This window comes from Nodularia sp. LEGE 04288 (assembly GCF_963896525.1).
Classification (GTDB): domain Bacteria; phylum Cyanobacteriota; class Cyanobacteriia; order Cyanobacteriales; family Nostocaceae; genus Nodularia.
Map to the genome: position 1 here is coordinate 1 of NZ_CAWQOY010000120.1, position 45,243 is coordinate 45,243.

The 45,243-nt window shown below is 41.8% G+C and carries 40 protein-coding genes and 1 pseudogene; 21 read left to right on the forward strand and 20 right to left on the reverse strand.

Translation table 11 applies throughout. The features are described 5' to 3' along the window. Positions 1-191: 191 nt before the first annotated feature. Positions 192-2,021, forward strand: a complete 1,830-nt coding sequence (gene modB, locus AACX33_RS15210) for a molybdate ABC transporter permease subunit (protein WP_193998054.1) — start codon at positions 192-194, stop codon at positions 2,019-2,021. 286 nt (positions 2,022-2,307) lie between these two features. On the opposite strand, the gene AACX33_RS15215 is transcribed toward modB, so the two are convergent. Continuing rightward, the gene (locus AACX33_RS15215) at positions 2,308-2,517 is read right to left on the reverse strand and encodes a TOBE domain-containing protein (protein WP_193998053.1); all 210 of its coding nucleotides are present in this window, start codon (positions 2,515-2,517) and stop codon (positions 2,308-2,310) included. 289 nt (positions 2,518-2,806) lie between these two features. Between AACX33_RS15215 and AACX33_RS15220 the strand changes: the two genes are divergently transcribed. Continuing rightward, positions 2,807-3,964 carry a substrate-binding domain-containing protein gene (locus AACX33_RS15220; RefSeq protein WP_193998052.1) on the forward strand — a complete coding sequence of 386 codons (1,158 nt, stop codon included), beginning with the start codon at positions 2,807-2,809 and terminating at the stop codon, positions 3,962-3,964. Between the two features lie 60 nt (positions 3,965-4,024). Here AACX33_RS15220 and AACX33_RS15225 read toward each other — a convergent pair whose 3' ends face one another. After that, a complete protein-coding gene (locus AACX33_RS15225) occupies positions 4,025-4,732 on the reverse strand; it encodes an HAD family hydrolase (protein WP_227789138.1) in 708 nt (235 codons plus the stop codon). Between the two features lie 302 nt (positions 4,733-5,034). Here AACX33_RS15225 and AACX33_RS15230 point away from each other — a divergent pair, with 302 nt between their 5' ends. Beyond that, positions 5,035-5,544, forward strand: coding sequence for a hypothetical protein (locus AACX33_RS15230; protein WP_193998051.1), 510 nt, complete (start codon positions 5,035-5,037; stop codon positions 5,542-5,544). A gap of 122 nt (positions 5,545-5,666) precedes the next feature. Here the strand turns inward: AACX33_RS15230 and glgX are convergent, their stop codons facing one another. Next, positions 5,667-7,817: a glycogen debranching protein GlgX gene (glgX, locus tag AACX33_RS15235; protein ID WP_193998050.1), complete on the reverse strand. Its 2,151-nt coding sequence runs from the start codon at positions 7,815-7,817 to the stop codon at positions 5,667-5,669. 700 nt (positions 7,818-8,517) lie between these two features. Here glgX and AACX33_RS15240 point away from each other — a divergent pair. The 4 genes from AACX33_RS15240 to AACX33_RS15255 all read left to right on the forward strand — a co-directional run bounded on the left by AACX33_RS15240 (position 8,518) and on the right by AACX33_RS15255 (position 12,236). Next, entirely contained in the window at positions 8,518-9,075 is a 558-nt protein-coding gene (locus tag AACX33_RS15240) for a hypothetical protein (protein ID WP_193998049.1), read from the forward strand. Positions 9,076-9,650: 575 nt separating this feature from the next. Further along, positions 9,651-10,487, forward strand: a complete 837-nt coding sequence (locus tag AACX33_RS15245) for an alpha/beta fold hydrolase (RefSeq protein ID WP_193998371.1) — start codon at positions 9,651-9,653, stop codon at positions 10,485-10,487. Between the two features lie 29 nt (positions 10,488-10,516). After that, entirely contained in the window at positions 10,517-11,725 is a 1,209-nt protein-coding gene (locus tag AACX33_RS15250; RefSeq protein ID WP_193998048.1) for a 4-Cys prefix domain-containing protein, read from the forward strand. A gap of 199 nt (positions 11,726-11,924) precedes the next feature. After that, positions 11,925-12,236, forward strand: a complete 312-nt coding sequence (locus AACX33_RS15255; RefSeq protein WP_193998047.1) for a DUF4282 domain-containing protein — start codon at positions 11,925-11,927, stop codon at positions 12,234-12,236. 5 nt (positions 12,237-12,241) lie between these two features. Here AACX33_RS15255 and AACX33_RS15260 read toward each other — a convergent pair whose 3' ends face one another. Genes AACX33_RS15260 through AACX33_RS15270 form a run of 3 tightly spaced genes read right to left on the reverse strand, consistent with a single transcriptional unit; the run spans position 12,242 to position 18,034 of the window. Further along, positions 12,242-15,313 carry a PAS domain-containing protein gene (locus AACX33_RS15260; RefSeq protein ID WP_193999939.1) on the reverse strand — a complete coding sequence of 1,024 codons (3,072 nt, stop codon included), beginning with the start codon at positions 15,311-15,313 and terminating at the stop codon, positions 12,242-12,244. A gap of 2 nt (positions 15,314-15,315) precedes the next feature. Beyond that, entirely contained in the window at positions 15,316-15,771 is a 456-nt protein-coding gene (locus tag AACX33_RS15265) for a response regulator (RefSeq protein WP_193999937.1), read from the reverse strand. Between the two features lie 4 nt (positions 15,772-15,775). After that, complete coding sequence (locus AACX33_RS15270; RefSeq protein WP_193999935.1) at positions 15,776-18,034, reverse strand: ATP-binding protein; 2,259 nt, start codon at positions 18,032-18,034, stop codon at positions 15,776-15,778. Between the two features lie 496 nt (positions 18,035-18,530). On the opposite strand from AACX33_RS15270, the gene AACX33_RS15275 reads away from it, so the two are divergent. Beyond that, a complete protein-coding gene (locus tag AACX33_RS15275; protein WP_193999933.1) occupies positions 18,531-18,965 on the forward strand; it encodes a response regulator in 435 nt (144 codons plus the stop codon). Here the strand turns inward: AACX33_RS15275 and AACX33_RS15280 are convergent. Next, positions 18,955-19,278: pseudogene (locus AACX33_RS15280) on the reverse strand (cation transporter dimerization domain-containing protein); the annotation flags it as partial. The gene AACX33_RS15275 and the pseudogene AACX33_RS15280 overlap by 11 nt on opposite strands. Positions 19,279-19,346: 68 nt before the next feature. Here AACX33_RS15280 and AACX33_RS15285 point away from each other — a divergent pair. Next, on the forward strand, positions 19,347-19,700 hold the full coding sequence (locus AACX33_RS15285; RefSeq protein WP_193999931.1) for a hypothetical protein: 354 nt from the start codon (positions 19,347-19,349) through the stop codon (positions 19,698-19,700). Between the two features lie 532 nt (positions 19,701-20,232). Here AACX33_RS15285 and AACX33_RS15290 read toward each other — a convergent pair. The 3 genes from AACX33_RS15290 to AACX33_RS15300 form a co-directional block, all read right to left on the reverse strand. After that, the gene (locus tag AACX33_RS15290) at positions 20,233-20,478 is read right to left on the reverse strand and encodes a DUF4327 family protein (RefSeq protein WP_089090143.1); all 246 of its coding nucleotides are present in this window, start codon (positions 20,476-20,478) and stop codon (positions 20,233-20,235) included. 1,029 nt (positions 20,479-21,507) lie between these two features. Then, positions 21,508-21,924: a 30S ribosome-binding factor RbfA gene (gene rbfA / locus AACX33_RS15295; protein WP_193999929.1), complete on the reverse strand. Its 417-nt coding sequence runs from the start codon at positions 21,922-21,924 to the stop codon at positions 21,508-21,510. Positions 21,925-22,054: 130 nt separating this feature from the next. Continuing rightward, positions 22,055-22,261, reverse strand: coding sequence for a DUF751 family protein (locus tag AACX33_RS15300; RefSeq protein ID WP_193999971.1), 207 nt, complete (start codon positions 22,259-22,261; stop codon positions 22,055-22,057). Between the two features lie 155 nt (positions 22,262-22,416). On the opposite strand from AACX33_RS15300, the gene AACX33_RS15305 reads away from it, so the two are divergent. Next, on the forward strand, positions 22,417-23,250 hold the full coding sequence (locus AACX33_RS15305) for a DNA adenine methylase (protein ID WP_193999927.1): 834 nt from the start codon (positions 22,417-22,419) through the stop codon (positions 23,248-23,250). Here the strand turns inward: AACX33_RS15305 and AACX33_RS15310 are convergent. From AACX33_RS15310 to AACX33_RS15325, 4 genes are all read right to left on the reverse strand, one after another. Then, positions 23,247-23,723, reverse strand: coding sequence for a PD-(D/E)XK nuclease superfamily protein (locus AACX33_RS15310; protein ID WP_193999925.1), 477 nt, complete (start codon positions 23,721-23,723; stop codon positions 23,247-23,249). The two genes, AACX33_RS15305 and AACX33_RS15310, sit on opposite strands and share 4 nt — an antisense overlap. Positions 23,724-23,754: 31 nt before the next feature. Continuing rightward, positions 23,755-23,919 carry a hypothetical protein gene (locus AACX33_RS15315; RefSeq protein WP_193999923.1) on the reverse strand — a complete coding sequence of 55 codons (165 nt, stop codon included), beginning with the start codon at positions 23,917-23,919 and terminating at the stop codon, positions 23,755-23,757. A gap of 200 nt (positions 23,920-24,119) precedes the next feature. Then, positions 24,120-25,340 (reverse strand): HetZ-related protein, encoded by a 1,221-nt coding sequence (locus tag AACX33_RS15320; protein ID WP_193999921.1) that lies wholly within the window; start codon positions 25,338-25,340, stop codon positions 24,120-24,122. A gap of 369 nt (positions 25,341-25,709) precedes the next feature. Continuing rightward, entirely contained in the window at positions 25,710-26,360 is a 651-nt protein-coding gene (locus tag AACX33_RS15325) for an L-threonylcarbamoyladenylate synthase (protein WP_193999919.1), read from the reverse strand. A 165-nt stretch (positions 26,361-26,525) separates the two neighbouring features. Between AACX33_RS15325 and larC the strand changes: the two genes are divergently transcribed. Then, positions 26,526-27,830, forward strand: a complete 1,305-nt coding sequence (gene larC / locus AACX33_RS15330; protein ID WP_193999917.1) for a nickel pincer cofactor biosynthesis protein LarC — start codon at positions 26,526-26,528, stop codon at positions 27,828-27,830. A 176-nt stretch (positions 27,831-28,006) separates the two neighbouring features. On the opposite strand, the gene AACX33_RS15335 is transcribed toward larC, so the two are convergent. Together AACX33_RS15335 and AACX33_RS15340 are read right to left on the reverse strand one after the other, a co-directional pair. Beyond that, positions 28,007-28,615 (reverse strand): hypothetical protein, encoded by a 609-nt coding sequence (locus tag AACX33_RS15335; RefSeq protein ID WP_193999969.1) that lies wholly within the window; start codon positions 28,613-28,615, stop codon positions 28,007-28,009. Positions 28,616-28,754: 139 nt separating this feature from the next. Then, positions 28,755-29,321: a DUF6658 family protein gene (locus AACX33_RS15340; RefSeq protein ID WP_193999915.1), complete on the reverse strand. Its 567-nt coding sequence runs from the start codon at positions 29,319-29,321 to the stop codon at positions 28,755-28,757. Positions 29,322-29,631: 310 nt separating this feature from the next. On the opposite strand from AACX33_RS15340, the gene AACX33_RS15345 reads away from it, so the two are divergent. The 5 genes from AACX33_RS15345 (at position 29,632) to AACX33_RS15365 (ending at position 33,805) form a co-directional block, all read left to right on the forward strand. Continuing rightward, positions 29,632-30,555 carry a lysylphosphatidylglycerol synthase domain-containing protein gene (locus AACX33_RS15345; RefSeq protein ID WP_193999913.1) on the forward strand — a complete coding sequence of 308 codons (924 nt, stop codon included), beginning with the start codon at positions 29,632-29,634 and terminating at the stop codon, positions 30,553-30,555. Between the two features lie 917 nt (positions 30,556-31,472). Beyond that, complete coding sequence (ndhL, locus tag AACX33_RS15350; protein ID WP_193999911.1) at positions 31,473-31,685, forward strand: NAD(P)H-quinone oxidoreductase subunit L; 213 nt, start codon at positions 31,473-31,475, stop codon at positions 31,683-31,685. Positions 31,686-31,709: 24 nt separating this feature from the next. Continuing rightward, on the forward strand, positions 31,710-32,021 hold the full coding sequence (locus AACX33_RS15355; RefSeq protein ID WP_193999909.1) for a DUF3007 family protein: 312 nt from the start codon (positions 31,710-31,712) through the stop codon (positions 32,019-32,021). A 69-nt stretch (positions 32,022-32,090) separates the two neighbouring features. Then, positions 32,091-32,909: a tryptophan synthase subunit alpha gene (gene trpA, locus AACX33_RS15360; RefSeq protein ID WP_193999907.1), complete on the forward strand. Its 819-nt coding sequence runs from the start codon at positions 32,091-32,093 to the stop codon at positions 32,907-32,909. Between the two features lie 227 nt (positions 32,910-33,136). After that, a complete protein-coding gene (locus AACX33_RS15365; RefSeq protein ID WP_193999905.1) occupies positions 33,137-33,805 on the forward strand; it encodes a heterocyst differentiation related protein in 669 nt (222 codons plus the stop codon). A gap of 200 nt (positions 33,806-34,005) precedes the next feature. Here AACX33_RS15365 and AACX33_RS15370 read toward each other — a convergent pair whose 3' ends face one another. Next, entirely contained in the window at positions 34,006-35,886 is a 1,881-nt protein-coding gene (locus AACX33_RS15370; RefSeq protein ID WP_193999903.1) for a serine/threonine protein kinase, read from the reverse strand. Between the two features lie 163 nt (positions 35,887-36,049). Between AACX33_RS15370 and AACX33_RS15375 the strand changes: the two genes are divergently transcribed. Continuing rightward, positions 36,050-36,538 (forward strand): hypothetical protein, encoded by a 489-nt coding sequence (locus tag AACX33_RS15375; RefSeq protein ID WP_193999901.1) that lies wholly within the window; start codon positions 36,050-36,052, stop codon positions 36,536-36,538. A gap of 9 nt (positions 36,539-36,547) precedes the next feature. Here AACX33_RS15375 and AACX33_RS15380 read toward each other — a convergent pair whose 3' ends face one another. Continuing rightward, complete coding sequence (locus AACX33_RS15380; protein ID WP_193999899.1) at positions 36,548-38,083, reverse strand: dolichyl-phosphate-mannose--protein mannosyltransferase; 1,536 nt, start codon at positions 38,081-38,083, stop codon at positions 36,548-36,550. A 237-nt stretch (positions 38,084-38,320) separates the two neighbouring features. Here AACX33_RS15380 and AACX33_RS15385 point away from each other — a divergent pair, with 237 nt between their 5' ends. Beyond that, positions 38,321-39,124 carry an Rpn family recombination-promoting nuclease/putative transposase gene (locus AACX33_RS15385; RefSeq protein WP_193999897.1) on the forward strand — a complete coding sequence of 268 codons (804 nt, stop codon included), beginning with the start codon at positions 38,321-38,323 and terminating at the stop codon, positions 39,122-39,124. A 25-nt stretch (positions 39,125-39,149) separates the two neighbouring features. Here AACX33_RS15385 and AACX33_RS15390 read toward each other — a convergent pair whose 3' ends face one another. Further along, positions 39,150-40,892 (reverse strand): ABC transporter ATP-binding protein/permease, encoded by a 1,743-nt coding sequence (locus AACX33_RS15390; RefSeq protein ID WP_193999895.1) that lies wholly within the window; start codon positions 40,890-40,892, stop codon positions 39,150-39,152. A 373-nt stretch (positions 40,893-41,265) separates the two neighbouring features. On the opposite strand from AACX33_RS15390, the gene AACX33_RS15395 reads away from it, so the two are divergent. Continuing rightward, positions 41,266-41,568, forward strand: coding sequence for a hypothetical protein (locus tag AACX33_RS15395; RefSeq protein ID WP_193999893.1), 303 nt, complete (start codon positions 41,266-41,268; stop codon positions 41,566-41,568). A 228-nt stretch (positions 41,569-41,796) separates the two neighbouring features. After that, entirely contained in the window at positions 41,797-42,042 is a 246-nt protein-coding gene (locus AACX33_RS15400) for a hypothetical protein (RefSeq protein WP_193999891.1), read from the forward strand. Between the two features lie 145 nt (positions 42,043-42,187). On the opposite strand, the gene ppsA is transcribed toward AACX33_RS15400, so the two are convergent. Further along, entirely contained in the window at positions 42,188-44,638 is a 2,451-nt protein-coding gene (gene ppsA, locus AACX33_RS15405) for a phosphoenolpyruvate synthase (protein WP_193999889.1), read from the reverse strand. 178 nt (positions 44,639-44,816) lie between these two features. Between ppsA and AACX33_RS15410 the strand changes: the two genes are divergently transcribed. Next, on the forward strand, positions 44,817-45,221 hold the full coding sequence (locus AACX33_RS15410) for a hypothetical protein (RefSeq protein WP_193999887.1): 405 nt from the start codon (positions 44,817-44,819) through the stop codon (positions 45,219-45,221). Positions 45,222-45,243 lie beyond the last annotated feature (22 nt).

Genomic DNA, 45,243 nt, shown 5'->3' on the forward strand with positions numbered 1-45,243 from the left:
CCCTAAATCCCCCGCCCCCGTGACCCCCAAATTTGGGGGTAAAATGGGGGACTTTGAAAATTCTTGTTCCCCCATAATTGGGGGTTAGGCGGCGATTCGATCACTTGTGTGTACACCGTAGATCCGAAAGGGAGAGCCTAGCGCCAAGGCGGTTCATTAATTATGTTACTTATATAGTTAAACATCTTATTATGGATTTATCCCCCCTTTGGATATCACTAAAAACTTCCTTACTTGCCACATTTATTACCTTTTTCCTGGGTATTTGGTCTGCTTATTGGATGTTAGGATATCGAGGTAAAGCCAAATCATTAATTGAAGGAATTTTTATCGCTCCTTTGATTTTACCGCCTACAGTTGTGGGCTTTTTATTACTGCTATTTTTTGGAAGGAATGGCCCTGTCGGTAAACTCATGCAGACTTGGGATTTGAGCATTGTCTTTACCTGGTATGGTGCAGCGATCGCCGCAACAGTTGTAGCGTTTCCCATCATGTATAAAACAGCACTGGGAGCCTTTGAACAAATTGATGGCAATCTTTTACGCGTAGCCAGAACCCTTGGTGCATCTGAATCGACCATCTTTTGGCGAATTAGTTTACCTTTAGCATTTCCCGGAATTGTCGCCGCTACAAGTTTAGCTTTTGCACGGGCTTTGGGTGAATTTGGAGCCACCTTAATGTTAGCGGGTAATATTCCCGGAGAAACTCAGACTATCCCGATGGCAATTTATTTTGCTGTGGAAGCTGGCGCGATGAATGAAGCTTGGTTTTGGGCGATCGCCATCATGAGTATTTCCTTATCTGGGATTATAGGAGTCAACTTTTGGCAAGAAAACCGGGGGAAACGGAAACAACAAAATTCCCCATTCCCCACAGGAATCAGAAATCCGGAATACTCGATCTCTCAAACTTCCCACAAAACTGATTTTTCGGGATTATTTGTAGATATTGACAAAAAACTTCCAGGCTTTAGATTGCAAGTATGTTTTAGTGGCGATAGCTGCGCTCGCCGAAGGCATCGCAATACCTTGGGATTTTTGGGAGGTTCTGGGGCTGGGAAGAGTATGATTTTGCGCTGTATTGCTGGCATCGAAACACCTACAAAAGGACGTATCGTTTTAAATGGTCGGGTGTTATTTGATTCCGAAAAAGGAATTAATTTGCCATCACGCGATCGCCGCATTGGATTCTTAATGCAGAATTACGCTTTGTTCCCTCACATGACTGTGATGCAAAACATTGCTTTTGGCTTACCTCAAGGCTTATCGACATTAGCAATTAAGCAACAAGTACAGGCGCAACTCCTAGCAGTGCAGTTAGAAGGATTGGAAAATCGTTATCCTCACCAACTTTCAGGAGGACAGCAACAACGGGTAGCTTTAGCCAGGGCTTTAACAATCCAACCAGAAGCATTACTATTAGATGAACCCTTTTCAGCCCTAGATACATATCTGCGTCACCAATTACAAGAGCAATTAATTGAAACTCTCAGCACATATCAAGGAGTGACATTATTTGTGACCCATAATTTAGAAGAAGCCTACGAAGTGTGTGAACAGTTGTTGGTCATGTCCGAAGGACAAATTATTGCTAACGATGATAAACAAAATATTTTCGACCATCCCAATACTTACACTGTCGCGCAGTTAACAGGTTGCAAGAACTTCTCCCCAGTAAAAGTACTATCTGCGAATCAAGTCCAAGCCTTAGATTGGGACTGCACCCTCAAAGTGACGGAACCTTTGCCCCAGTCACCAGCTTATATAGGTATTCGCGCCCATCATCTCAGCTTTACAAGTGACCCCAACGCCGAGAATACCTTTCCCTGTTGGTTAGTCAGGAAGCGGGAAACACCGCACCGGATGACGCTTTATTTGAGACTGCACAATTCATTAAATAACAGCCATGATTACCACCTACAAGCGGAAGTATTTAAGGAAAAATGGCTAAATATCAAAGACAAGCCTTTCCCCTGGTATGTGCGTTTAGATATGAATAAACTATTTTTAATGTCTGATTGAAGAAAATACAGAACCTCACCCCCAACCCCTATCCTTAGTAAGGAGCTACGGTGTACACACAAGTCCTATCTGTCTGCCTTTGAGCCTATTTTGCCCCCTAAATCCCCCAAGTTTGGGGGACTTTGAAAATTCTTGTTCCCCCATAATTGGGGGTTAGGGGGCGATTCGATCACTTGTGTATACACGGTAGTTACTAAGGAGAGGGGAGACTTAGACGCAACTTCTTAGCCGGGGTGAGGTTAAAAATTAGATTTGGATGTTATTTAATTTATATTCGTTATAAATTTTAGTCAACACCAATCAAAACATCAGTTGATTTCACAATTGCATACACTTCTTTACCTACTTCTATACCCATACTTTCGTAAGAAGATTTGGTAATAATTGAGGTAACTTCAATTCCAGGTGCAATTTCAATCACAATTTCTGCATTGACGGTTCCCGGTGTAACTTCCTTGACCTTACCTTTTAGAGAATTACGCGCACTAACTTTCATGTTTGACTCCTTTTGAGTTGACTACTCCAGCGCAGCAATATCTGTACCGCAACTAAGCAAGTATTTTATCATAACGTTACTTTTACTTGCGAAAAAACTCAAATTCCTGGTTTTCCTGCTCAAAATCTCCAAAATAAAATCCTTTCTATACGGTGATCATTTTCTCAACCTGATTTTAAGGCTTGGTGGTAATGAATTTTTTCCAGGCGATCGCACGATATAGAGAACCGCACCCCATTTCACGCTAATTTAAATAGGAGGATAACCGCAAAAACTCAATAGCTAAGACGTGGTAAAACAGGACGAACTTCGCAATAAATTAAAGCAAACGAGAAACCGCTTGGGTATGAGTCAGCAAGATTTGGCTAACTTGGCTAATGTTACCCGGCAAACTATTAGCGGTGTCGAGTCGGGACAATATGCGCCATCAACTACTATCGCCCTGCGGTTGGCAAAAGCCCTCGGTTGTCAAGTGGAAGATTTGTTTTGGTTAGAACAGGATTTACCAGAAATAGAAGCCGTGCCAGCCTATAATGTGCCATTAGGTCAGCGACTACGGCTGATTTTGGCTCAAGTTGGTAATCAATGGATTGCTCATCCCTTAATTGGTCAAGATGCTTTTCGTACAGAGATGATACCAGCTGATGGCGAAGGCGATCGCCTGCCCGGTACAAATACAATGGTCGTCAAGTTATTAGATGACCCCGGACATCTGCATCAAACAGTGATTTTGGCAGGTTGTGCGCCGGCTTTATCCTTATGGGCGCGTGCTGCTGAACGTTGGCATCCTAACCTCAGAGTCCACTGGACTTTAGATAACAGTATGACGGCATTGCATCGACTGCGCCGGGGAGAAGTTCACTTTGCAGGGATGCATCTCTATGATCCTCAGACTGGAGAATATAACACTCCCTTTGTGCGTTCCGTTCTTCAAGATGCGGCGGTTGTATTAATTAACCTGGGCGTTTGGGAAGAGGGAATGCTGACTCAGCCGAATAATCCCCTGGGATTAAAAACTATTGCAGACTTAGCACAACCAGGAGTCACCATTGCCAACCGTGAGCCAGGTTCAGGTAGTCGCCAAGTCTTAGAGCGATCGCTCCTAGATGCAAATATACCATTTACCGCCGTCAATGGATTTGAGCAAATTGTCCACGGACACCTAGAAGTAGCCCAAGCAGTAGCCACAGGCAAAGTTTCATCTGGAATCAGCACCGCCTCTGTAGCCGCCGCTTTCGGGTTAGGATTCATCCCCCTACAACAATCAAGATACGACTTAGCCGTTCTCAAACCATACCTAGATGAAGCCCCAGTCCAAAAACTACTTGGCACTTTAGGACATCGGCGGGTACTCTCACAGCTAGAGGCCATTGGGGGTTATAATACCAGTCAAACTGGGGAAGTAGTCGCCACAATTGAGCCTAGTACAGTAATTCGTAATTCGTAATTCGTAATTTGTAATGGACTACGCCCTCAGCGCAGCTATACCCTAGGCTTTACGTAATTTTTAATTTTTGATGCTTTCTCCAAATAATTCTGCGAATAATTCCCCCACTTGCTCAAGAGAGTCCAAGACTCGATAAGCCAAACCTCTAATTTCCAGAGATGGCTGTTCGATATCAGGAACCATAATGGGACACATCCCCGCCTGAAAAGCTGCTTCCACACCCACAAATGAGTCCTCAAAAACCACACACTGCACAGGATCAATATTCATCCGGCGGCTGACTTCCAGAAAAATATCTGGTGCAGGTTTGCCCTCAGCAACATCTTCACTCGTCACAATTGTGGTGAAATATTGATTAATCCCAGCGTTTGTTAAACGTCGGATAGCTCTAGTTCGAGCCGTTCCGGTGGCTAAACCAATCATCACACCCAGGTCACTGAGTCGATGAAGCAAATCTAAAACCCCTGGTTTCATTGGTAGACCTTCTCGCAATTCTCGCTCATCACCAATTTCGATGCGTTGGACTGTCACAGACTCAAATGGCAGCTCGTCCCCATAGATTTTTTTGAGTAATTTTTCCCGCCATGTCAAGTCTCGCCCGACAAACTCCATATATAAATCGTCGCTCATGATATAGCCATGATCTTTTAGAGCCTGCTTCCAAGCCCATCGAGCAATACATTCCGTATCAAAAAGCAAACCATCCATATCAAAAATTACGGCTCGGTAACTTGATAACACATTCAATGCCTTGATGCTTGTCAACATTTAACTATTTAACAAGGTTTCCTTAGTTTTATCCATGTGAACGAAACTACGTTTTTTCAGACTCTAACTCACATAAGTAGGTGGGCGTAAATAAAGTTAACTGGCGGGGGTCGTCATTTGTCCTTTGCCCTTCGGCTACGCTCCCTTCGGCTTACGCTCAGGGCAAGCAGGGTAAATCATTGTTCATTGGTAAGGGTTTCATGGGTGTTTACGAGTCCTAATATAGTTTGGTTTTTCCATACCCACCTACTTAACCTGTAAAATATAGTATGCTACGTCATGGTGTTTAAAAATCCCAAATTATGAGAAAAAACCCCATATTATTACTGCTATGTGGAGTAGTTGTGAATTTTGGGCTAATGTCATTCTTAGCTCAAGCACAAGAAGTGGTGTCTAATGCTCAAGTAGCAGCAATGGTAGAGGCTCTGAGACAAGCAGCACCGCAAACAGGCATCAAAAACGATGGACTTTACAGCCAATGGCAAGTCAAACCAGAAACCATCAAAGCTTGGTCGAAAAATTGTCTCCAACGGGAATTAACACCTACGCAGTTTGAAGATAGCCCCGTGACCGCACGCTCTATCATATCCTGCATCACACGTCGTGAGTTAAACAATCAATTTCGCACTACTGGCAATAATGAAACTAAAGCTGTGCATGGCGTAGCTTGTTGGTGGATGACTGGTAGCTATACGGGCTGCGATCAAGGCTTTACTGCTGCCTACGTGCAAAAAGTTGTTGGCTTTTACCAACAGCAGCGAGCAATTCCAGGAGCTAGTTCATCGGCATCATCAACAAAATCGCCACAATAACTTAATTTCGTCCCGAATATAAAACAAAGAAGCTCAGATCCCCGACTTCTGCCCTCCGGTAACCCATACAAGAAGTCGAGGATGTTTCTGTGCTTTACTTATTGAGGATTGCTATGTGAGGATTATTCTTCAGCCTCAAATAAAGCTTGACCCAAGCGCTGTAAAACTACAAGCGATCGCGCTTCCACTAGTATCGGTTTATCATCAATATAACGTTTGCCCCGTTGCACAAAGCGTGGCTTAGTTGTATCAATCATCGTCAGCCATTCCCAGTTCTGTAACCCTTTAGGAATCACGAACTCCAACATCTCATGGTGAGCGTTGAAAAACCACAAGAAGGAATCATCCATAATTCGTTCCCCCCGTGGCCCAGGGGTGGCTATTTCTTCACCATTCATAAAGATTCCAATCGCCTTAGTAAAACCTTTATTCCACTGTTCTTCGGTCATCTGCGTCCCATCAGGATTGAACCAACCAATATCATGTACCCCGGAACCGTGGATAGCTCTACCTTGGAACCACTTGCGTCTGCGAAAAACTGGATGCTTGCGGCGAAAGTCAATCAGCTGACGGGTGAAATCTAACAGCGCCTGATTTTCTTCTTGTAAATCCCAGTCTAACCAAGCAACTTCATTATCTTGACAGTAGGCGTTGTTGTTCCCCCCTTGACTCCGCCCCATTTCATCACCCATTACCAGCATCGGCACACCTTGAGAAAGCATTAACGTAGCGAGAAAGTTTCGCCGTTGCTGTTTCCGCAACTTTCGGATGACCGGATCATTGGTTTCCCCTTCTACACCACAGTTCCAAGAGCGATTATGATTTTCCCCGTCTCGACTGTCTTCCTCATTCGCCTCATTATGCTTGTAGTTGTAACTCACTAAATCATTGAGAGTAAAACCATCGTGGGCGGTGATAAAGTTAATACTAGCGCTCGGATTGCGTCCATTTAACTGATACAAGTCAGAACTACCCGTAAACCGATAGGCAAACTCTGCTAAACTACTATCTTCGCCACGCCAGAAGTCCCGCACAGTATCCCTATACCTACCATTCCATTCCGACCACAGCAGAGGAAATTCACCCACTTGGTAGCCACCTTCGCCCACATCCCAAGGTTCGGCAATCAATTTCACCTCAGCTAAAACCGGGTCTTGGTGAATAATATCAAAGAATGCTGCCAACCTATCAACTGCGAAAAGTTCCCGCGCCAGAGCCGAGGCTAAGTCAAAACGGAAACCATCAACGTGCATTTCCAGCACCCAGTAGCGCAGACTATCCATAATCAGTTTCAGCACTTGGGGATGGCGGACATTCAAAGAATTACCGCAGCCGGTGAAGTCCATATAATAACGAGCCTTACCATCCACTAGGCGATAATAAGATTTATTATCTATCCCCCGCAGAGATAAGGTAGGCCCTAAATTATTACCTTCCCCAGTATGGTTGTAAACCACATCTAAAATCACCTCCATTCCGGCTTTGTGTAGTGCCTTGACCATCTGCTTAAATTCTTTCACCTGCTCTCCATGACCAGAATTAGCACTGTAGCCGTGGTAGGGAGCCAGATAGCAGATAGAATCATAACCCCAGTAATTTCTCAGCCCTGTATTTACTAAGTGTCGGGGATATGCCAGATAATGATGGACGGGCATCAATTCTACAGCTGTCACACCCAGAGACTGGAGATGAGAAATACTCGCGGGATGAGCCAGTCCGGCATAGGTTCCTCGGAGTTTGGCAGGAATTTCTGTGTGCAGCTTGGTAAAGCCTTTAACGTGGGTTTCATAAATTACTGTTTCGTGCCAAGGGATTTGCAGCAGTTCATCTCCTTCCCAATCAAAGGACTCATCCACCACCACCGCTTTCGGTACGAGGTGCGCGTCATCCTGTTCTGAAAATCCCAAATCCTCTTGAGGATCATCCCAGCGATAGCCAAACATTTCTTCCCCAAAACCGATTTCGCCGTCTAGTGCTTTGGCGTAGGGGTCTATAAGCAACTTATTCGGGTTAAAGCGATGCCCTTCTTGGGGGTTAAAGGGGCCGTGTACCCTAAATCCGTATCGCTGACCAGGGACAATAGAGGGGACGTAGCAATGCCAAGTAAAGTTACTAATTTCTGTGAGAGTTAGTCTGGTTTCTCGCTCTTGCTGGTCAAACAGGCACAATTCAACTCCTGTGGCATTTTCTGAAAACAGAGCAAAGTTAGTGCCTTTACCATCCCAAGTTGCTCCTAGAGGATAGGGTTTACCAGGCCAGAGAGAGAGATACATATCGTCAAGCTTCCCTTATGGAATAAATACACCTACTTAAGTATTAGAATAAGTTAGGAACTATTGCAAACACACAAGAGGATAAAATACTCGATTTCTGCCATAAATCTGGATTTTGAGGTGGTGAATTTAAAGTTAGCTCCGGGTTTTTAGTATAGTTGATGACTTGAGAAAGATGATTTTGTGGAAAATAATAAAACTAATCTAAATAAATTCGTGAGCAGCTTTTTAGGTAACGTTGTTTACGGTATTTAGACTCAGCAATCAAGTATTAGTAAATTAAGTCGTAATAACTAATATTTAGGAGATGGCTTTGAATAAAGATTTATTAGCTTTTCTCGCTAGTATAATTTTTAGTGTTGTCATGATAATTGTCATTAAAAGCCTTAATCTGCCTACCTTTGTTACTTTTAGCATTGCTATTTATACAAGTCACATTCTGATGTTTTTGGCAATGTTACACAATTATATGTCTAAATATAATAAACTTAAATAAATTCCTGTTTATTTAGATAGATATACTAAATAAGAATTGACAAAATTGAGGGAATTTTTGATTAAAAGTTGACAGTGGATAGATACATACAGCAGCTTTAGCAAAATACGGTGTAGATCCGCGATCTGTCTATGCACCTGAAGTGATTCAAAGTTTTCCAGAAGAGTTTAATAAATATTGGAAGAATTTTTGGAGTTTGACATAATGCAAGAACTAAAGTTAGAAGCATGGAGAAAAGGAAGATTATGGCTAGATGAGCCTTTACCAGCAACTTTTACCCCCCAAGAGATACGCGAGGAAGGTGTCAAAGCTGCAAGTGCAGCAGCTAATATTGAATCGCACTATGTTGCTATTGAATTAAGACTACTAAGAGGGTCTAGACCTGTATATGGACTTTTGGGAGCATCCTTTGATCCTGAGCCATCATCTACAGAACTTGTTATTAAAGCTCTGATCGGAGAAGGAGAAATATCTTATGATCAAGAGTTTATTGCAATAGCACCTGAGATTATTCAAATTGGTCTCACAGAAGAATATACTTTACCTATTCTTGAAAGAAGCGTAGAAACTCTAACAAACTTGAGTCCGTTAGCTTCTGGGGTACTAACTTTCAATTGTGCTGTTCATGGTACTTTTACATCTAATACAGCAATATTTGGCTTTTTAAGTCAATTAGTTACTACCACTACCAGTTTACTTTGTAAGCAAATTGATTTAGAAACGGTTATGAGATTAGTTACATCAGCAATCAATAGTTTTTAAAGTAGAAGGACAAAATCACTAAAGGCAAAAAAATATTGCTAACAACCCACATTCCGCACCTTCAACTGTCACAAGCGGTAATTACTGAAAGAAAAATGCAAACAAAGAATAAAATCAGACATTTGTAGGAAGAAAAGATTTTGAGCAGTGATTAATATGACAAAATGACATCAGAATATATTGTCAATAAGTAACAATAAGAATGAGAGCTAGATTTATGATGATTTGATAGATAAATGTCTAAACGCGCCTGGGTTAATAGGTGGGGCATTCAGTACCACAGTAATAAAATCAGCCCGGAAAAAACAAAACCAAACTTAGATAGCTAAATTGGTTTTTTTGTTGCTTACGTAGTTTTTTAAAATTTAGCTAGTTTAAAAAAACTTTCTCTATTTCTGCTAGGGTGTAAGCTTGCATAGATAATTGGCAAATGCTCATGAGTTTTTATGCAGAAATCAGATGCGTTTGCCCTGTAGCCCCACCTTTCTAGAGTGTGAGTGTTTTTGCAGCACAAGCTTTGTTTTCGCAGTACCATATAAACGCGAAGCTATCTATCCAAAGGTGGATGTATGACGATGCCTTTACGTCAAACGTTATCAAAAGCTGATATCGAACTTTCCTATTTAGAGTGGAAGCAAGGTGAAGAACCTTTACTGCTGTTACACGGTTTAGCTGATAACGCTCTCGTTTGGTCTCGCTTGGGAGATGACCTCGCCGCAGACTATCACATAGTTGCACCAGATATGCGTGGTCATGGTGACAGCAGTAAGCCGGAAAATGATTATAGCTTTGAAAGTGCGATCGCTGACCTAGAAGCCCTTATGGATCATCTGGGATGGTCTTCAGCCCATGTTGTGAGTCACTCGTGGACAGGGAAACTAGCCGCTATCTGGGCTAGAAAAAATCCAGAACGTTTACGCAGTATGATTCTGGTTGATCCGATTTTCATTTGGAAAATGCCTAGCTTATTGCGGTTAACGTTCCCCTTGTTGTACCGTTTCTTATCTTTCCTCAAAGGTATGGGTCCCTTTGCTAGTTACGCAGAAGCCGAAGCACAAGCACGTCAGTTAAATCAATATCAAGGATGGACTACCTTACAACAGCAAGTATTTCAAGCCGGAATTGAACAAAAACCCGATGGTAGTTGGGGTAGTAAATTCACTATAGCCGCCCGCGATCGCATTTTTGCAGACGTGATGTGTGTACCTGGTTTTATTTACCCTCTTGATACCCCGGCGCTATTTGTACAGCCCGAAAAAGGTCTGAACCGTCAAAATTGGCAAATCAAACCTTACAAAACCTACCTGAAAAATTACCATTTCTGCCAAGTTCCCGGTAATCATTGGCCATTTTTGACTCAACCTGAAGCATTTAACCGGACTGTAGCAGCATTTTTAGCAGAATGTAAGTAAAACAAGTCTGACTTTGACTGAATTTGATCATGAGCCTTTGTATTAATCCAGCTTGTCCTCAACCCCATTACCCAGATAATCAAGACCGTTTTTGTAAAAGTTGTGGTTCCCCATTGGAATTGCTAGGATGTTATCGGGTGATCAGTTTGTTGAGTGACCAAAATGGTTTTAGCAAAGTCTATGCAGCTAATGAACAAAATACACCCAAAATCCTCAAGGTACTCAATCAAGAGCTATCAAATGACGCTGAAGCAGTAGAACTGTTTTGCCAAGAAGCATCACTTTTAGAACATCTAAATCATCCAGACGTTCCCCCATTTGAGGGCTATTTTCAGTATCAAACTAGAAATAATTTGGTTCTGCACTGCATTGTCATGGAAAAAATTGACCAGCCTCACTTGGATGATTGGCTACACCAGCAACATCGCCTGATTTCTCCAGCAGAATCTGTAGACTGGTTAAAACAATTGATCCCGGTAAATGTGGGAACGAGTTCTCAAACTAATGTAACTTTTTCCACATCAGCAAAGCATTCCGAAAAAGTACCTCTAACAGCCCTATTCACAGCCCTGTTAGTTTCTATCGCTTTACTCAGTTTGACAGCTTTCGCCACACTTTCGCCCAAGTTTGCGACTTTGGCAACATCAACACAATCACCCCAAAGAAAAGGTACGGTTGATTACTTTCCTTACGAAGTAGGTATGGATAGTCAAGGTAAAATTGCCCAGTTTAATATAGCTGTTTTGTCAGTAAAATATAAATGGCTGGCTGGGAGTAATTTTCAAGTTCAATATCATGATCAAATTATTAGTCTTGATGTTTTAAAGTTGAAATTAGAACAGGGCGGTATACAGCAAATAATGGCAGAACCTAGAGAAATTATCTCTGTAGGTATGGCGGTTTGTGGGGATAACCCAGACGTTCAACCAGGTATAGCTTTAGAACGCGCTCAACAAGTTCAACGTTTAGCAACACAATTATTTAGCAATACATCCAGTGTTCAAGGCTATCGCTTATTAAATCTGGGTCAATTTTCCGGAAGTAATTGTCAGGAGAATCAGGATTTAACTGCATACCAAGGAAGTGTGATGATTATTGGTGTTAAACCAGAATCATCAGATGTAATTATAGATGAAGCTTTACGAGATAGGTTAGAAAATAAACCTTTTGCTGATTTTAATTTAAAGAATTATTCTTTGGGGTCGGGGGAAAGTTTTAAAACTATACTTGGTAATTAATCATGCCAGTATAAATAATCACAGTCCTAAATTGCCTACTTGTATGGCGTGATGATTGTTACTTTTTTTGCAGATAATTTACGAAAAAATAAGTAGTGTTAATTAATCCTAATTTTGTAAAGTAACTAGTAATAAGTAACTTTATTGACATCAATTTAGTCTAAACTTTTTGCATTGTGATCAGGTTGAATAGTGAAGGATGGCTAAAAATAAAAGCTTTTTTACAGTGCTGTTAGATTTTTCTTTTTCGGAATTTATTACTCCGAGAATCATTGGTATTCTTTATGCTTTAGCGATATTTTTCTCTGCAATAACTGCTCTGGGTATGATTATAGGTAGTTTTAGTCGAGGATTTTTACCTGGTATTTTGGGCGTATTAATTGTGCCAATAGGTCTGTTGTTTTACGTAGTATTAATCAGAGTTGGGCTAGAGGGTTTCATTGTGGCATTTCGGACAGCAGATAATACCAATCGCACAGCAGATAATACAGAAAGTCTCAGACATCCGTAAATTAGCTACAAAGGTAACGTGATGGTAAAAGTAGCCCCTAGCCCTTCGCCCTGGCTATGCGCTTGAATAGTCCCTCTGTGTAATTGTACTAAATGACGAGCGATCGCTAAACCCAAACCTAAACCACTGTGTCTAGAAATACAATCTGCCTGACGATACCGTTCAAACACGTAGGGCAGAAATTCTGGTTTGATCCCCAGACCTGTGTCATTCACCTCGATGAGGATTGAGGACTCACAACTTTGTGCTAATCGCACTTCCACTCGTCCCCCGGATGGAGTGAACTTAATGGCGTTGGAAAGTAAATTACCTAAAACTTGTAGCAGGCGGTTAGCATCACCGACAATCGGGGGAATAGATTCATCAATGATAGATTCTAAATGAATGCCCTTAGCATTAGCCGATGGGTAAGCAGTCTCCACAGATTCCTTGACAAGGCTAACCAAGTTGATTGGGCGGACTTCCAGCTGCAACTGACCCCGGAGGATGCGGGACATATTTAACAAATCTTCTAGGAGTTTTGCCTGAGATTGAGCATTGCGTTCAATGGTTTCTAAGGCATTGGTAATGGTATCTGGATCTAGTTCACGAGTCCGCAGTAATTTTGCCCAACCGAGAATGGCATTGAGTGGCGATCGCAAATCATGAGATACCATAGCCACAAACTCATCTTTAGTTTGGTTGGCTTTTTCAGCAGCATTGCGTGCCGCTTGTTCTAGCTGCAACAGTTGATTCCGTTCCGCTTCCAATTGCTTGCGATGGTCGATATCAGTGCTGGTACCAAACCACTTCATAATCCGTCCTTGTTCATTCTGAATCGGCACACCCCTTGCTAAATGCCAACGATAGCTACCGTCAAATCTTTTGTAGCGCATTTCCTGTTCATAAGGTTTTCCAGTCTGCAAAGCGTTCATCCAGGCCTGGATAGCTATTTGCATATCATCTGGATGTATAACTTTTGTCCAGCCCACCCCCATCGCTTCCTCAATCGTTTGCCCAGTGAATTCACACCATCGTTGATTCACATGATCATATTCACCATCAATATTGCAAATCCAGACAAGTTGTGGTATTGCATTGGATAAATAACGATAGCGTTCCTCACTTGCGCGCAAAGCGATTTCAGCCTGTTTGCGTTGGGTGAGGTCAAGAACAAAGCACACGCTATAACCTTCTTTTTCTCTACCCCCAATTAAAGCAATGCCTAATAATACAGGAACACGAGTGCCATCTTTGCGAAGATACTCCTTCTCAAACGGCGTACAAACTCCAGAAGTTTGTAATTCCTGAATTTTTTCCTGGTCAAGGTCTTGGTAATCTGGCGGTGTCATCTCATCCCAGTGAATATTTCCGGCTTCCAGTTCCCCACGGGTGTAGCCAAACATTTCCAGAAAAGCGTCGTTGGCTTCATAAATTCCACCGCTAAAGTCACCAAAATATACTCCAACTATATTCGATTCCACAATGCGGCGGAATTTAGTTTCACTTTTTTGTAAAGCAGCTTCAGCTTGTTTGCGTTCGCTAATATCGGTGACACTGCCCACTGTGCGGATAATCTCACCATCAGGATCTCGGACAATGATTCCCTGATCTAATACATACAGATATCGTTGGTCTTTATGACGCATTCTATACTCCACAGTATAGTAGTTTTCACTGTCAAGAACATCTATAAATTGATTGTCTAGTAGTTCTCTATCTTCGGGGTGAACCTTCTCTAACCACCATTCAGCCTTTAGGTCGGTTTCTTCCAAGGAGTAGCCCAAAATCCGGGTCAGTCCTTCAGTTCTGTGAACAATATTGTTTTTAATATCCCGGTCATAAATTAGACAATTGACCGCTGCTGCTGCTAGATGGAACCGCTCGTTGCTTAAACTTAACTCTGACTCTACTTGCTTCCGCGCCGTAATATCAAAAGCTGTACCCACAATTTGGCGCGGCGAACCGTCAACATTTCTATTGAATATAGTATCCCGACTAAAAAACCACCGCCATTCACCATTGGCGTGTCGCATCCGATATTCAAATTCCAGAATGTCACCATTGTCAGCTACGTTGATTAGTTGCAGATGTTCCAGAAATCGCCCCCAATCTTCAGGATGCATTAAAGATGAGAGAAAATTAGTATCCATACCTTGAATTTGTGGGACAGTATAACCCAGTAGGTTAATAATCTGACTATTCGTATAGACATTCTGCTGTGCCAGCAAATCATAAACGTATAAAATTCCCGGTGTGGTATCGGCAATCCGTTCAATGAACTGCTGACTCTCCCTTAATTTTGCTTCAGCCCATTTTTTGTCGGTCACATCTCGCCAAGCTGCGACGAAGCCATCCTCCATTTTAGTGATGCGAATATCAATAACTCTGGTTAATTGCTGTTGACTATTTAAAGAAGTATAAATGAGTGATTCTTTAACTAAAGGCTGACCCGTTTCTATCACTTGGCAACATTCTTCAAACAAGCCATTTTCGCGCATATTCAGCAGGATTTTGCACAGATATTTGCCCTGTTCTCCTGAAATCCTCTGGCTAAATTTACAAGCTGCGGCGTTCATATAATCAACACGAAACTGGAGTATTTGGCCCGTCTCATGTCGCACGGCAGAAAAAATGCCAAAACAATCGAGCATATTCTCCACGGAGGTGCGGAAACGTTCCTCACTGCGTTGCAACTCTTGACTTAGTTGAGCATTTTTAATTGCGGAGTGCATCGTTGAGCGCAAATACTCACCAGTGGTTTGTCCCTTAACTAAATAGTCTTGGACACCGCTTTTCATGGCCTGTACCGCCACAGCTTCGTTACCATAACCAGTTAACATAATCACGGCTGGTATGGTTTTCTGTGATTGCTGTTTTAATTCCGCCATAAATTCTAAACCGTCCAAGTCTGGCAGTAAAAAATCTAATAAAATAGCATCAGGCTGAAACTGCTGACATAATTTCAATGCTCCTTCACCCGATTCTTCTTCGAGAATTGTGTAGCTATATTCTTGGTCTTGCAGCAGATAACGACGATAAGCCTGGCGGTCTTCAGGAGAATCATCGACAATTAAAACAGTTAGCGGTTGCGCCATAACTAATTGTTAACAGCATCAGGAAGAATTACAATATCTAACCAATAAGTGACGAAAGTTTGAATAGTTTCCACCAATCTATTAATATCAATTGGTTTTAATATATAACTAGCAACACAATATCTGTAACATATTTCAATATCTTTAGGATTAGATGACGTGGTGAATACAACTACAGGGATATGTTTGAAATTGTCATCCTGCTTAATTTGTTCTAAAATTTCTCGCCCATCAGTTCCCGGTAAATTTAAATCGAGTAAAATAATCGCGGGACGAGGATATTTTTGCCTATCACGGTAAGACCCATTGCGGTAAAGAAAGTCTAGCGCCTCTTCGCCATCTTTACAGCGAAAGACAGGATTGACCACCGATTGTTTTTTCATGATTCGACTAAAGGCTTCAAAGTCTTCGTCGCTATCTTCAATGACTAATAAAGGTCTGGCAAAATTACCAATCATGGCTTTAGTCCACTCCTTGTAATGTGAAATAAAATGTACTACCCTGACCGTAGGCTGAATCCACCCAAATTTTACCGCCATGTCGTTCTACGATTTTTTTGGCGATCGTCAATCCCGCCCCAGTCCCTCCACCATATTTAGTCGGTCCGTGTAGTCGTTTGAAAATCCGAAAAATTGCTTCAAAGTGTTTCTCTCGAATACCGATCCCATTATCTCGCACGTAGAATGTGATTGGCAATGGCGATTCATCTATATAACCAATTTCAATACATTTTTCGGCTTTATCGTTGTACTTGATGGAGTTAGCAATCAAATTATTAAAGACTTCGCCTAATTGGACGCGATCGCAATATATTGTAGGTAGCGGTCGGGGAATTTGAATATCTATGTGAATCTCTTCAATGCGGGCGCTCAATAAGTCTAAACTGCGATGCACCAAATCATTGAGGTCTGTTTCCTGCATGGAAAGGTCTACTCTCCCCAAGCGAGAAAAATGCAGCAGCGAATCGATTAAATCCTCCATCCTCTGGGTGAGACGAATCAATGTTTTTAATTTGTTTTTACCTTCTTCGTTGAGGGTATCACCATAATCTTCAATCAGGAAGTTAGAGTAATTGTGAATACCGCGCAGTGGTTCTTTTAAATCATGAGAAGCAATATAGGCAAAGGCATCTAATTCGTTATTACTGCGTTCTAGTTCAATATTCAACTGTGCTAGTTCATCGGCTTTCCGCAGCACCATGCCAATAATTGCACTTCTTAATTCCAGCGCTGCATTCACTTCATAGGGTTTCCAAGCAAGTGATTTTAATAGTACAGTTTCTTGCCATAATTCAAAAGATTTACGGGGTGATAGGCGGATACTGCCATTTTGTTTCACTTCTACAGGTTTATTTGGATTCCCACCCCAAGTTACAGTTTGCACTACCTCTGGACGAAACCACAAAACATAATTTTTTTGACTTTTGGAAATTGAAAGTGCCATCAAACCACTAGCAACATCCCGCAATTTTTCTGCCTGTGGGTAAACTTCAGCTAGCGCATCAGTGTAGAAAATTTCCTCTTGCTGGTTTTGATTTATCCATTCCACTAAATCTTGAATATCTTGTTGTTCAGGAGTTTTACCAACTGTAGAATAATTACCATGAAAACACACTGCTGCTCCTTGAGCATTCACCAGATTGAGGAGATTTGGTTGGTTGTTAATTAAACCATCAATGAAGTTATTTTCTAATGTCATATACTCCACTAACTTGGAATGGCAAGATTTCACCTGAATCTTATCTTCCACATCTTCGCTATCTTCTTTAGCCGCCATTTGTAAAGATGCCATTTGCCCCAACAATTCGCAGGCGTTACGAATTTCATAGGGAATATATTTAGGTGATTGATGATGACAAGCAATTAGTCCCCATAGGTTTCCATCTTTGATAATGGAAATTGACATGGATGCAGTCACGCCCATATTATGCATATACTCAATGTGTAAAGGCGAGACACTCCTTAAAACTGACCTGCTTAAATCTAAAGGTTCCTCAGTCAGAGGATTATTGGTTGGCACAATGGCCACAGGCTGATAGTATGTATTTGGTATTAGTCTCAGCCAGTTTTGAGTATAGAGTTTTCTGGCTTGTGTGGGAATATCCGAAGCTGGGTAATGTAACCCCAAATAAGCTGCCAGATATTCTTGTTTTTCTTCAGCAATCACTGTACCATGCCAATTTTGATCAAATCGATAGAGCATTACTCTATCAAAACTAGTAATCTTCTGAACTTGTTTGACTATAATCTGACTAATTTCTGCTAAATTAGATGCAGATTGTAGCTTTGACATTGCTACTTTGACTAAATGGTAAAATTTGAAAAAACCATGACTTTTATCTAAGTTTGTAGGTTCTAATTCTAAAATTACAATTCCCTGATTACGGTGAAGAATACCATCAAAAAGCACGGTTTCATTGTCCAAATTGATGGTCAATTCAATGGGATTAACAATTAATAAATCTTCTTGATTTAAAGAATCTTTTAGTAAACTAATTTGGTCTGAATCGAGCAAATCGCTTAATTTTTTGTTTAGTAATTCTTCGGGTCGCAAACCAAATACATTTAATGTATTCTCGCTGACTTGCAGGATAGTTAAATCTGCTTCTTTTAGGGCAAATAAAACTCCATGAGGCTGAATTGAGCCAGGAATATGAATTGGCTCTTTATTACAGTTACTGAGGTCAACTGTGAAAGAGATAGTAATATCGTTATTACTCACGTTTAACTCCTGGTGATTACAAGTTGTCGTGAGACACTAATCTTGTGCGGTAGCAGTCCTGTTTGATTTGTAAAACCCTCCTATTGCTGGGATTTGGATAGTCTCTATTCCCAGGATAACTATAGTGAAGGCATAATTAATCGGATCTGTGCTATTGACTCTTGAGCAGTGAAAGGAGAGTTGATAATTCATTTAAAATTGCGGTATTTTTGCTTAAATCTTGATTTAGCGGATTGTAAAGTAAGTTGTATTGTTATTAATTTTAATTGCAACATTTCCAGCAACTGAATTACTTGTGGAATTAAGCTGTAACTTTTAATACAAAATTAAACTAGGTCGTTTGCGAGCAGGTAATTAAAATGTCCGCTATTGCTGCTGGCAAAAGAAAATTATTTCTTGGTAAAAAATGACGCGATCGCAGTAGAATTGCCAATGGCATGGTCTGTAAGACAAAGACAAGCAATCAGTTACCAATAACTCTTACTTTCCCAACCTAATGGAAGAATTTATCCCAACTTCTCTGGCTCTTGCTGGCTTCAGGATTCTCGTAGTGGATGATGATGAGGATAGCCGCTTTTATATTACTACTGTTTTAGCAGCAGATGGTGCCACTGTGACAACAGTTGAGTCAGCCGCCGCCGCACTAGAAGTTTTACCTGAGTTGCAGCCTGATGTGTGTATCTGTGATATTGCTATGCCTGGGGAAGATGGCTACAGCTTCATCCGGAAAGTACGGGCGTTAACAAAAGACAGAGGTGGACAAGTCCCCGCAGTTGCTTTAACGGCCTATGCTGATCCGGAGGATCGTATCCGGGCTTTAGAGGCTGGCTTTCAAATTCATGTAGCGAAACCAGTTGACCCAGAAGAGTTAGTGATCACAGTCGCCAATTTGATGAATTTTGTCCATAACAATCATCCTTTCAAAAGCTAATTTGCTCAGACTGGTATGTTGGTGGTTCGAGATGAATTAAAATCCTCACGGGACTGAAACGTTGTTCTAGTCGCCTTTCTACTGCTTCGGTAATCCGATGGGCAGTTTCTACATCTGGTGCATCGACGATTAAATGCATTTCAATGAAGACTTGGCGACCGAGAACACCCCGTGAAGCGATGTCATGACAATTAATCACTCCCGGAACAGCAGTCGAGATGGCATGAATTGTTTCTGGGGCGATGGGCAAAGCCCCGCCTTCGGCGATCGCCATTTGATCTACAAGCCAAGGTAAATTAGTTTTTAAGACTGACCTAGCCAGATATCAGATCACCTATTCCGGTAAAATAGATAATTATCAATCTTTTTTATAAATAACTCATGTCTTCAACTCCTCTGACACTGAATCTGGTTGAAGGTTCTGTCTCCTTCAGTTTTTCACCCCAGGCGGCACGGGAATTAAAGGCAGCAACGGATCAATTAATGGAACGCTTGAAAACTGTTGCCGCTAAACCCACCCCAGGCGGCGGTAAAGTTACTCCTCAGCCACCCGTGGAGTATCGCTACACAGGTGATGTATTTTTAGAAGTTTTTTGTAATCCCAATATTTGGCCGACTCCCTTTGCTGCTAAAGTCCTGCTGACTGTTCGCGATCTCAATATTCGCTTAACTACAGAAGCTGAACTGACGCGAATTATTGAAGACGTTAACCAATATCTCGAACAAGTCGGCTAAAAAATTAGCGGGGCAGCTTAATATGTTAAGCTACCCCGGTCAGCAAATCTATATTCAGATACCCAAGTTATCACGGCGGGTCTAGGCAAAAACTGGCCTCAACGCATTCCTAACTTGAAAAATTCTATAAATTCAGATTCTAATGCTTCTGCGTTAATGGCAAAACTAAGATTCTGGATGGGGAAATATATTTGCACCTCCCACGACTTGAAGTCGCGTGATTCTTGCTTCACTTATCTTGGACTGGATGGGATGAATCCAGGAGTTACAAGTTCTCCACAGGCGTTTAGAGCATCCGGCGCACTGACGGCGGCTATTTAAGTAAATCTACCATAATACGCTACCATATACCATTCTCAACATAGAAATATGGAGCGTCTAACACATGACTAGAAGTCACGACTGTGCGGCTTGTAGAAATCAAAACTAGAGATTAGCCCTCAAATCAAGCACTCAATTGCTTGCTATCAAATATAGACATCGAAAATAAACTCCCAATCCAAAATCTGAATCACATACTGAACATACTGATTTAGTCGTTTTCCCATTGTTCACGACCAATCAGATCGCCAATGCGATCGCGTAATAGAAAGTCACATTTTTCTAACTCACATTCAACGCAAACCCACTCTCTTGCAGGAATGTATTGGCACAGAGTATATATTGGCTGTTGCCGACTGACCATTCCCCTTTCCACCAGTCGGCGAGCTTCATCTTGGATTACATCCAAGGAATAGTAAGAGTAGTAATTGATAGAAGGCACCGTATTCACACTCATGGTTTTTACTCACAAAGTTTACAAGTAGATAGCGTTCCCATAAAATGCTGGGAACAAACATGACAACGATTCGACTTGTGGCTAGGGTTTTGTAGTTTGCTATACGGAACTGATTTTATTTTGACGCTATACACCTTCAAATTATCTAAAGAAATGTTAAGATTGTCAACAAATCCTGACTTTAAGAAAAAATGTACTTGAATTTGTGATCTGAGGGTAATTAACTTAACTTCCTGGCAAGAAGATTTGATTTATCTCCAATATACCTCAAGGTCTTGCTGCTGTTAATTTTGCTCATGGATGGATCTGCGGAAGTATATCATATATGAGGTTACTGATGTACAAAATAATCACATTCAAGCTCTACCTGAGAAATTTTGGTATTGAGTGATGGCCACTTTCCGCAGAACAATCGCCATCAACTATTGCCAAACATGAAGGGGGAATATACCAGGAAAACTTCATCATGTGACATCTGTGAAGAATTGCTGAAATAAGCAGACCAGTTTTCTAGTCAATTACAGCACCGAGAATAGCTGCGTTGTATCGGTAAACACTTGCCATAAAATATCAGAATTTGCCTTTATAGTTAGGTTAACAGTAATTAGAACAAGCTGAGTGCCAATTTGAGTCATAATTGGTTTGAGATGATGGTAACAATCAATAGACGGCTTATTTGCCACCAAAGTTTACGTAACTAATCAGCGAGAACATGATCATGTGCGAGCCATAAATTTATCAAGCCATGAAATATTTGATTTTGTTGTGAACTCCTAACTTATGAATCCAAACGCTTTGCTACGAAACAGTGCGCGTAGGGGCGGTATTTGGGATTAGCGGTTTGTAGCAGGGGTGTTTGTTTCTTTCCTTTAACCTCAAAATAAATGTCCTGCTACCTACCTGGCACTACTAACTCTTTACACTTCGTTATAGTCACATTAAAACAGACGTGATAAAATCGCGTCTGTAAACTGGTTAGCGAATTCTCTAGGGGTTAATTGTTCTAAAGTGACATTGTTAATCAGTTACTTATTCGGAAAATTCATCATCTTCATCAGTAGTATTCTCGGCCATTGTCAAACTGTCAGGCGATCGCTCATCTTCAAGTTTGTTCAACAGCGACAACACCTTAGTACCCCGTTCGATGGAATCATCTTCGATAAAAATCACTTCTGGGGTACGACGTAGCCTCACTCGTGAACCAAGTTCGCTACGAACAAAACCCGTGGCTGACTTTAAGCCTGCCATTGTTTCTGACTTGGCTTCATCTGTACCATAAATACTGACGTAGACTTTGGCGTGTTGGAGATCACCAGAAACATCCACAAAGGTAACACTGACCATTCCAGTACCCACACGATCATCCTTAATACCGTGGAGTAGCATTTGGCTAACTTCCCGTTTAATCAACTCAGCAACGCGGGAAATGCGGCGATTAGTAGCCATAAATTTTTGCCTCCTCACAGAGGTTGTACGACATAAATTATATATAAATTGGGCAGAAAAGAGCTTGACGCATTCAACGCCCATAGCTGCTGACGAGCTGCCTAGAGTTCTACACCCGGACAGTTTGAGCTTAGACTGCACTAAAGCCCAGCATCGCCCGGACGGTGAGACTCATGAAAACTAGGACACCCACAAAGAAACCCAAGAGAGCGATCATAGTCACAGGCCGTTTTAGCAGTGGCATTAATGGCTCAATCGAGTTCAGAAACACCCCTAAGAGGATAGTAATGAAGTAGCGGGGGTAGCGAAAGACGTTATCCCAAAATCCGTCAAACATTTGAATATAGACTGCCTTGTTATACAATTACATTTGCTTTTCTTCTATACGATTGTAATCTATGCAGCCAAAAAATTACGCAAATCATTTAAAATATGCTTCGGCAGCTATATTTGTTATATTTAGTAGCTGAGTTTTAGTTCAACTGTAAATAAATGGTAAGTCAAATCGCCAAAGAAACTTGCCCGCGTCCCTTTTTAAAGTGGGCAGGAGGGAAAAGTCGGTTAATCTCACAATACATTCCCTATTTTCCCCAGCAATATAAAACTTACTATGAGCCATTTTTAGGTGGTGGAGCTATTTTTTTCCATCTCCATCCTCCCGCTGCCATATTAACTGATATTAATGCCGAATTAATTACTACTTATCGCTGTGTTAGAGATCATGTTGAGGAATTAATCTCCCTACTGCAAAAACATCAAAACCAGCATAATAAAGACTATTACTATGATGTGAGAGCTTATCCTGAAGGTAGCGATTTAGAAAAAGCGGCGCGGTTAATTTATCTGAATAAAACTTGCTTTAATGGACTTTATCGAGTTAATTCTCAAGGTAAATTCAATGTGCCGATGGGGAGTTATAAAAATCCTAATATTTGCCCAGAAAATATCCTGCAAGCCGCCTCAACTGCCCTCTCCACAGTGGAAATCAAACAAGCTGATTTTACAAATGTCCTCAATTATGCAACTAGCAGTGATGATTTTGTCTTTTTAGATCCCCCTTATCATCCTATAAGTAATACTAGTTATTTCACAGGATATAATGGAAATTCTTTTAGTGCAAAAGACCAAGAACGCTTGAGAGATACTTGTGCAGAATTGGCTAGTCGGGGAGTTAAAATTATGGTCTGTAATTCTGATTGTGAACTGGTGAGAAAACTGTACAGTCAAATAAATTTTAATATTTATCGCATCGCCGCATCACGTTCGATTAATTGTAATATCAAAAACCGGGGAATGATTTACGAATTATTAATTACATCATATTAAAAATTTTTATTTGTCCAGGCGATAAATCTATCTAAAGTTTGTACTGCTAATAAATTATTGTTAGATGTAACTTGTTGTCTGAGCCATTTAATTGATCCTTCTCTCATGCCTTCCCCGCCAATGACTACTATAGTTGGTGCTGGGTAAGAGTTTTGAATATTCAAATTCAAATAAGGAAACTTTTCATCAACTGAACCACCACTTTCTTGCCATTTACATTCAATAATTAATCCAGATGGCATTATCGGTGAGCCGACTACATAAAAATCAACTTTCAGGCTAGTTTGATAAATTCCCGTGCCGATACTAACTTGTTTGGCATAGCGTTTTTTTAATAAATTAGCAGTTAATAAAAAGTCTTTGGTGACATGGTTTCCTACTTGGAAATAACTATGTCCAGTTAAGATACTTTCTACATTAGTTTCTAAAATTTTCCCTGCCTGATTTGCCCGTCCACCTTGAGTTAGAGCCATTTTCAACCTTTTGCCAAAACTCCCGCTTCTTCTATAATTCCACGGAAGTGGTCAAAAATGCTCGGTTAATTAAAATGAATTTGTAATCTGTAATTGTCAGGTTAGAAAGTTGAGATAAATCGCCGTTTCTACAGCACATATATTCCTCGACTAATCCTGGACAAATTACTAGCTTAGTCGGTGAAGTTGAGAACATAATGGTACTTTTGTACTGGAAAAATAGATTTTTAGCAGTCAGGATAAACTCTGGGTTTTTTCCCCATTTTCCCAAATACACCAAACAATTACTGATGATCAACTGCGTAAATCAATCATAAATGTAGAGGCTAGTTTCTGATTTAGCCCTGCCTTCCTTATACAGACGCGATGAATCGCGCCTCTGGTGAAGATTCAGTTTTAACTGGCTTGAACATCATTTTGACCATTACGGATATCCCATGCGACTTCTAGCATTTGAGTCCAGCGCTTTTGTAGTTGTTTGGGTGTGCATTTAATAGATTTAGCGATCGCCTGATCACTCTGTCGGCTAACTTTCAACTGCAAAATTTCTTGCTGCTCAGGAGATAATACACTCACAAAGGTTTCCCATTGCCCAGAAGTTAAACCCAACTTTTGCTCTAAACCCGCACCTAACCATTGATGAACTAATTGCCAGTGGTGATTTTTGGCAAATTTTTCCACATGATATTTAAAACGCTGTTGTAGATAATCGCGCTGACGGCTAGTTAAACCAAGAATTTGGTCAATTTCTGGGGCTGAGAGGTCTTGTAATTTCAGCGTCAGGTAATCCACACAGTCAGATTGACCTTGAGCTTCCAAGTATTTTACCAATTCCGCAATCACGCGATCGCGCTCCGACTCATCCGATGGATCGAAGTTGGTTTGGGCAATCATCTGTGATCTGATCTGTTGCACCGCCGAGTTACGCTGGTAAGATTCTGCTTCTTCACTCTTAGCAGATTCCACCGCCATTTCAATATCCACAGTCGTTTCCTGGGGCTGACGACGTGCAAAACCTTGAGCGCGGAGAATAATCAATTGCTGATTATTGCCACCAGGTAAATTAATCCGGCGTTTGGCATATTGCTCTGTAAACGCAATGTATTCTGCCAATTCTAACTGAGTCCGGGGCTGATAATCTTCTGGCATTTCATTTTCTCGCCGGAAAGCTTTAATAGCTTCGATGTAAAACGCTTGCAGAAAATCTTCAATCAGACTGTAACGAGCATTAAACCCCAACTCTGAACCCGCGATCGTCACATGACGGTAAACCATAGCACCCAAAGTACTATGTAATTCCACTCTTCCCCGTCTAGAACCCAGTTGGTAGTAATGCAGGCATTTTTGCAGGCGATGCCTAGCTAAACTCACTTGCCATGATTCGATTTGCCCAGATTGTTGGATGCGGGAGCTTTTATCACATATTCTTTTAACTTCTGTAGCTATGCGCTGTGATACGGCTTCTACACACTCAGATGCCGCCTTGACTTGAGCTTGCATTTCTTGATATAGCAGTTGTTTCAAGCTATTGTGATTGTCCGCCAGCAATTCAGAAGGCGAAACATCGCAGAACAAAGCGGATTGAGAAGTTGGTAGATTTGCAAGGTTGGCTTTCATGACTTTTCTTTGAGTGTGGTATTGCACCGTAACTACAACGCAGATACAGCAAATAAGGCCAGCTTTGGCTGGAGAACTATTTAGCATTCTCAGAACCCACTGCAAGCACTGCTCATATATAAGACTGTAGGCAAATTAAAAAGTTACAAGGAAATTAGTATATGTCGCTTTTTGTACAAGCAACCACATTGAGTATGGCATATAGATATCAGCCACGCCTTAAAAGTGGTTAAAAGACTTGTGATATCGACATTGATCGCCATCCTGTTTTACCCACTGCCAGATATTTGAAGTATGGCGATCGCAAAACTGGAGCCTTTTTTCGGAAATTTCACCAAAAATCAAGGATCTGCCTGTGAAGTTTATTTCTTATACCCAAGCTGCTGCTGCTTCCCAACCTAAACCCCGCCTTGTCATCATTGGTTCGTCTCCCGTCAAATCCAAAATTGTAGACACCTCATAAGTTGGTTCCTCACCAGTGTCTATAATTACATCTACTAAATGATCCCAACGGTCAAACAGCTCCACCTGCGATAGTCTAGGTTCTAAATCTAGGTCTACTGGTTGATCATCTGGTGGGAGATGTGCCGAAGTTGAAATAATCGGATTTTCCAGCGCTGCTAGCAATGCCAAGCATACCGGATGGTCTGGTACACGAATCCCAGTAGTTTTTCGCTTGGGACTTTGTACAAGTCGCGGCACTAACTTGGTAGCAGGTAGTAAAAACGTGTAACTCCCTGGTATCAAGCGCTTCATAATCCGATAAGCTGTATCACTGACAAAGGCATAAGTTGCCACATTTGATAGTGAAGGACACAAAAATGTCAGTGGTTTATCATTAGCTAGCTGTTTAATTTGCCGCACTCGTTCTACTGCCGACTTGGCATTTAAATCACAACCAATAGCATAAACTGTGTCTGTAGGGTAGAGCATAACTGCGCCACTAGAGAGCGCTGACTTTATTTCCTCTATACGGCGGGTTTGGGGATTATCAGGATGGACAGCGAAAATTTTTGCCATAGCAAGTGATGAATCAGAGGTGGAAAATTGTTGATTTCAGGGAAAATATCAAATTCCGCATTACACATATTTTCACGGATGAATGAGCGCCTGCCGCAAATACGCCATGATTTACATCAAAATTATTGTGCAAAGTCTAAAAATAAAGTTGATTAAGTTATCTATATGATTAAAGTTGCTTATCTTCAATGTCCGACGGGAATTTCTGGTGATATGTGTTTAGGGGCGTTAGTCAGTCTGGGTGTTCCCGTGGAGTATTTAAGTGAAAAACTCAATAAATTGGGAATTGCCCAGGAGTATAAACTAAGAGTCGAACTTGTGCAACGCAATGGTCAGCAGGCGACTAAAGTTCATGTAGATTTAGTCCACAACCATCACCACCACGACCACGAACATGATCACCATCATGGCCGCCACCTACCAGAAATTGAACAACTGATCTACACTGCTGAATTGCCATCACGGGCAGAAGCTTGGAGTTTGGCAGTATTTCGACAGCTAGCCGTAGCAGAAGGAGCAGTACATGGCATTGCGCCAGAAAAGGTTCATTTTCATGAAGTGGGCGCTGTTGATGCCATTGTGGATATTGTGGGTACGTGCTTGGGGTTGGATTGGTTAGGGATTGATAGTAATGATCAGGGATTACCTTTACTATACTGTTCAGCGCTGCCCACAGGTGGGGGAACAGTGCGAGCCGCCCACGGTGAGATGGCTGTACCAGTACCAGCAGTATTGAAGTTGTGGGAAATGCGGGGTTGTCCGGTTTTTAGTAACGGCATTGACAGGGAACTCGTGACACCAACAGGAGCTGCGATCGCAACTACCCTAACTACAGAATTTGGTTCCCCACCACCAATGTCCATTAAACAGGTAGGACTGGGAGCCGGAACTATCAATTTACCTATCTCTAATATATTACGTCTCTGGCTAGGCGATCGCACTGCGCGCACTGCGGAAGGCGATCGCATTCATAATTCTGAAGATACCAGTCCTAATTTAGAAACCATCACCGTACTCGAAACCCAAATTGATGATTTAAATCCCCAGGCCATCGGCTATATCTTTGAAGCCTTATTTGCCGTGGGTGCAGTGGATGTCTTCACCCAGCCCATAGGAATGAAAAAGTCTCGTCCAGGAATTTTACTAACTGTAATCTGTCATCCAGATAATTTACAGGCTTGTGAAGCAGTTTTATTCCGCGAAACCACTACTTTAGGAATTCGGCGGAGTACCCAACAGCGCGCCATTTTGCAACGGGAAATTCAAACAGTAGAAATTGAATATGGTAAAGTCCGAGTTAAAGTAGCATGGAACGGACAAAAGCAAGATAAATTTATTGCTAACATCCAACCAGAATATGAAGATTGTGCAGATTTAGCTCGCAACCACAATATCCCCTGGCGTGAAGTTCAAAGATTGGCATTACAAACTTGGTATTTGCAAAATCAAGCCGCTACGCGGAGTCATTAGTCAATCAATTTTAGATTTTAGATTTTAGATTTTGGATTAGACTGCAATCTAAAATCGCCAAGCCAAAATTCTTTAGTCATTAGTTATTGGTCATTGATCTTGAGTTAACTACACTAACTCTAATGAGTGGAGAAAACCCCGCTTTTTTGCATAAAACGGGGTTCTGTTACCTCGAACTAATTTAAATCAGTTCCTCTCATGGTTCTTTTCACTGCGTCAGCTGTATCCTCAGCTTGGCGTTGCAGATTAGTTGTGGTATCCTCAGCGCCGCGTTTAACATTTTTAGTCAACTCTCTAGTAGCGCTTTCAGTATTTCTCTGGAGATTTTCCACTCCGCGCTGAGTTCCCTTAGTGAAACCTTCACCTAATTCTTCCGCAGAACTACCAACATCTTCACCCAGGCGCTTGACTCGTTCATCCAAGGGTGTTCCTTCGCGATAATTGCGGACATATTGCTCTGAACTATCAATACCCTTCTGCTCAACGTTTCTCCGCGCATTTTTCGCCAGTGCTTCAGCTCTTGCATTTGCTGCTCTTTCAGCTGCTTTAGCTCTAGGATCTACATCACTAAAGTTATTCATTCCACCCTCTGGGGCGTTGAGGTTATAGCTTTTTGTAGAATCGTATCGCTCAACGTTAGGTGGTTGAGCATTTGGTTGTGGTGGCTGCTGGGCTATTCCCGGACGATTGCACGCCTGTGTCATTAAGAGGAATGTTGCAGCCAAGAAGACTGTTAAAATTTTCACAGGACGGATATTTTTTAGCCAAGTAATGACTTTCTTCATCATGCTTCTCCTGAAATGCTTGTGATTAAGTTAAACCTGTGCTGCACTCAGAGACAATTAATCGCGTCTCCATTTAGCACTTTTTTGATGTGATTTGGGATTGATTTCAAATCTCACATCTGGGCATAAAACCCAATTTCTATTTACCTACGGCTGGATTTTTTTGCAACTCAGGTCGAGAACTTGCTTCTTCTGCCTTGTTATTCAAAAAAGTCGAAGCCTCTTTAACTGAATCCTGCACTGTTTCAACACGTTTTTGAAGGCGAGTGCCTACATTTGGTTCTCGTTGAATCAAACCACCAGGCGCAGGTCTTTGAAAGTTTTTGTCAGTGATGATGGGCAACTCTTTTTCTTTTTCAACTCTACCTCTAGGTGTTTCAGCACCGGGATAAAGTATTTCAGAATCTCTATTTATGGCAATCAAAACTTCTAAATCTGACTGTAGACTAGCTTGCTCCCTTTCTTTCTTCTCTTCCCTTTCAATCGCTTTGGGATCGGTGGTCATTCTATATTTGGTATATTTGTCTCCACCACCCTTATAAGGATTGTTAGCACCTCCAGCCTGGACAGCAGGATTTTGAGGATTTGCACCTTGAGGATTTACCCCACTACAAGCAGTGCTAACCATCAACAATAGACCAGCTACAAAAATAGTTAAAATCTGACGCAGTTTTAACTTTTTCCAGAAAGCTATCACACTGTTCATTTAGCCCTCCTTTTAGAAAAAAATAGGTGATTTATTTGCTTAAGTTTATTAGTTTCGATAATCAGCAAATTTTTGCTTCCATGAGACTTGGTAACTACAGCAATTTTGAGTTGAACGGGGTACAGATTTATCTGTGTTCATCTGTGTTTCGTAACCCTTACTTAGATTACGAATAAATAAACAAATTCGCCTCTAGCGTAGGTCACATTATACTTGCTACTAAAATCACACTTTTATCTAACTCTAGAGAGATTTATCGCGGTAATTCATACGGTTCTGGTGATTTAACTTATTTGAATTTTTGCAAAATATGAAGCAATTTTTACGCTGGCTAATTTTAGGCGGAACGCTATTTTTTTTAGGAAAAGCCCTCAAAGATAACTGGTCACAAGTGCTAGCAATCCAAATTGATGCAATAGGATGGGCAATTCTGTCCATAGCTACAGGCGTAACTTTACTGGCACATATTTGGGGTGGTTGGATATGGACTTGGATTCTCAACGAATTAAATCAATCTGTGCCATGTTCTGAATTTATTCAGGTTTACTTAAAAACAAATATGGCCAAGTATTTACCTGGTAATGTCTGGCATTATTATGGGCGAATTGTGGCGGCGAAAAATGCTAATATCCCTGCTGGTGCTGCTACCTTAAGTGTGTTGCTCGAACCTCTACTGATGGTGGCTGCGGCTTTAATCATGATTGTGATCTTCGGAAGCCAATTTGCAGCTACTTATACTACTCTGTCTCTACAAATCTTACAATTTTTGAGTTTGGCTGTGGTACTTTGTGCCGTTCATCCCCGGTTTTTGAATCCAGCGATTCGCTTTGTCTACAAATTAAAGGTGAAAAGGTCTGCTGTGAATACTCAGCCTAGTATTCCTTTCAAAGTTAAACGCTATCCTCTCAGACCTTTGTTAGGGGAATTAGGTTTTTTAATCTTGCGTGGGACTGGGTTTATTTTAACTGTGTTTGCCCTAACTCCATTGAATTTTAGCCAATTGCCTCTCTTACTAGGGGCTTTTAGCTTTGCTTGGTTGTTGGGTTTAGTGGTTCCGGGTGCGCCTGGTGGGTTGGGTGTATTTGAGGTCACGGCGATCGCACTTTTGCAGCATCGCTTTCCATCTGCTGTTATCATTAGTGCGATCGCTTCCTATCGTCTGATTAGTATTATTGCTGAAACTGCTGGTGCAGCCCTAGCTTCCCTAGACGAACGCCTGGGGAAAGTCATTTAAACAATTAAACCTGCCTATGTTCATCTAGGCAGGTCATCTTGTATGTTAGCTTTTTCAGTGGGGGTGGAGGGACTTGAACCCACACGACCTATTACGGTCAACGGATTTTCATTCTCCCGCAGCTTTCACTGCTGCCAGGTTTTAACAACCTTCGGCTTTGAGAATTGGACTCTCCCTTTACCCTCGGCTTAACGTTAGGGTAGCTCCCGTCGAGTCTCTGCACCTTCCGATTAGTTATGAGTTTTAACACTCAGTACTTGTTTCGGCTTGGCTCAGGATTGCCATATCTGTGAACAGATTTAGGTTTCCCTGAATTTGAGAGCTTCCACTTGAAAGATTTCTCGATCAAGGCTCAGTTTTCTAAGTCCGTAGCGTCTACCATTCCGCCACACCCCCATATTTATTGGGAGCCACTTTTGCTTTAGGCAGCAAATAACTCCTGCCTAATTTAGCATCAATTGCGTCTTTTGTACAACTAAATTGAAAAGTTTTTTCCAGATTTGGAAGTGTCTGCTGTTGCTTCTGATTTTATCTGGGTTTAGGATCTTCAACTTTGCTTGACTTCAGCAATTCTTTCTTAGTGCCTTTGCAATTGTAGCATACGTATCAGAAATATCCAAACAAATTTTCCCACATCTGGTAAAAATCACATATTCGTTTTGATCCAGATAGCCCAATACAGCATGGCGAGAAAAAACCTATAGATAGAATAAGTTTTTTGACTTTTGACTTTTGACCAATACTTCCTTAATGGTACAAGCCCCCAGATTTATCTGTGGAATCAATCTAAAATCTAAAATCTAAAATCTAAAATTGTTTGACTTTTGACTTTTGACTTCCGCCTTGCGGAGTGGTTCAGCCTATGATGGAAAATAGATGCACTGAATGCTCTTGTCCACTTAAAAGAGAGAAAATCGATGATTGTAGCCCTGCTGTATCTGGCTCTGGCTGGAGCTTACCTGTTAGCAATCCCTGTTGCTGTGATGCTGTACCTCAAGCAGCGCTGGTATGTAGCTAGCTCCATTGAGCGGACTGTGATGTATTTTATGGTGTTTTTCTTCTTGCCTGGGTTGTTAGTTTTATCACCTTTTGTGAATCTTCGACCCCGGCCGCGACAAATTGAAGTGTAAAAAGATTGGTAGGTCATAACTCTCATGCGACGCATTGACGCTATTGGAATTGGCTTGGGTGTTTTTATTGCTGGTGGTTTGGGATATGTAGGATTACAGCTAGTGGGTTTAGATGGTCAACAAGCTGGAATCTGGAGCCAAGTCTTACTGGTGAGTGGCTTGCTTGGCTGGTTAGCTTCTTACATATTCCGCGCGGTGGGAAATAAAATGACCTACCATGAACAACGCGAACAATATGAACAAGCCTTTCTCCAACAACGGCTGGATGAACTTACTCCCGAAGAACTAGCAAAAATTCAGGCAGAAATCGCACAAGAATCACAAAGTCAAGTGTAAAGTTATCAATGGTCAGTTATTTGTTGTTTGGTAACTGACCATTGACCACTGATTCCTAATTTTTGCATCATGACCGCGATTTCTGATTGCTTTAACACCTTGGGACGAAATCGAGAGTGCGCTTTGATTCCGTTTATTACTGCTGGAGATCCAGATTTAGCGACAACAGCAGCAGCATTGCAAGTTCTGGATACTCATGGAGCAGATATTATTGAACTCGGTGTGCCTTATTCCGATCCTCTCGCAGATGGACCAGTGATTCAAGCGGCTGCTACCCGCGCTTTGCAACGAGGGACAAAATTGGAACAGGTGTTGGAAATGCTGCAAGCTACTACTCCGAGTTTGCGATCGCCGATTATCCTGTTTACTTACTACAATCCCATTTTGTACCGGGGCGTTGACAAGTTTCTGGAACAAATTGCGGCAGCTGGGGTATCAGGCTTAGTAGTCCCGGATTTGCCTCTAGAGGAAGCAGCAGGCTTGCTCAAACCAGCTAGTGAAATGGGGATAGACTTAACTTTGTTAGTGGCTCCTACCAGCTCGGCCCAACGGATAGAAGCGATCGCTCGTTCTTCCCAAGGATTTATTTATTTGGTCAGTGTCACTGGTGTCACCGGGATGCGGACTCAAATGGAATCACGAGTATCAGATTTACTTCAGCAAGTTCGTAGTTTTACAGATAAACCCATCGGAGTCGGCTTTGGCATCTCCGAAGCTGCACAAGCTCGTCAAGTCAAAGAATGGGGAGCAGATGCGGCAATTGTGGGTAGTGCCTTTGTCAACCGTCTAGCAGAGGGTACACCAGAGCAAGGACTAAAAGCGATCGCTGAATTTTGTCAAAGTCTCAAGGATGCCATTAAGACAACTGACAGCAGCACAAATGCTTAACTTGCTCAAAAGGAAAAAGTAGATTAAAAAAGATAACAGCGTTGTTTTTTTACCATGATTTGGTGGACAATTTAGCGAATATAGTTTTGAATATTAACAGCACACAGTAGGCTGTAAAAAAACTAGCTAGTCCGGTCGCTTATAGTTGAGTTTTATGTGACGTTGAGTAGGCGAATAATAATGAGTGTGAGAGTGAGTCAGTCACAAGTGATAGAGGAGCAAAGGCGATGAGTGAGAGTATGGCATTTATCGGCGGAGTCGCCGTAGCTGGGCTGGCTGCGCTTGTAATGCTCAGGGGCGCAGATAGTCCCATGCAAAGTAATTTCGCTGTTTCTTCGCCGCAGATGCCGGCTAATCTAGCTCTGCCGATGATGCCGCAAACCCCAATGTATCCGCCTTACGGGGTGAATCCATATTATCCTAATCCCAATCAACCGTCTGCCCAGGCTAATCCAGAGCAGCGTGTGGAAATGGAACGGCTGAATATGCAGTTGGAACGTTTAAAAAGCGATAACGAGCAGCTGAGAGCGCAAAACCAACAACTCCAGTTCCAATACCAAAATTGGAATAACCAGCAGATGCAATTAGCCCAACAAAATAGCCAAAAACTTGCAACAGCAGAAGTATTCAAGCCACAAACTGAAGATTATTGGTGGTCTTCGCCCATGCTTTGGGCAGTGGGAGGGGCAACTCTCACCATTGGGGGTGGTGTTGTAGTCGCTGGTGTATTGGCTTTATTTTCACCACGGCAGCGTCCTACCCGGACAGTACAAGTGATGCATCCTTACCACGGTTCCACACATCCCTTAGCTCCTGTGCGTCGCGCTGAATTTTTGCCTTCTCCTCGGATGGAAGCCAGACGAGTTGAAGCCCCAGAATATGACGAGATGCATTAACGGCAAAATAGAATATTAATTTTATGTCCAGGAAGAGGACAAGGGCGAGGGGAGAAGAGGAATGGTTGTTAAGGTGATTTATCAGAAAGAATTTACCGATTAGAAAGGTGAACAGGCGTTCTCTCCTACGATGGAATGAAGTTGTGTGGTAATTTTTATTCTGGAAATCACCTAAGTAACCGAAAGTTTAAAGTAATTTCTTACTCCCCCCTGCTCCCTGCTCCCTGCTCCCCTGCCTCTTCTGTTGCCGATGCTTCTTCAGCATTAGGAATTTCTGGTTGGGACTGATGCTGATTATCTACAGCAGGTGATGCCTGTTTTGAGACATTTTCATCGACTTGTTGCAATAACGGTTGTATTTTGTTGCGCCAGTATTGAGTATCAGGCAACTTTTCGGCATGATTTTTATAATCTAAAACTTTTTCCCATTCACCATTGTCTATTGCCTGATTAATGTCATTAAATAACTCCTCGGCCTTAGCCCAATCTTTTTGCCACTGATTAATCATAGTAACTGTCTCTCTGAAGCCAGAAGAAGCATGACCAGGAATAGACCGCAGTAGAGCGATCGCGCCTCGCAAATCCCCTGATTCATACTTCTGCTTGGCTTCTGCTATAATTTTTTCACTCTCATCACTAGACTCTGATTCTTTTGGTGTCTCTGCCGGTTCTGGTGTAGGTTGTGGTTTTGGCTGAGGAATCGGTAGAGCGGTAATCAAATTCCGATCATCTACGGTGTTAATTGCTACGCCTTTGTCTCTGAGACAAGAAACCCACTGTTCATTATTGGTAATTACGTCTAGGTGCGCCCAAGCCAAACGACCAGAGTTCATTTTAACTTCTACCCAACCCCGTTTTGTGCGCTTACCAGTCACCTCAAACCCAGTATTGTCACCAATTTTTTGTAAAACAGTATCAGAATTAATCGAGCTAGGTTCAGAACGGACATTAGAATTACCAGCCACCACAGCCAAGCAGTTGTTCGCTGCGGTATCATTGCCCGTAAAATTAGCAGTTAAATTTCTCACCTGGGGATAGACATTTGTTGCTAAAGCCGCCGCCCCACTTGCTAGAAATAAACCAATTAAGAACGGCCACGGATCGAGTTTGTGAGATTGTTCACGGGCTGGTTGGGCTGCAATAGGATTTGCTGGCGCTACTGCAACGGTTTTTTGTGGGGATACTTGCGATAAAGACTTACTGGGTTGGTAGTGATGATTTTGAGAGGATACTGGAGGTTTGGCAAATGTCAGCACCGGATTATTCGTGTTTATACAAGCTTGCAGTGCTTCTGTGACGCTTTGGTAGCGGTCTTTGAAGTGATAATGCACCATTTTGGTGAGCAACCCTGCCAACCGATAGTTCACATTTGCTAAATGCTCCCAGAGGAGTTCTCCAGTATTGGGGTCTTCTTGTAATTCAATTGCTGGTACTCCTGTGAGCGCTTGAATCGCAATAATGCCCAGGGAATAAATATCACTGTTGGGGCGGGGTTTACCTTGTCCTTGTTCCGTAGGCATATAGCCGGGAGTCCCAATGGCAACTGTAGCTGTAGGTTGGCCGCCAACGGTTACCATTGGTAATCTTAACTGCTTGACTGCCCCAAAATCTACTAAAACTAATTTCTGATCACAGGCGCGACGGATAATGTTATCTGGCTTAATATCGCGGTGAATCACGCCTTGTCCGTGAACAAACTCAAGGATTTCCAGAACTCCTTGCAACAGTTGCATGACTTGGCTTTCACTCCAACGCTGACCGGGGATGAGTTCCTCAGCTAAAGTCTGTCCGGGAATAAATTCTTGGACTAAATAAAATTCTTGGTTTTCATCAAAGTAAGCCAGTAGCCTGGGTATCTGGTCATGATGGCCTAAACTTTCGAGAGTTTCAGCTTCGCTGTTAAATAAACGCTTGGCTGTGTCAAAAACTCTGGGGTCGGAAGTTGCAGGCTTGAGGTGCTTAACAACGCAGACAGGGTTGCCTGGCCGCCTGGTATCTTGGGCAATATAGGTTTGACCAAATCCCCCTTGAGCCAGGACTCGAATAATTTGGTAACGATGGTCTAGTAGCTTGCCGATCATATTTTCCCCTCAGAGTTATTACTTAATTTTTTGCTGGTAATAAGTATCTCCAAATTTTCTTGAATGAAATCCGCTATCTTGGGATAAAGATTTAAACTAAAAAATTAGCTTTTTAATAAACTTAGACTGTTTATTTGTCATTTAGTGTCCCTGTGTATTACCAATGCCACCTAGAATAACTAACCCTGTTACATGGCAGCAGGCTGAACTCCTCATGCAACCTGCGTTTATTCGTGTTGTCGATAATATTCGCAAGCATCTTGATACGTCTACTTGGAAAGGAACTTACCACGATGTCCTGATTTGGCCGGCTAACACCACTGATGAAATTAAAACTTTGGTAACTCAGTTATTACAAGAAATGGAAACTGCGACTTTAGAACAGGCAGATGAAATTAGAGCGACTCTTGCTGATCTGCCAATGCCCCATCCAGGATATCATCTGCGTTTGCAACGTCAACAGCATCAAGTCAGTATAGATTTGTGGGAAATTTGTTATCAAGTGTGTTTTATAAATTACTCTCCTATGAGTGAAGTCGCAAATATTGATACTAGTTTAATTGATGAGGCGGGTGAAGTGAATTGGCAATGTTTGGAAGAGAAGACTAGGTATTTAGTTGGGCAGGCATTTGTCAATTTACCAGAGGATTAAATCCTGTTGTCAAATCCAAGTGTTAAACCACATACGGATTTTGTAACCTTCAGGGGATAGAGGTAAACCCAAATAGAGAGGCATCCAAAAAATCAAAGCCGCGATAATCAGGAATGTGATGGTGACACCTACTGCCCGAATTTCGCGGTAATAACTGCTCAGACACTGGTCTACTAACCAGGCGATCGCTAAAAATACAAATACCACAGCACACATATAGTGATATATGAAAACACACCTTGTCACTTTTACCCAAGGTAATAAGTTAGCAGCATAATTTAAAACTAAGTATAGGGCAATCCAAGTATCAACAGCCAGATTTGCAGGTAAAGAAAAATGCTTTTGTTGAAACCAAGGAATCACCACCTGTAATACCAGCATGGCGGCTAAAAATAAAAGAGCAGCGACACCAAACCACCACAAAACAGGATTGCCCATTGCGTGGACATCATAAATAACTTTTCCTGTTCCAGGGGGTAAAGGTGGCTGCAATCTAGACAATGGTTGATTAACACTCTCAGCCGTTTGGTAATAATAGGCCATTGGTCGAGTCATTAATGGCCATTTATACCATGCGGCACAGTAAGGATGGACATCGGCACTGTTTCCCCCCATCTGGAGGTGAAAATTCAAAATTTTCTGATGTACTGCGATAAATCCATATCTTTTATCTAGCTGGAGATGAGGAATCCAGATGATGCTGTAGACTATTGCTGGAATAATTCCCAGATAAAATAGCATTTGCCAAATATTGATTTGGGTCAGATTTTGTAGTGGTGTCTGAACTGCAATTTCTGGGGATATTTTATTGATATCAATCCATTTACGATACCATTCTCTCAAAAAAATCTGGCTTTGTCTGATGACTGTTGCCGGAGATGTCAGCCGAATTGGGGTATGAGGAAAAGATTGGATTCCCCGAAGTAGATACGCTGCTACCCAAATAAAATCAGCACCTAACAAAAACCATAAACCATTCCATTTAGTGGCAGCTGATGCACCAAAACTGATGCCAGCCAGAACTAACCACCAAGAACGTTGTTGATTTTGGTTATTCAATGCTAGGAGTAAAAACCATTGCCCTAATAAACCGAAGATGACAATATAAATATTATTTAAAGCATAACGAGATTCAACTAGCAAGAAACCGTCACAAGCTGTAAATAAACCTGCCAGTAAAGCAAAACGATGGCGGCGACTTAATTGATAGGCAATAGCAGCGACAATTAAAGGAATAAATGAGCCAGTCAGGGCATTTAACCAACGATAACTCCAAGGCGATCGCACGGAACCTGTTAGCTCATTGACTGTATCTTGCCCAAAAGGCAGATGACTACCAATCCACATCCCAATGCCAATGATATATTGACTCAGGGGCGGATGGGCATTAAAAAATGGTGTCTGGGTCAGATAGTTATTACCAAATTTGGCAAAATAAACTTCATCAAATACTAGAGTATTAAATCGCTCTAATCCCCAAAACCGTAAGCCTAGCGAGAGGAGAAAGATACTTAATAGCCCAATTTGGAACCACTTTTTAGTCATTTGTCAAGAGTCTCGCTTCCTTTGATTATTTCCGGTGTAAGTAAGTCGGTGCGATAAAACCAAACTATGTGAAGAAAAGTAAATAAGGCTAAAACTCTTTCTCCCCCTGCTCCCTGCCCCCTGCCTTATTCCAACAATAATTATTTACGCCGACCTACTTATCTAGTGGAAGAGCATTTCGAGTCCATAATACTTGTTTGTTTACCTGACTGGAAGTTTAGGTGATAGAATTTTTTCATGTTTGACAACATCTGTAAGTTCATCGCGGAAACATTTTCTACCGACTTGGCTACATGGCTACTGGGAACACCTATAGAATTGACTGAGTTAAGTCCCAAGGAATTATCTTTAGAACCGATTCGTGCAGACGCTTTGATACTACTGCAATCAGATGAAGTGGTTCTACATCTGGAATTCCAAACCCAGCCTGATGCGTCTATTCCCTTTCGTATGGCTGACTATCGCCTACGAGTGTATCGGCGCTTTCCCCAAAAACGAATGCGTCAAGTAGTAATTTATCTTTCTGAAACAAAATCAGAAGAAGTGTATAAAAATACATTTAGTATTGATGGTTTACACCATGAATTTACGGTGATTCGCTTGTGGGAAGAACCTACGGAGGTATTTTTGAGAACACCGGGTTTACTACCATTTGCGGTATTGAGTAATACGAATAATCAAACCAATACATTGCAATCCGTGGCCGATGAAATTAATAATATTGCCGACCGGCGAATGCAAAGTAATCTGGCAGCATCCACAGCAGTTTTAGCTGGGTTAGTATTGAAACAAGATGTGATTCAACGCTTACTAAGGAAGGATATTATGCGCGAGTCAGTGATTTATCAATTGATTAAAACTGAAGGTTTGGAAGAAGGTAGACAGGAAGGTAAACAGGAAGGTAGTCAGGAGAAAGCAGAGCAAATTGCCATCAATTTGCTAGCAGAAGGGATGGCTATTGAAGCGATCGCTCGAATCACTGGTTTATCTGTGGAAGTCGTCCAACAGTTACAGAATCAACAAGTTGATACTCAAGCATAGCTTTCTCCGCACTTATGGGGTAAAATTAGCTAAAAGCATTCAAATTAACAGTGTATTCCTCCATTGGTAACAACCGCCAATTAGAGCTACCATCGAGTTCTAACACGTACTCATGGTACTGCAACAAACTGGGGCGATGTCCCACACTAATTAATGTAGTTTCTTTGGCTTTCAGTTGTTGATACAGATTCTTTTCATTAGCTAAATCCAGCGCACTGGTAGCTTCATCGAGGATGACATAGCTAGGCATACTCAGCAGGAGTCGCGCAAAAGCCAAGCGCTGTTGTTCGCCTAAAGACAGGACATTTGCCCAGTCTAACTCGACATCAAAGCCACCAACTCGTTCTGGTAACTCTGCCAAGTTTACCTCTTCTAAGACATGGCGCATTTTGCTTTCGAGAATATCATTGTCAGGATTGGGGTAGAGTAACTGACTCCGCAGCGAACCCAATACCATATAAGGACGTTGGGGTAAAAACATCATTTCTGACAAAGGAGGGCGGAGAATTTGACCAGTACCCGCATTCCATAATCCGGCGATCGCTCTTAATAAAGAACTCTTACCACTACCACTGTTCCCCACAATTACTAAACCCTCTCCTGGCTGTAAGCTGAAGGGTAAATCACTGATCAAGGTGCGTTCGTAGTTGGGAGTCAATAAAGTGACGCTACGCAATTCAATCTCAGAAGCTTCTGTGACATCAATAGTCCTCATTCCTGGCTGTTTTTGGTCTGTTGTTTCCAGAACCTCGGCTAAGTCGCCCATCCGTTCAATCCCGGCTGCAAAAGCCGTTAAGCTTTCAAATTGACCCACCACCACAGATAAAGCACTAAAAATTTGACTGAAGGCGATCGCCGCTTGGGTAAATGTGCCAAAATCAGTCTGACCGGCGAAGTAAATCGGTGCAATCACCAAGTAAGGTAGTGCGGAAACAAAATAGTTATAGCTAGTCGTAAAAAAACCTAAGTTACGTTGCCAATTTATCAATAAATCAAAGTTGACAATTGCTCGGAGAAAACGCTGTTTTAGCTGAAGGATTTCTTCTGTTTCACCTTGATAAAAAGCAATAGATTCGGCATTATCTCGCACATGAATGAGTCCATAACGAAAATCAGCTTCTCGTTTGAGTTGATTATAGTTAATGCTAATTAATCGCTGACCAATCCAAGCTGTGACGAATGTCCCCAGAAATGCATAGATTACCAGCGCCACTGATAAAGAAACTGAAATAGACAATAAAACTCCAGTGAAGGAGATTAAAGTAATAATTGATGTCAGAATCAGCAGTGTAAAAGATAAACTGGTGCGAGTAAATGACCTGATATCTTCAGCAATTCGTTGGTCTGGGTTATCAATTTTTTGATTAAAATTAATCTGGTAATAAGCACGATTTTGGAAATATTTATCGAGAAAATGGTTTGTCAACCACTCTCGCCATTGCAATCCCAATTTGTCTTGCAGATAACCATACATGACCACAATGGGAGTACCAATGACTAACAACCCAGCATAAATGAAGATAAAGCGCCAAAAGACTGACGCATCCTTAGTTTGGGGAAATTCTGCCAGAGAAGTATCAATATTACGGAAAATAAAGCTAATACCCACATTAATCGCATTAACGGCTAATGCCAAGAGTAGCAAAAGTCCGAGTAATCCCCTAGCTTGCCATTTTTTTTCAGAAAACCAGTAGGGTTTGGCAACCTTCACAAATTTCTGCCACAATTCAGGGTCTAATCGTTTCGGTGGAGTTGTTGTTGTAGTCATTAGTAATTTATTTGGGAATATCTAACTTTATTTAATATTAAATGCGATCGCCTACAGCGCGGTTTTGCCCATCGCTCCTCGTTTTTTGTTCTCCTGCCATAGGCTACAGTGTAGGCTATACCTGTAATCGTTGCCGCATTCTTCTTCCCTGTGTTGGAGAATACAAGGATATTTCTTCGCTCTTGAGGTAGGACGCTAGGGCTGATTGAATCTCTAATATTCAGGCTTAATCAGTAAGTGCGTCCGAGACCACGGTGATTTCTTTCTTTATACAGAGAATAATATTTACAAACAATATAAGTAAATTTTCTCCTATTCAAATAATAAATATGCTTAAATGTTGTTGTCAGCACCATAATGGGAGTCTACTTAAATGAAGTCAAATCAAATTTCTGTCGAACGCCAGCCTCAAGAGTCGCTGTGGAGAGAATTAACTGATCAAGAAAGCGAGAAGGTACGGGCTGGATTTGGATTTTTACTATTTAACAGAAATAACATTCGCAATTTACTGTTAGGCTTAGTCAGTCAAATTACTGCGCGAGTCAGAGAGGTAGGAGTTCAGAATATGATTACTCCCGGTAATCAGATCATCTCTATAGAGAGGACTGAGACCACTATTGTGGAAAATGGTGAGACCATTTTTAGTGAACAAACTGAGAACATTATTGAGCAATAGCCAATAGAGAGAGCATAGAGTGCATAGCACAGCCATAGGGATCGTACTGTGGTTGGTACTGGCACAGCACCGGAAAAGTCAGACTACGGAGAGATTTCTAGTGCAATTTGTGGTTAATATTGCGTCCCGCCAGCAACTTACTGACCCAATGGGACTTGCTGGCGGGTTTTACATTGAACAAATATGCTTAAATGCTGTTGTCAGCACCATAACGGGAGACGAACTTCAATGAAGTCAAATCAAATTTCTGTCGAACGCCAACCTGAAGAGTCACTGTGGCGGGAAATAATGGATGAAGAAAGCGAGAAGCTCAGAGGGGGTGCATTGGGACTAGGATCTGAGATTCCCATTACCTCATTATTGGATCAATTCGATAGTCTGCTACCAGGGTTCAGACAGAAGGTGGAAGTCCTTCGATACCCCAGAGTTATTTACGACCTTGATACTCTTGATGACCGGATCACACCGAGATAAATCAGCCATAGCTATACCGATATGACTACGGCTATAGGAATCCTATTTGATATTTGAAAACATACTCAGACGGAAAAGCCCGTTTTTTCAGGATTTTATCCAAAATCTTGTTCAGCAATCAGACAGGAGTCCTATAGATATTTTTCTAGATATTTTGCTCCACTTTGGCAATTTCCAGCATCGTTTTTAACACCGAATCTGGATTTAGACTGATGGAATCAATTCCCTGTTCTACTAAAAATTGGGCAAATTCGGGGTAATCGCTGGGTGCTTGTCCACAAATACCGATTTTGCGGTGATTTCTTTTCGCAGCTTCTATGGCCATTTTCACCATGCGCTTCACACCCTGACTGCGTTCATCAAATAACTTCGCTACCAAGGCTGAATCTCTATCTATGCCTAATGTTAGCTGAGTTAAGTCATTGGAACCAATGGAGAAACCATCAAAAATCTCGGCAAACTCGTCAGCCATAATTACATTATTGGGTAACTCGCACATCACATAGACTTGCAAGTCGTTAACACCCTGTTTTAAATCATTTTTTGCCATTTCTGCCAATACCATCCGCCCTTCATCGGGAGTACGACAAAAGGGAATCATGGGGATAACGTTAGTCAAACCCATTTCGTCCCGAACTCGTTTGATAGATTCACACTCTAGGGCAAAAGCTTCTTTATATCCTTGATCATAGTAACGGGCTGCGCCACGCCAACCCAGCATGGGGTTTTCTTCTTTGGGTTCAAATTGCTGACCACCTAAAAGGTTGGCATATTCATTACTTTTGAAATCTGACATTCTCACAATCACTGGCTTAGGATAAAAAGCCGCCGCAATTCTCCCAATACCTTGGGCTAATTTATCAACAAAATACTGGGGTTTGTCATCGTAAAGGGCAGTGATTTGATTAATTTTGGTTTTGACAAATACATCTTCTAACTTGTCATAGTGAATCAAAGCCATAGGATGAATTTGAATTTGGTTGGCGATAATAAATTCTGTGCGGGCTAAACCTACGCCATCATTGGGAATTGCTGATAAACTCAATGCTTCTTGGGGATTACCCACATTCATTAAAATTTGGGTACGGGTGCGGGTTAAGTTTTCTAGGAGAACTTCTTTGATTTCAAAGGGTAATAAGCCAGGATAAACTTTGCCTTCATCTCCTTCGGCGCAAGAAATCGTCACCTCTTGACCAGTTTTTAAGACTGCTGTCGCATTGCTAGACCCGACAATTGCGGGGACTCCCAATTCTCGCGCAATAATCGCCGCATGACAGGTGCGCCCCCCGGAGTTTGTCACAATTGCACTGGCGCGTTTCATGATCGGTTCCCAGTCGGGGTCTGTTCTCTCTGTTACTAAGACATCGCCGGCTTGGAATTGGTCGATTTTATTCACATCTAAAATTAGATGTACTTTACCTTGACTAATGGCTTCTCCCACCGCCCGACCGGTGACTAGGGATTGGGGGAATTTTGCTTCCTTATCTGTTTTAACGAAATGATAACTCCGCAAGACGTTCCCTATTTTCTGCGACTGGACTGTTTCGGGACGCGCTTGGACAACAAAAAGTTGATTTGTAATTCCGTCTTTTGCCCACTCGATATCCATTGGGGAGTAATTACCGTGGGTTTGGGAATAATGATCTTCTATTAAACAAGCCCAATGTGCGAGTTGTAAAATTTCTGCATCACTCAGAGCAAATTTACTTTGTTCTATGCTGGAGACGGCGACATTTTTTGTGAATTTTGAGCCATCATCATAGATCATTTTTAGTTCTTTGCTGCCCAATTTTTTATCGATAATCGGGCGGAAACCTGCTTTTAAGGTCGGCTTGAAAACATAGTATTCATCTGGGTTAACGGTTCCCTGAACTACGTTTTCGCCTAAACCGTAGGCGGCTGTAATTAGTGCTGCATCTTTAAAGCCAGTTTCAGTATCAATGGAAAACATGACTCCAGAGGTGGCTAAGTCAGAACGCACCATTTTTTGGACACCGACGGCCAGGGCAATGCTAAAGTGATCAAATCCTTTGGTGTGGCGATAGGAAATGGCGCGGTCGGTGAATATGGAAGCAAAGCAGCGATGACAAGCTGCTAAAACTCCTTCGACACTGACAACATTTAAGTAACTTTCTTGCTGTCCGGCAAAACTAGCATCGGGGAGGTCTTCGGCTGTGGCGCTGGAACGGACGGCGACATCTGTATCTGGATTGTATTGTTCGCAGAGTTTCAGATATGCTGTGGCGATCGCATCTCTTAAGTCTACAGGAAACCGTGTATGCATCAGTAGCGATCGCGCTTGTTTTCCCCGTACCCGCAAATTTTTGACATCCTCAACATCTAAATCCGCAAAGAGTTCGCGTAACTTGGCTTCTAACCCAGCCGACTCAATGAAATACCGATAAGCATATGCAGTCGTAGCAAATCCTGTGGGAACGTTAACGCCTTGAGGTGTCAGTTCTTGAATCATTTCCCCTAGTGAGGCATTTTTACCCCCAACTAGCGGTATATCAGCAATACCAACCTCATCAAACCAGAGAATCAGCGATCGCTCTTTGTCAGATTGAATCAATGTGCTTTGAGATACCGTAACCATCTGTATTACCTCTCAAGTAGACGCTCTGGTTGTCAGTTTTTGATTGCTAGGATATTGTCCCTATGTTTAATTCTAGATTTAAGATTTGGGATCGTGCGATCAGATGCAAGATTATAGTTAGGAAAATTTAACATTTTCTTAGATAATAGCGATATCAGACCCCTAAATTTAGTGCAAAATGGCGCAATTAGAACGACTACTACAAATGGCAGAAGATGAGCTAACTGAATACAGTAGTGATGCCCGCAAAATTGAAAAAATGCGCCGTAAAATCGGTTTATCTGTATCCCTCGCAGAACAACGGCAAGTCAAATCTGAATTATTAGCTACTATGAAGCCTAGTATAATTACTAATATTATCGAAGAACAAAGGCAAGCCGCAGCTTTACCATTTTGGGGAATTGCCGGATTGGGGTTATTATTCGGAATTTCCTTGAATCAGCCCGTGCTTTTATTAGTAGGTGGGGTGGGGACTGTCGCCGCTTTCAGAATTCAAAAGTGGGGTTGGAAATTACAGGCCAAGCGTTTACTGTTACAAACCTTGGAAGATATTGAAGCCCGCATATCCCAACCCAGTAAGTAGTGCTGAGTGCTGACTAAAAAAC

Coding starts and splice junctions, on each gene's coding strand:
- AACX33_RS15310 (WP_193999925.1), bottom strand. CDS start 23,723: ATGGCTCTAACTCAAGGTGGACGGGCAAATCAGGCAGGGAAAATTTTA.
- AACX33_RS15325 (WP_193999919.1), bottom strand. CDS start 26,360: ATGGCAAAAATTTTCGCTGTCCATCCTGATAATCCCCAAACCCGCCGT.
- AACX33_RS15215 (WP_193998053.1), bottom strand. CDS start 2,517: ATGAAAGTTAGTGCGCGTAATTCTCTAAAAGGTAAGGTCAAGGAAGTT.
- AACX33_RS15250 (WP_193998048.1), top strand. CDS start 10,517: ATGAGCCTTTGTATTAATCCAGCTTGTCCTCAACCCCATTACCCAGAT.
- AACX33_RS15365 (WP_193999905.1), top strand. CDS start 33,137: ATGAGTGAGAGTATGGCATTTATCGGCGGAGTCGCCGTAGCTGGGCTG.
- AACX33_RS15410 (WP_193999887.1), top strand. CDS start 44,817: ATGGCGCAATTAGAACGACTACTACAAATGGCAGAAGATGAGCTAACT.
- AACX33_RS15320 (WP_193999921.1), bottom strand. CDS start 25,340: ATGAAAGCCAACCTTGCAAATCTACCAACTTCTCAATCCGCTTTGTTC.
- trpA (WP_193999907.1), top strand. CDS start 32,091: ATGACCGCGATTTCTGATTGCTTTAACACCTTGGGACGAAATCGAGAG.
- AACX33_RS15290 (WP_089090143.1), bottom strand. CDS start 20,478: ATGAGTGTGAATACGGTGCCTTCTATCAATTACTACTCTTACTATTCC.
- AACX33_RS15260 (WP_193999939.1), bottom strand. CDS start 15,313: ATGGCGCAACCGCTAACTGTTTTAATTGTCGATGATTCTCCTGAAGAC.
- AACX33_RS15300 (WP_193999971.1), bottom strand. CDS start 22,261: ATGTTTGACGGATTTTGGGATAACGTCTTTCGCTACCCCCGCTACTTC.
- AACX33_RS15225 (WP_227789138.1), bottom strand. CDS start 4,732: ATGTTGACAAGCATCAAGGCATTGAATGTGTTATCAAGTTACCGAGCC.
- AACX33_RS15385 (WP_193999897.1), top strand. CDS start 38,321: ATGTTTGACAACATCTGTAAGTTCATCGCGGAAACATTTTCTACCGAC.
- AACX33_RS15255 (WP_193998047.1), top strand. CDS start 11,925: ATGGCTAAAAATAAAAGCTTTTTTACAGTGCTGTTAGATTTTTCTTTT.
- larC (WP_193999917.1), top strand. CDS start 26,526: ATGATTAAAGTTGCTTATCTTCAATGTCCGACGGGAATTTCTGGTGAT.
- AACX33_RS15370 (WP_193999903.1), bottom strand. CDS start 35,886: ATGATCGGCAAGCTACTAGACCATCGTTACCAAATTATTCGAGTCCTG.
- ppsA (WP_193999889.1), bottom strand. CDS start 44,638: ATGGTTACGGTATCTCAAAGCACATTGATTCAATCTGACAAAGAGCGA.
- glgX (WP_193998050.1), bottom strand. CDS start 7,817: ATGTATCTCTCTCTCTGGCCTGGTAAACCCTATCCTCTAGGAGCAACT.
- AACX33_RS15315 (WP_193999923.1), bottom strand. CDS start 23,919: ATGTTCTCAACTTCACCGACTAAGCTAGTAATTTGTCCAGGATTAGTC.
- modB (WP_193998054.1), top strand. CDS start 192: ATGGATTTATCCCCCCTTTGGATATCACTAAAAACTTCCTTACTTGCC.
- AACX33_RS15390 (WP_193999895.1), bottom strand. CDS start 40,892: ATGACTACAACAACAACTCCACCGAAACGATTAGACCCTGAATTGTGG.
- AACX33_RS15265 (WP_193999937.1), bottom strand. CDS start 15,771: ATGATTGGTAATTTTGCCAGACCTTTATTAGTCATTGAAGATAGCGAC.
- AACX33_RS15240 (WP_193998049.1), top strand. CDS start 8,518: ATGCAAGAACTAAAGTTAGAAGCATGGAGAAAAGGAAGATTATGGCTA.
- AACX33_RS15355 (WP_193999909.1), top strand. CDS start 31,710: ATGCGACGCATTGACGCTATTGGAATTGGCTTGGGTGTTTTTATTGCT.
- AACX33_RS15380 (WP_193999899.1), bottom strand. CDS start 38,083: ATGACTAAAAAGTGGTTCCAAATTGGGCTATTAAGTATCTTTCTCCTC.
- AACX33_RS15305 (WP_193999927.1), top strand. CDS start 22,417: ATGGTAAGTCAAATCGCCAAAGAAACTTGCCCGCGTCCCTTTTTAAAG.
- AACX33_RS15340 (WP_193999915.1), bottom strand. CDS start 29,321: ATGAACAGTGTGATAGCTTTCTGGAAAAAGTTAAAACTGCGTCAGATT.
- AACX33_RS15230 (WP_193998051.1), top strand. CDS start 5,035: ATGAGAAAAAACCCCATATTATTACTGCTATGTGGAGTAGTTGTGAAT.
- AACX33_RS15285 (WP_193999931.1), top strand. CDS start 19,347: ATGTCTTCAACTCCTCTGACACTGAATCTGGTTGAAGGTTCTGTCTCC.
- AACX33_RS15400 (WP_193999891.1), top strand. CDS start 41,797: ATGAAGTCAAATCAAATTTCTGTCGAACGCCAACCTGAAGAGTCACTG.
- AACX33_RS15345 (WP_193999913.1), top strand. CDS start 29,632: ATGAAGCAATTTTTACGCTGGCTAATTTTAGGCGGAACGCTATTTTTT.
- AACX33_RS15335 (WP_193999969.1), bottom strand. CDS start 28,615: ATGAAGAAAGTCATTACTTGGCTAAAAAATATCCGTCCTGTGAAAATT.
- ndhL (WP_193999911.1), top strand. CDS start 31,473: ATGATTGTAGCCCTGCTGTATCTGGCTCTGGCTGGAGCTTACCTGTTA.
- rbfA (WP_193999929.1), bottom strand. CDS start 21,924: ATGGCTACTAATCGCCGCATTTCCCGCGTTGCTGAGTTGATTAAACGG.
- AACX33_RS15375 (WP_193999901.1), top strand. CDS start 36,050: ATGCCACCTAGAATAACTAACCCTGTTACATGGCAGCAGGCTGAACTC.
- AACX33_RS15275 (WP_193999933.1), top strand. CDS start 18,531: ATGGAAGAATTTATCCCAACTTCTCTGGCTCTTGCTGGCTTCAGGATT.
- AACX33_RS15395 (WP_193999893.1), top strand. CDS start 41,266: ATGAAGTCAAATCAAATTTCTGTCGAACGCCAGCCTCAAGAGTCGCTG.
- AACX33_RS15245 (WP_193998371.1), top strand. CDS start 9,651: ATGCCTTTACGTCAAACGTTATCAAAAGCTGATATCGAACTTTCCTAT.